Annotated in this window: 61 protein-coding genes, 4 tRNA genes and 1 pseudogene (2 of these 66 cut by a window edge); 35 read left to right on the top strand and 31 right to left on the bottom strand. The window is 65.3% G+C overall.

From position 1 onward, the window contains the following. The 3 genes in view from BN2156_RS28715 to BN2156_RS28705 are tightly spaced (each overlapping or abutting the next) and all read right to left on the bottom strand, a layout consistent with a single transcriptional unit that may run on beyond the window. Nucleotides 1-625, bottom strand: the 5' portion of a protein-coding gene (locus tag BN2156_RS28715) for a flavin-containing monooxygenase (protein ID WP_234792321.1). 551 nt of this gene lie to the left of the window's left edge; only the first 625 of its 1,176 coding nucleotides appear in the window; it begins with the start codon at nt 623-625; its stop codon lies off the left edge, out of view. Beyond that, the gene (locus BN2156_RS28710) at nt 622-1,869 is read right to left on the bottom strand and encodes an MFS transporter (RefSeq protein WP_090518279.1); all 1,248 of its coding nucleotides are present in this window, start codon (nt 1,867-1,869) and stop codon (nt 622-624) included. Before BN2156_RS28710 ends, BN2156_RS28715 begins: the two co-directional genes overlap by 4 nt. Beyond that, nucleotides 1,866-3,200 carry an NAD(P)-binding domain-containing protein gene (locus BN2156_RS28705; protein ID WP_044520458.1) on the bottom strand — a complete coding sequence of 445 codons (1,335 nt, stop codon included), beginning with the start codon at nt 3,198-3,200 and terminating at the stop codon, nt 1,866-1,868. The genes BN2156_RS28710 and BN2156_RS28705 overlap by 4 nt, the downstream gene beginning before the upstream one ends. A gap of 85 nt (nt 3,201-3,285) precedes the next feature. Between BN2156_RS28705 and BN2156_RS28700 the strand changes: the two genes are divergently transcribed. Beyond that, nucleotides 3,286-3,639 carry an ArsR/SmtB family transcription factor gene (locus tag BN2156_RS28700; protein WP_084388662.1) on the top strand — a complete coding sequence of 118 codons (354 nt, stop codon included), beginning with the start codon at nt 3,286-3,288 and terminating at the stop codon, nt 3,637-3,639. 545 nt (nt 3,640-4,184) lie between these two features. Next, entirely contained in the window at nt 4,185-5,693 is a 1,509-nt protein-coding gene (locus tag BN2156_RS28695) for a toll/interleukin-1 receptor domain-containing protein (protein ID WP_044520455.1), read from the top strand. 68 nt (nt 5,694-5,761) lie between these two features. Here the strand turns inward: BN2156_RS28695 and BN2156_RS28690 are convergent, their stop codons facing one another. Both BN2156_RS28690 and BN2156_RS28685 read right to left on the bottom strand, forming a co-directional pair. Beyond that, a complete protein-coding gene (locus BN2156_RS28690) occupies nt 5,762-6,058 on the bottom strand; it encodes a DUF3349 domain-containing protein (RefSeq protein WP_044520454.1) in 297 nt (98 codons plus the stop codon). Between the two features lie 61 nt (nt 6,059-6,119). Next, nucleotides 6,120-6,785, bottom strand: coding sequence for an arsenate reductase ArsC (locus BN2156_RS28685; RefSeq protein WP_044520453.1), 666 nt, complete (start codon nt 6,783-6,785; stop codon nt 6,120-6,122). A gap of 360 nt (nt 6,786-7,145) precedes the next feature. Between BN2156_RS28685 and pstS the strand changes: the two genes are divergently transcribed. From pstS to BN2156_RS28640, 9 genes are all read left to right on the top strand, one after another. After that, nucleotides 7,146-8,276 (top strand): phosphate ABC transporter substrate-binding protein PstS, encoded by a 1,131-nt coding sequence (gene pstS / locus BN2156_RS28680; RefSeq protein ID WP_005086293.1) that lies wholly within the window; start codon nt 7,146-7,148, stop codon nt 8,274-8,276. A gap of 93 nt (nt 8,277-8,369) precedes the next feature. Then, entirely contained in the window at nt 8,370-9,344 is a 975-nt protein-coding gene (pstC, locus tag BN2156_RS28675) for a phosphate ABC transporter permease subunit PstC (RefSeq protein ID WP_044520452.1), read from the top strand. Beyond that, on the top strand, nt 9,341-10,240 hold the full coding sequence (pstA, locus tag BN2156_RS28670; RefSeq protein WP_044520451.1) for a phosphate ABC transporter permease PstA: 900 nt from the start codon (nt 9,341-9,343) through the stop codon (nt 10,238-10,240). Before pstC ends, pstA begins: the two co-directional genes overlap by 4 nt. A gap of 18 nt (nt 10,241-10,258) precedes the next feature. Further along, nucleotides 10,259-11,035 (top strand): phosphate ABC transporter ATP-binding protein PstB, encoded by a 777-nt coding sequence (gene pstB, locus BN2156_RS28665; RefSeq protein ID WP_044520450.1) that lies wholly within the window; start codon nt 10,259-10,261, stop codon nt 11,033-11,035. Between the two features lie 69 nt (nt 11,036-11,104). Then, a complete protein-coding gene (locus BN2156_RS28660) occupies nt 11,105-11,845 on the top strand; it encodes a winged helix-turn-helix transcriptional regulator (protein WP_044520449.1) in 741 nt (246 codons plus the stop codon). Next, nucleotides 11,842-12,912, top strand: a complete 1,071-nt coding sequence (locus tag BN2156_RS28655; protein ID WP_044520448.1) for a helicase associated domain-containing protein — start codon at nt 11,842-11,844, stop codon at nt 12,910-12,912. The genes BN2156_RS28660 and BN2156_RS28655 overlap by 4 nt, the downstream gene beginning before the upstream one ends. A 351-nt stretch (nt 12,913-13,263) precedes the next feature. Continuing rightward, a complete protein-coding gene (locus BN2156_RS28650; RefSeq protein ID WP_044520447.1) occupies nt 13,264-13,743 on the top strand; it encodes a hypothetical protein in 480 nt (159 codons plus the stop codon). 213 nt (nt 13,744-13,956) lie between these two features. Next, nucleotides 13,957-15,135 carry a hypothetical protein gene (locus BN2156_RS28645; RefSeq protein ID WP_234792322.1) on the top strand — a complete coding sequence of 393 codons (1,179 nt, stop codon included), beginning with the start codon at nt 13,957-13,959 and terminating at the stop codon, nt 15,133-15,135. Continuing rightward, a complete protein-coding gene (locus tag BN2156_RS28640; RefSeq protein WP_159402873.1) occupies nt 15,122-16,570 on the top strand; it encodes an ApeA N-terminal domain 1-containing protein in 1,449 nt (482 codons plus the stop codon). The genes BN2156_RS28645 and BN2156_RS28640 overlap by 14 nt, the downstream gene beginning before the upstream one ends. Nucleotides 16,571-16,582: 12 nt before the next feature. On the opposite strand, the gene BN2156_RS28635 is transcribed toward BN2156_RS28640, so the two are convergent. The 7 genes from BN2156_RS28635 to BN2156_RS28605 all read right to left on the bottom strand — a co-directional run bounded on the left by BN2156_RS28635 (nt 16,583) and on the right by BN2156_RS28605 (nt 21,153). Continuing rightward, nucleotides 16,583-17,560, bottom strand: a complete 978-nt coding sequence (locus tag BN2156_RS28635; RefSeq protein WP_005086280.1) for an arsenic resistance protein — start codon at nt 17,558-17,560, stop codon at nt 16,583-16,585. 72 nt (nt 17,561-17,632) lie between these two features. Then, nucleotides 17,633-17,953 carry a ferredoxin gene (gene fdxA / locus BN2156_RS28630; RefSeq protein ID WP_005086279.1) on the bottom strand — a complete coding sequence of 107 codons (321 nt, stop codon included), beginning with the start codon at nt 17,951-17,953 and terminating at the stop codon, nt 17,633-17,635. Beyond that, nucleotides 17,950-18,369 carry a MerR family transcriptional regulator gene (locus BN2156_RS28625; protein WP_017555390.1) on the bottom strand — a complete coding sequence of 140 codons (420 nt, stop codon included), beginning with the start codon at nt 18,367-18,369 and terminating at the stop codon, nt 17,950-17,952. The genes fdxA and BN2156_RS28625 overlap by 4 nt, the downstream gene beginning before the upstream one ends. 64 nt (nt 18,370-18,433) lie before the next feature. Next, entirely contained in the window at nt 18,434-19,336 is a 903-nt protein-coding gene (locus BN2156_RS28620; RefSeq protein WP_005086277.1) for a cytochrome c biogenesis CcdA family protein, read from the bottom strand. Nucleotides 19,337-19,343: 7 nt separating this feature from the next. Then, nucleotides 19,344-19,904 carry a redoxin domain-containing protein gene (locus BN2156_RS28615; protein WP_005086276.1) on the bottom strand — a complete coding sequence of 187 codons (561 nt, stop codon included), beginning with the start codon at nt 19,902-19,904 and terminating at the stop codon, nt 19,344-19,346. A 482-nt stretch (nt 19,905-20,386) separates the two neighbouring features. Further along, nucleotides 20,387-20,812, bottom strand: a complete 426-nt coding sequence (locus BN2156_RS28610) for a MerR family transcriptional regulator (RefSeq protein ID WP_005086275.1) — start codon at nt 20,810-20,812, stop codon at nt 20,387-20,389. Further along, a complete protein-coding gene (locus BN2156_RS28605; RefSeq protein WP_005086273.1) occupies nt 20,809-21,153 on the bottom strand; it encodes a hypothetical protein in 345 nt (114 codons plus the stop codon). The genes BN2156_RS28610 and BN2156_RS28605 overlap by 4 nt, the downstream gene beginning before the upstream one ends. Before the next feature lie 533 nt (nt 21,154-21,686). Here BN2156_RS28605 and BN2156_RS28600 point away from each other — a divergent pair. Next, complete coding sequence (locus BN2156_RS28600; protein ID WP_005086272.1) at nt 21,687-22,109, top strand: MerR family transcriptional regulator; 423 nt, start codon at nt 21,687-21,689, stop codon at nt 22,107-22,109. Nucleotides 22,110-22,113: 4 nt separating this feature from the next. Beyond that, a complete protein-coding gene (gene merB, locus BN2156_RS28595) occupies nt 22,114-23,016 on the top strand; it encodes an organomercurial lyase MerB (RefSeq protein WP_005086271.1) in 903 nt (300 codons plus the stop codon). Nucleotides 23,017-23,282: 266 nt separating this feature from the next. On the opposite strand, the gene BN2156_RS28590 is transcribed toward merB, so the two are convergent. The 4 genes from BN2156_RS28590 to BN2156_RS28575 are packed head-to-tail and all read right to left on the bottom strand — an operon-like array spanning nt 23,283 to nt 26,519. Further along, on the bottom strand, nt 23,283-23,876 hold the full coding sequence (locus BN2156_RS28590) for a cadmium resistance transporter (RefSeq protein WP_005086270.1): 594 nt from the start codon (nt 23,874-23,876) through the stop codon (nt 23,283-23,285). Beyond that, complete coding sequence (locus BN2156_RS28585) at nt 23,873-24,151, bottom strand: signal peptidase II (RefSeq protein ID WP_005086269.1); 279 nt, start codon at nt 24,149-24,151, stop codon at nt 23,873-23,875. The genes BN2156_RS28590 and BN2156_RS28585 overlap by 4 nt, the downstream gene beginning before the upstream one ends. Beyond that, nucleotides 24,148-26,112, bottom strand: a complete 1,965-nt coding sequence (locus BN2156_RS28580; RefSeq protein ID WP_005086268.1) for a heavy metal translocating P-type ATPase — start codon at nt 26,110-26,112, stop codon at nt 24,148-24,150. The genes BN2156_RS28585 and BN2156_RS28580 overlap by 4 nt, the downstream gene beginning before the upstream one ends. Continuing rightward, nucleotides 26,109-26,519: an ArsR/SmtB family transcription factor gene (locus BN2156_RS28575; RefSeq protein WP_005086267.1), complete on the bottom strand. Its 411-nt coding sequence runs from the start codon at nt 26,517-26,519 to the stop codon at nt 26,109-26,111. The genes BN2156_RS28580 and BN2156_RS28575 overlap by 4 nt, the downstream gene beginning before the upstream one ends. 379 nt (nt 26,520-26,898) lie before the next feature. Here BN2156_RS28575 and BN2156_RS28570 point away from each other — a divergent pair, with 379 nt between their 5' ends. The 3 genes from BN2156_RS28570 to BN2156_RS28560 are packed head-to-tail and all read left to right on the top strand — an operon-like array spanning nt 26,899 to nt 28,450. Next, nucleotides 26,899-27,522 carry a class I SAM-dependent methyltransferase gene (locus BN2156_RS28570; protein WP_005086266.1) on the top strand — a complete coding sequence of 208 codons (624 nt, stop codon included), beginning with the start codon at nt 26,899-26,901 and terminating at the stop codon, nt 27,520-27,522. Next, nucleotides 27,519-28,046: a hypothetical protein gene (locus tag BN2156_RS28565; RefSeq protein ID WP_005086265.1), complete on the top strand. Its 528-nt coding sequence runs from the start codon at nt 27,519-27,521 to the stop codon at nt 28,044-28,046. The genes BN2156_RS28570 and BN2156_RS28565 overlap by 4 nt, the downstream gene beginning before the upstream one ends. After that, on the top strand, nt 28,046-28,450 hold the full coding sequence (locus tag BN2156_RS28560; RefSeq protein WP_085990810.1) for a DUF1942 domain-containing protein: 405 nt from the start codon (nt 28,046-28,048) through the stop codon (nt 28,448-28,450). The genes BN2156_RS28565 and BN2156_RS28560 overlap by 1 nt, the downstream gene beginning before the upstream one ends. Before the next feature lie 233 nt (nt 28,451-28,683). Here BN2156_RS28560 and BN2156_RS28555 read toward each other — a convergent pair whose 3' ends face one another. Then, nucleotides 28,684-29,346: a hypothetical protein gene (locus BN2156_RS28555; protein WP_017555386.1), complete on the bottom strand. Its 663-nt coding sequence runs from the start codon at nt 29,344-29,346 to the stop codon at nt 28,684-28,686. Between the two features lie 220 nt (nt 29,347-29,566). On the opposite strand from BN2156_RS28555, the pseudogene BN2156_RS28550 reads away from it, so the two are divergent. Next, nucleotides 29,567-29,857: pseudogene (locus BN2156_RS28550) on the top strand (phosphate ABC transporter permease PstA); the annotation flags it as partial. Nucleotides 29,858-29,866: 9 nt separating this feature from the next. Further along, nucleotides 29,867-30,643 (top strand): phosphate ABC transporter ATP-binding protein PstB, encoded by a 777-nt coding sequence (gene pstB, locus BN2156_RS28545; RefSeq protein WP_003884662.1) that lies wholly within the window; start codon nt 29,867-29,869, stop codon nt 30,641-30,643. Between the two features lie 77 nt (nt 30,644-30,720). Here the strand turns inward: pstB (BN2156_RS28545) and BN2156_RS28540 are convergent, their stop codons facing one another. Then, nucleotides 30,721-31,695, bottom strand: a complete 975-nt coding sequence (locus tag BN2156_RS28540) for a quinone oxidoreductase family protein (RefSeq protein ID WP_090518277.1) — start codon at nt 31,693-31,695, stop codon at nt 30,721-30,723. Between the two features lie 81 nt (nt 31,696-31,776). Here BN2156_RS28540 and BN2156_RS28535 point away from each other — a divergent pair, with 81 nt between their 5' ends. Then, nucleotides 31,777-32,295 carry a MarR family winged helix-turn-helix transcriptional regulator gene (locus BN2156_RS28535; protein ID WP_162490993.1) on the top strand — a complete coding sequence of 173 codons (519 nt, stop codon included), beginning with the start codon at nt 31,777-31,779 and terminating at the stop codon, nt 32,293-32,295. 1 nt (nt 32,296) lies between these two features. On the opposite strand, the gene phoU is transcribed toward BN2156_RS28535, so the two are convergent. From phoU to BN2156_RS28515, 4 genes are all read right to left on the bottom strand, one after another. Beyond that, nucleotides 32,297-32,968, bottom strand: coding sequence for a phosphate signaling complex protein PhoU (gene phoU / locus BN2156_RS28530; RefSeq protein WP_090518275.1), 672 nt, complete (start codon nt 32,966-32,968; stop codon nt 32,297-32,299). An 84-nt stretch (nt 32,969-33,052) separates the two neighbouring features. Further along, nucleotides 33,053-35,416 (bottom strand): LCP family protein, encoded by a 2,364-nt coding sequence (locus tag BN2156_RS28525; RefSeq protein ID WP_235625530.1) that lies wholly within the window; start codon nt 35,414-35,416, stop codon nt 33,053-33,055. A gap of 236 nt (nt 35,417-35,652) precedes the next feature. Continuing rightward, a complete protein-coding gene (dusB, locus tag BN2156_RS28520) occupies nt 35,653-36,786 on the bottom strand; it encodes a tRNA dihydrouridine synthase DusB (RefSeq protein WP_090518273.1) in 1,134 nt (377 codons plus the stop codon). 29 nt (nt 36,787-36,815) lie between these two features. Then, a complete protein-coding gene (locus tag BN2156_RS28515) occupies nt 36,816-37,817 on the bottom strand; it encodes an acyl-ACP desaturase (protein WP_090518272.1) in 1,002 nt (333 codons plus the stop codon). A gap of 191 nt (nt 37,818-38,008) precedes the next feature. Between BN2156_RS28515 and BN2156_RS28510 the strand changes: the two genes are divergently transcribed. The 3 genes from BN2156_RS28510 (at nt 38,009) to BN2156_RS28500 (ending at nt 39,656) form a co-directional block, all read left to right on the top strand. After that, entirely contained in the window at nt 38,009-38,473 is a 465-nt protein-coding gene (locus BN2156_RS28510) for a hypothetical protein (protein ID WP_162490992.1), read from the top strand. Between the two features lie 136 nt (nt 38,474-38,609). Next, nucleotides 38,610-39,035 carry a hypothetical protein gene (locus tag BN2156_RS28505; protein ID WP_090518627.1) on the top strand — a complete coding sequence of 142 codons (426 nt, stop codon included), beginning with the start codon at nt 38,610-38,612 and terminating at the stop codon, nt 39,033-39,035. A 180-nt stretch (nt 39,036-39,215) separates the two neighbouring features. Further along, nucleotides 39,216-39,656, top strand: coding sequence for a hypothetical protein (locus tag BN2156_RS28500; protein WP_090518270.1), 441 nt, complete (start codon nt 39,216-39,218; stop codon nt 39,654-39,656). 14 nt (nt 39,657-39,670) lie between these two features. Here BN2156_RS28500 and BN2156_RS28495 read toward each other — a convergent pair whose 3' ends face one another. Then, nucleotides 39,671-40,255 carry a TetR/AcrR family transcriptional regulator gene (locus tag BN2156_RS28495; RefSeq protein ID WP_090518269.1) on the bottom strand — a complete coding sequence of 195 codons (585 nt, stop codon included), beginning with the start codon at nt 40,253-40,255 and terminating at the stop codon, nt 39,671-39,673. An 81-nt stretch (nt 40,256-40,336) separates the two neighbouring features. Between BN2156_RS28495 and BN2156_RS28490 the strand changes: the two genes are divergently transcribed. Continuing rightward, nucleotides 40,337-41,347, top strand: coding sequence for an oxygenase MpaB family protein (locus tag BN2156_RS28490; RefSeq protein WP_090518268.1), 1,011 nt, complete (start codon nt 40,337-40,339; stop codon nt 41,345-41,347). Nucleotides 41,348-41,379: 32 nt separating this feature from the next. Here the strand turns inward: BN2156_RS28490 and BN2156_RS28485 are convergent, their stop codons facing one another. Beyond that, nucleotides 41,380-41,730, bottom strand: a complete 351-nt coding sequence (locus BN2156_RS28485; protein WP_090518626.1) for a DUF732 domain-containing protein — start codon at nt 41,728-41,730, stop codon at nt 41,380-41,382. Between the two features lie 79 nt (nt 41,731-41,809). Then, on the bottom strand, nt 41,810-43,225 hold the full coding sequence (locus tag BN2156_RS31565) for an MFS transporter (protein WP_090518267.1): 1,416 nt from the start codon (nt 43,223-43,225) through the stop codon (nt 41,810-41,812). A gap of 25 nt (nt 43,226-43,250) precedes the next feature. Between BN2156_RS31565 and BN2156_RS28475 the strand changes: the two genes are divergently transcribed. Both BN2156_RS28475 and BN2156_RS28470 read left to right on the top strand, forming a co-directional pair. Beyond that, the gene (locus tag BN2156_RS28475; RefSeq protein WP_235625529.1) at nt 43,251-43,769 is read left to right on the top strand and encodes a CGNR zinc finger domain-containing protein; all 519 of its coding nucleotides are present in this window, start codon (nt 43,251-43,253) and stop codon (nt 43,767-43,769) included. A gap of 67 nt (nt 43,770-43,836) precedes the next feature. Beyond that, entirely contained in the window at nt 43,837-44,202 is a 366-nt protein-coding gene (locus tag BN2156_RS28470; protein WP_090518266.1) for a group I truncated hemoglobin, read from the top strand. Nucleotides 44,203-44,248: 46 nt separating this feature from the next. Here the strand turns inward: BN2156_RS28470 and BN2156_RS28465 are convergent. After that, nucleotides 44,249-44,324, bottom strand: a tRNA-Lys gene (locus tag BN2156_RS28465). A 133-nt stretch (nt 44,325-44,457) separates the two neighbouring features. On the opposite strand from BN2156_RS28465, the gene BN2156_RS28460 reads away from it, so the two are divergent. From BN2156_RS28460 to BN2156_RS28440, 5 genes are all read left to right on the top strand, one after another. Beyond that, nucleotides 44,458-44,530, top strand: a tRNA-Glu gene (locus BN2156_RS28460). 36 nt (nt 44,531-44,566) lie between these two features. Further along, nucleotides 44,567-44,643: transfer RNA gene (locus tag BN2156_RS28455), tRNA-Asp, on the top strand. Between the two features lie 41 nt (nt 44,644-44,684). Continuing rightward, a tRNA-Phe gene (locus BN2156_RS28450) sits at nt 44,685-44,758 on the top strand. Between the two features lie 767 nt (nt 44,759-45,525). Next, nucleotides 45,526-47,913 (top strand): polymorphic toxin-type HINT domain-containing protein, encoded by a 2,388-nt coding sequence (locus BN2156_RS30825; RefSeq protein ID WP_090518265.1) that lies wholly within the window; start codon nt 45,526-45,528, stop codon nt 47,911-47,913. A 121-nt stretch (nt 47,914-48,034) separates the two neighbouring features. Further along, complete coding sequence (locus tag BN2156_RS28440; RefSeq protein ID WP_090518264.1) at nt 48,035-48,946, top strand: leucine-rich repeat domain-containing protein; 912 nt, start codon at nt 48,035-48,037, stop codon at nt 48,944-48,946. A 131-nt stretch (nt 48,947-49,077) separates the two neighbouring features. Here the strand turns inward: BN2156_RS28440 and BN2156_RS28435 are convergent, their stop codons facing one another. From BN2156_RS28435 to BN2156_RS28420, 4 genes are read right to left on the bottom strand one after another with little or no spacing between them, the layout of a single operon-like run. Beyond that, nucleotides 49,078-49,899 (bottom strand): L,D-transpeptidase, encoded by an 822-nt coding sequence (locus BN2156_RS28435; RefSeq protein ID WP_090518263.1) that lies wholly within the window; start codon nt 49,897-49,899, stop codon nt 49,078-49,080. Then, entirely contained in the window at nt 49,892-50,107 is a 216-nt protein-coding gene (locus BN2156_RS30820) for an SCO6045 C-terminal-like domain-containing protein (protein ID WP_162490951.1), read from the bottom strand. Before BN2156_RS30820 ends, BN2156_RS28435 begins: the two co-directional genes overlap by 8 nt. Continuing rightward, nucleotides 50,104-50,970, bottom strand: a complete 867-nt coding sequence (locus tag BN2156_RS28425) for an MbnB/TglH/ChrH family RiPP precursor modification enzyme (protein WP_090518623.1) — start codon at nt 50,968-50,970, stop codon at nt 50,104-50,106. Before BN2156_RS28425 ends, BN2156_RS30820 begins: the two co-directional genes overlap by 4 nt. Then, nucleotides 50,967-51,905 carry a TIGR04222 domain-containing membrane protein gene (locus BN2156_RS28420; protein ID WP_235625528.1) on the bottom strand — a complete coding sequence of 313 codons (939 nt, stop codon included), beginning with the start codon at nt 51,903-51,905 and terminating at the stop codon, nt 50,967-50,969. Before BN2156_RS28420 ends, BN2156_RS28425 begins: the two co-directional genes overlap by 4 nt. Nucleotides 51,906-52,139: 234 nt before the next feature. Between BN2156_RS28420 and BN2156_RS28415 the strand changes: the two genes are divergently transcribed. From BN2156_RS28415 to BN2156_RS28405, 3 genes are read left to right on the top strand one after another with little or no spacing between them, the layout of a single operon-like run. After that, on the top strand, nt 52,140-52,691 hold the full coding sequence (locus tag BN2156_RS28415; RefSeq protein ID WP_090518262.1) for a YdcF family protein: 552 nt from the start codon (nt 52,140-52,142) through the stop codon (nt 52,689-52,691). Between the two features lie 22 nt (nt 52,692-52,713). After that, nucleotides 52,714-52,956, top strand: a complete 243-nt coding sequence (locus BN2156_RS28410; RefSeq protein WP_090518261.1) for a hypothetical protein — start codon at nt 52,714-52,716, stop codon at nt 52,954-52,956. A 24-nt stretch (nt 52,957-52,980) separates the two neighbouring features. Further along, nucleotides 52,981-53,580 carry a TetR/AcrR family transcriptional regulator gene (locus BN2156_RS28405; protein ID WP_090518260.1) on the top strand — a complete coding sequence of 200 codons (600 nt, stop codon included), beginning with the start codon at nt 52,981-52,983 and terminating at the stop codon, nt 53,578-53,580. Here the strand turns inward: BN2156_RS28405 and BN2156_RS28400 are convergent. Beyond that, entirely contained in the window at nt 53,573-54,049 is a 477-nt protein-coding gene (locus BN2156_RS28400; protein ID WP_090518259.1) for a DUF2834 domain-containing protein, read from the bottom strand. The two genes, BN2156_RS28405 and BN2156_RS28400, sit on opposite strands and share 8 nt — an antisense overlap. A gap of 88 nt (nt 54,050-54,137) precedes the next feature. On the opposite strand from BN2156_RS28400, the gene BN2156_RS28395 reads away from it, so the two are divergent. Beyond that, on the top strand, nt 54,138-54,743 hold the full coding sequence (locus tag BN2156_RS28395; RefSeq protein WP_090518258.1) for a TetR/AcrR family transcriptional regulator: 606 nt from the start codon (nt 54,138-54,140) through the stop codon (nt 54,741-54,743). A gap of 49 nt (nt 54,744-54,792) precedes the next feature. Further along, a protein-coding gene (locus tag BN2156_RS28390) for a phytoene desaturase family protein (protein WP_090518257.1) crosses the window boundary here: on the top strand, nt 54,793-55,182 show its 5' end (the start). Its footprint extends 1,167 nt past the window's final position; the window shows 390 of its 1,557 coding nt (coding positions 1-390); it begins with the start codon at nt 54,793-54,795; its stop codon lies off the right edge, out of view.

Below are 55,182 nucleotides of genomic sequence, written 5' to 3'. Positions count from 1 at the left end.
GACCCCACGGTCGCTGCGGAATGAACCGCACCCGGTCTCGGGTGGCCAGGGATACGTCGGTGACTTCAGCCAGCTCGGCACCGATCTGAATTGCCGAGTTGCCGGCGCCCACAACCACGATGCGCCGCCCGGCCCACGGGTCGGGACTTCGGTAGGCACTGGCATGCAGCAGTTGGCCGGTGAACGTGTCGGCTCCGGGGAAACTGGGCAGGTAGGGCTTGGCGAAGCTTCCGGTCGCGGCGATCAGGATCGGTGTGCTCCACTGCCGGCCCGCGGCGGTGAAGACGGTGAAGCCACTCGGGTCGCCGGTGACGGTGGTGACCGCATCGCCGGTGTGGATGTCCACAGACAGCCCTGCGGCATAACCGCGGAGGTAGTCGATGACGTCGTCGCGATGCGGATAGCGGTCGGGATCGCCCGGGAATGCCACGCCGGGCAGCGCGCTGTAGCGGGCGGGGCTGAACAGGGTCAGGCTGGCGTAGTAGTCCGGCCAGGATCCGCCGGGTTCACCACGAGCGTCCACAATGAGCGGGTGCAGGCCGCGGTCGCGTAGCGCGGCGGCGGCGGCCAGTCCGGATTGGCCGGCACCGATCACGATCGCGTCGCGTGGTGAGGCGGAAGTCATTGCCGTGACGGTTCTTTCGTCGATGGTGTACCGGTGGTGAGTTCGGGTGCTGCCACGCCGGTGGCGGTGGCCAAGACCGCTGCCAGGCCGGCGGCCGCGCCCAGGACGACGAACATGGCCGCGTAGCCGTGCAGCGCGGTGGCCAGTGCGGCGCCGATGAACGGGGCTAGTGCGGTGGTGAACATCAATGGTGCTGACAGGATTCCGCTGAGATGCCCGTAATGGGCTGTGCCCCAGCGTTCTGTCACGGCAGTGGCCTGCAGCAGCGTCATGATGCCGCGCACCATGCCCGCCACGATCGCGACGCCGATCAGCGCCGCCAGCGAGGTGAACAGTCCCAACAGTGCGGTGGTGACCGCAACGATGCCCATGATCAGCGCAGTGCGGGTGACGACGCCGAAGCGCTGCACCAAACTCTGATAACCGATCCGGCCCAGCACCTGGCCCACGCCGCCGAGGCCGAGGGCCACCGCCGCTGCCTGGGTGCTGAACCCGCGCTGGGCCATCAACGGGACGAGGTTGATGACCACGGCGTAGGAGGCCAGCGCCGCCAGCGCGAACGCCGCCGTCAGGGCGACGAAGGGGCGGGTGCGTGCCGTGAGGGTCGCAGCCTGCACCGCATGGTGATGGATCATCGGCGGCCACGGCTGTCGCAGTCCGACGAGGTGGGCCGGGATGGTCACCACCGCCAGCAACGCCGTGAGCACGAGATAGGTGGTACGCCAATCCAGATGCGCCGAGAGCACTGCGGTCAGCGGGGCGAAAACAGTGCTGGCGAACCCGGCGACCAACGTGAGCACGGTCAGCGCCCGCACAGCATGGGGAGCGAAATACCGCGTCAGCGCGGCGAACGCCGGCGCGTAGAACACCGCGCTCATCGCCACGCCGGCCAGCGCCCACGCGGCAAGAAACCACCCGAAGGTGGGGGCCGCGGCGATCCCCAGCAGTGCGGCGACACCGAGCACCGAACCACCTGTCATGACCCAGCGGGGGCCATGGCGGTCCAGCGCTCGGCCCACCGGGACGCTCATGATCGCCGAGGTGAGCAGGCCTGCGGAAAACGCGGCAGTCACCGCCGAGGCCGACCACCCTGTGTCGCCGCAGATCTGGGGCAACAACACCGGGAAGGCGTAGTAGAGCACACCCCAACTGATGATCTCGGTGACACACAGCGTCACCAGCACCCCGCGCGGGCCGTGCGAGCCGGCGCGGGGCGGCAGTGATGCACTGCGCGGTGAGGTCATCCGCCGATCGGATTGAGTGACAACGTCAACGGCTGCGGGGCGCTGGCCGTGCTGCAGCAGCCGCCCTCATTGGCCGCCTCAGCGTCATCAACCAGGCCGCCGCCGCTGCACACACCGGTCTCGGGCAACACCAATTCGACGCGCTGCGCCGCCTCGTGGTCACCGGCCAGTTCCGCGGCCACGCTGCGCACCTGCTCATAACCGGTCAACGCCAAGAAGGTCGGGGCGCGCCCGTAGGACTTCATCCCCACCAGATACAGGCCCGGCTCGTCGGGATGGGCAAGCTCGGTCGCGCCGTGTGGGGGCACACTGCCGCACGAGTGCAGGTTGGGATCGATCTCGGGGGCCAGCTTGGCCGGGGCCTGCAGGATCGGGTCCAGATCCAGTCGCACCTCCGACAGGAACGACAGATCAGGCCGGAAACCGGTCAGCACCACGACATGATCAGCCGGCGCCAGCGTGCGCTCGTCGTCGGCGACCAGCACCACCTGGTCCTCGACGCGATCGACGCGCTCGGTGCGGAACCCGGTGTGCAGCTTGACCAGTCCGGCATCGACAGCCGCCCGGGCCCGAATCCCCAGCGCGCCACGCTGCGGCAACGCATCGGCCTCGCCGCCGCCGAAACCATCACCCACCGCGCCGCGCCGCCACACCCACGACACCTGCGTGGACGGATCCTCGCGGACCACCTCGGCCAACTCGATGACTGCGGTCATCGCTGAATGGCCATTGCCGACGACCACCACATGGTTACCGGAGAACTTCTCAGATTGGTTGCGCGAGGCGGGGATGTAGGTCACCAGACCCGCGTCGGCAGCCGCCTGCTCGCCGATGGCCGGAAGACCGTCGGCGCCCGCAGGATTGGGCTGCGTCCAGGTCCCCGAGGCGTCGATCACAGCCTGGGCCAACACCCGAGACTGCGCGCCGGCCTCATCGCTGATGCGCACCACGAATGGGGATTCCGCACGCCCGGTGCTGAGCACCCGGTCATGGCCCTGACGCGAAACGCCCACTACCCGGGCGTCGTAATGCACCCGATCACCGAGGGCCTGCGCCAACGGCGCCACATAGTCGTCGATCCACTCTTGCCCGGTGGGGTACCCCGAAGCCGGAGCTACCCACCCGGTCGGAGCCAGCAGCCGGGCAGCCGCCGGATCGATCAACTCGGGCCACGGCGAGAACGTACGTACATGAGACCAGCCCTGGATCGCCGAACCCGGCCCGCTGCCGGCCTCCAGCACCAGCGGCGTCAGGCCGCGTTCCAACAAGTGCGCAGCGGCAGCCAGGCCTTGCGGGCCGGCACCGATCACAACAACGGGCAGGTCGGACATCTTCTCTCCTCGGATCGACAACTATCGATACATCGACAATGCTCGATACATCGATGTTTGTCAATGTGTGTGGCATACTGGGGTCATGGCCAGCGCAACTGTCGCGGTGACCGCCACCGATATCGGTGCGTGCTGCTCTCCGCTGACCGGCGGTGTGATCGACACGCCGGCAGCCGAACGGCTCGCGGCGGTGTTCAAGGCCCTGGCCGATCCGGCCAGAGTCAAGCTGCTGTCACTGATCGCCGCCTCGGCCGGCGGTGAGGCCTGCGCCTGCGACCTCACCGAGCCCCTGGGTCTGTCGCAGTCGACGGTGTCGCACCACATGAAATTGCTCGTCGAGACTGGCCTGGTTAGCCGTGAGCAGCGCAGCAAATGGGCCTACTACCGGGTCAACGAAGTCGCGCTTGAGCGTGTCGCGCACCTGCTGATGGCCCGCTAGTCCCAGGTCTACCCGCCCCGCCGCCCCTTCTGTCCTAGGCGGGCCGTCCTTGTTCGGCCAGTTGTCGGCCATTGGCGCCAATTCTCTTAAATCGCAGTAATTTTCACGCCCAGCCTCGATCTGGGCCGTGGCTCCGAGTGGTCTGCCCGCGCAATCCGGTGCCGCGGGCCTGCGGTTTCGGTCACGGTGCCGAATCGGGGTTCGAAGTGTGAGCTCGGCAACCTCACCCTTGTCGGTAGTTGACGTTGTGGTGCTCGATCCTGCACAGTGTCGATGTCGTGACCTTTGGGTGGCACCTAGGGCACCGATGAACTATTGAGAGCCCCGCACTCCGTCGAGTGCGGGGCTCTTTTTGTTCTGGCGACACGCCGATGCCTGCATGCTCAGCAATGTCCTGAGCTGGAAATTCCATAAATGTTATTCAGAACATGTTGTATGCCCCCAGCTCGATGACCACTAGGTGTAGTGTTTGCGAAGCCACCCAAAGAGCGGCTCAGCGAACGCTGGGCCGGAGAACTTTCGAGACGGAAGGTCACGACAACACCATGACGGAGCAGTCCGCATCCGAGCACGCGTTCATTTCCTATGTCCATGAAGACAGCGATCACGTCGACAAGCTGTGCAACCTGCTGAACGCGGCCAGCATTCCGCACTGGCGGGACAGGGCCGATCTGGGGCCTGGCGACATGTGGAAGGCCAAGATCCGCGAGGCGATCAGCTCTGGCTCACTGGCCTTCCTCGCATGCTTCTCAACGAAGTCCACCGGCAAGCCCAAGAGTTACCAGAATGAAGAGATCACGCTCGCTGCAGAGGAATTCCGCCTGCGCCCGCCTGGCCGAACCTGGCTCATTCCCGTGCGATTCGATGACTGCGAGATCCCCGAATGGGATCTTGGTGGTGGCCGGACGCTTCGCGACATCAATTACATCGACCTGTTCGGCGACAACTACGCCGAGAACGTGGTGAAACTGATCGAGGCCACCAAGAAGGCCATGGGCCTGACCGGGGTCGACCCCGCCACCGTTCGAACAGCAGTCAGCGAAGCCGCCGCTGCCGAGCGTCCAGCCCTGCTGCGGCGGCTCACCAAAGACATGATCCGCGACCCGTCCCGGGAGATCGAACTCGATGAACTGATCACCCAGGAGATCTCCAACATGCTGGCAGGCATGCGTGACACCGAGCGTTTCCCCTCGGCGTTCTCCGGCACCACCAACGACGAGCACATCGTCCAGATTGCGGAAACCGCGATCGACTACTGGCGGTTGGTCGAGCCTTTCTGTGCATCGCTTCAGGTCGCTGCACGCTGGGGATCCCCAGAGTCGCTGTCGCCGTGGATCAAAGGCATCCGCGCCCTCACTGCGGAGGCGGTGAAGATGGTGGGCGACTCGCTCAACGCGCTGCGCTACCTCCCGAGCCTCCTCACGGTTACCGTCGCCGCCATGGCATCCAGTGGCCAGGGCCGCTGGGACAACTTCCGGGCGCTCATCGTGGACAATGTGGTCCCGAACCCCCGCCTGCAGGGAAAACGCGTGGCGATCATCGAAACCGTCAGCCCCTACACACCTTTCGGCGGAGCTGCCGAAGTCGCGGCCCACATCCTGGCTCGCTCAGAGACCACCGATGATGACCTTGCCACCGCCCTGGCTGGATACAACAAGAAGTACGGGAAGTTCCACACCCCGGTTTCCGAGTGGCTGTTCGCTATCTTGAAGCCGAGCTTCGTAGACCAGTTCCCGGACGACGACGCCTACCAGGATGCGTTCGACTACACCGAGATTGCCGTCGGAGTCGTGAACGAGGACCTCGGATTCATGCGGGCCGCTGAGTCTGGCCGCCCGTCCTACTCCCGAAACAAGTGGTTCGGACGTTCCACCTGGCGCTATGCCCACCGTCACTGCGAACCGGTGAAAGACTTCGCCGATGAACTGCAGCTCCGCGGGGAGCAGTGGGAACCGTTGCGTGCTGGCCTGTTCGGCGGGTCACCGGATCGCGCACGAGATGCCACCAAGCAATACGACGAGACCTTCAAGGAAATCGCCAGCCACAGGTGGTGAAGGTGGGCGCCGAGCCTGCGAGTGTGTTGCTGGCCATCGTGATCGATGGCCAGCACCCGCTCCGCCGATCACTGCGGCAACAAACGATCCCGCCATGCCCGGCTGACGGCGCAACGCTGACTGGGTGTCGGTAACCGGTTGGTGGCCATGGTGATTGCCACGTCGATGTCAGCAGAAGATGACGGGCCGTCGCCGAGCGCGGCGATCGCGCAGCTGAGCTGGCGCGCCGTCAGAGACGCCGGCCCGTGCAGTGCGATCAACGTCGCATGCCCTGTGCGTGGCGCCTGTTCGGCATAGCCGGCCCTCAGCCACCCAATCGCCGCGGTCAGCGCGGAACGCAGCGGGGCGCCGGGCTGAGGTCCCATGCGACCGGCCCCGCGCCCTCGGGTAGCGCAAGCCGACGAAGGGAATCGGTGGCGCAAGCGGTTACGCATGAGCGGCAACGCCAAGTTCGTTGAGCAGCTGACGAACTCGGCGTTCGATGTCATCGCGGATGGGGCGCACCGCATCGACATTCATGCTCGCCGGATCCTCCAGCTTCCATTCCTCATAGCGGCGACCCGGGAAGACCGGGCAGGCATCGCCGCATCCCATCGTGATCACCACATCGGCAGCCCGAACGATCTCCTCAGTCCAGGGCTTGGGGTACTCACCGGAGATGTCGATCCCGCGTTCGGACATCGCGGCCACCGCAGCCGGGTTGATCTCATTGCCCGGCTCCGAGCCGCCCGACCACGCCACCGCCGCATCCCCGGCGAAATGGCTGAAGAATCCCAAGGCCATCTGGGAGCGACCGGCATTGTGCGTGCACAGGAACAGCACGGTCGGCTTGCCGGTATCGCTCTTGCCTTCCACCTTGGCCAGCGCCCGTAACCGTTGGCGTGCGAAGCGCTCGGCCAGCAGCGGCAGAAACCGTGGGATCGAGGCCCTGCTCGCGAACTGGTCATAGGAGGAGTGCAGAAATCGCTCGATGGTCTCGATGCCGAAGCTGTCGGTGAACTCGTTTTCGAGCCGAACCGCTGCGGTCTTGAGCGCGAGCTGCTGATCGATGGACAGGTCGGAGCGCAGGTGGGTGGCGACGTTGTCGGACATGGTGGCAGTGACCTCCTTCGGGCCTATAGCGAAGTGGCGGACGTCAGGGGTTCTGGAGGACCACACCTATGGAGCGGTAGGCGCGGACCTCTCGGCGGGAGCGACGATTTCAGTCCAGAAATATTGACTCAATACTTGTTGAGCTATATCGGCGCCGTCAAGAGGGCAGCGTGAATCGACCTGAGGCCGTCAAGGTGGTTCATCTTCCGTTCATCCGGGTTGTGCTGTGGGTTCACTGGCAACCTTTAGGTTCAGGTCCCGAGCAGCCATCGGTTCTGCTCGGCGGAACAGCCGTTCCGCGGCTTGGCCCGCCGTGGTGGCAACGGGAGTTGACCACCCTGACCTCTAATAAGGAGCTACGTGAAGCTCAACCGTTTCGGTGCTGCGCTGAGCCTGATGGCCGCAGGCAGCCTGGTGCTTTCGGCGTGTGGCAGTGACAACAATGCAGAATCTGGTTCTAGCGCGACCAAGGCCGCCGGCGAGGCTTCATCGTCAGGTGTCGACTGCGCAGGCAAGAAGTCGCTGAAGGCCAGCGGGTCCACTGCGCAGGCCAACGCCATGACCCGGTTCGTCAACGCCTACGAGCAGGCTTGCTCGGGCTACACCCTCAACTACACCTCCAACGGCTCCGGCGCCGGTGTGAGCGAGTTCGTCGGCAAGCAGACCGACATCGGTGGTTCTGACTCCCCGCTGAGCAAGGACAAGGGCGAGTACGACAAGGCCGCCGAGCGGTGTGGATCGCCCGCCTGGAACCTGCCGGTGGTGTTCGGCCCGATCGCGGTTACCTACAACCTCGAGGGCGTCGACGGGCTGGTGCTCGACGGGCCCACCGCCGCCAAGATCTTCAACGGAACCATCAAGACCTGGGACGACCCGGCGATCAAGGCGCTCAACCCGTCGGCCACGCTGCCCGCGCAGCCGATCACCGTCGTGTTCCGCAGCGATGAGTCCGGTACCACTGACAACTTCCAGAAGTACCTCGACGCAGCGTCTGACGGTGCCTGGGGCAAGGGTGCGGGCAAGGCGTTCGCCGGCGGAGTTGGCGAGGGTGCCAAGGGCAACGAGGGCACCTCGGCGGCCATCAAGAACACCCCGGGATCGATCACCTACAACGAATGGTCCTTCGCCCAGGCCCAGGGCCTGTCGACGGCCAAGATCGTCACCTCGGCGGGCCCGGAGCCGGTCGAGATCAGCACCGAGACTGTCGGCAAGACCATCTCGGGCGCCACGATCAAGGGTGAAGGCAACGACCTCGTGCTGGACACGGTTTCGTTCTACAAGCCGACCGAGACCGGGGCCTACCCGATCGTGCTGGCCACCTACGAGATCGTCTGCTCGAAGTACCCCGACGCCGACACCGGCCAGGCCGTCAAGGCATTCCTGCAGTCGACGATCGGTGCGGGTCAGGAAGGCCTGGCCGACAACGGGTACATCCCGCTGCCGGCTGCGTTCGAATCGAAGCTGTCTGCCGCTGTCAACGCGATCGCTTGATCGGAATCACTGATGGCCTTACAGCCAGAGATCTCGGGAACCTTTCGGGGGCCGTCTACACCGGCGGCCCCCGAAAGGGGAGAGACTGCATCTATGCCTGATCCGGACAAGGCCACCAAAAAGACGAGCGCGATCCGCGCGGGGAGCGGCCAGCTCGGTGACCGTATCTTCAAGGCGCTAGCTGTCGCGGCGGGGTCGACCATTGTCATCGCGATCGCACTCATTGCGATCTTCCTGCTGATCCGCGCCATTCCATCGCTCGGGGCCAACCACGCCAACTTCTTCACCAGTACCGAGTTCAACACCGCCGACGCCGACAATTTGAGGTTCGGCATCCGCGACCTGTTCATGGTGACTGTGCTCAGCTCGGTATTCGCGCTCGCACTTGCTGTGCCGGTCGCGGTGGGCATCGCACTGTTTCTCACCCACTACGCACCGGCACGCCTGTCCCGACCGTTCAGCGCGCTGGTCGACCTTCTCGCCGCGGTGCCCTCGATCATCTTCGGTCTATGGGGAATCTTCATCCTGGCTCCCTGGCTGGAGCCGGTAGCCAGTTTCCTCAACAAATCCTTGGGCTGGCTGTTCCTGTTCGAGACCGGAAACGTGTCGCTGGCGGGCGGCGGCACCATCTTCACCGCCGGCGTGGTGCTGGCGGTGATGATTCTGCCGATCATCACCTCGGTGAGTCGGGAAGTGTTCCGCCAGACCCCGATCTCCCGGATCGAAGCCGCCCAGGCTTTGGGTGCCACGAAATGGGAAACGGTACGTATGACGGTGCTGCCGTACGGTCGCAGCGGTGTCATCGCCGCCTCAATGCTGGGCCTCGGTCGTGCGCTCGGTGAAACCGTTGCGGTACTGATCATCCTGCGCTCGGCAGCACAGCCGGGTAGCTGGTCGTTGTTTGACGGTGGCTACACCTTCGCCTCCAAAATTGCCTCGGCGGCAGCCGAATTCAGTGCACCACTGCCTACCGGCGCCTACATTGCCGCCGGTTTCGTCCTGTTCGCCCTGACCTTCGTGGTCAACGCGGCCGCCCGCGGCATTGCTGGAGGGAAGGTCAACGGATGACCACCGCATTCGACAGCCCGGTCAAGAGCCAGACGTTCCACTCGGTGAGCGTCGGTCGGCGCATCAAGAACAACATCGCGACCTCGCTATTCGTCGCAGCATTCGGGGTCGCATTGATCCCGTTGTTCTGGGTGCTCTACATCGTGGTGGAGAGGGGCTGGCAGGGCGTCACCAAATCGGGTTGGTGGACTCGCTCGCTGCAAGGTGTGCTGCCCGAATCCTTCGCCGGAGGCATCTACCACGCGCTCTACGGAACGCTGGTGCAGGCCGGCATCGCTGCCATCATCGCGATCCCGCTGGGCATCATGGCTGGCATCTACCTCGTCGAGTACGGCCGCTCCCGGCTGGCTCGGGTGACCACCTTCATGGTCGACGTCTTGGCCGGTGTGCCCTCAATCGTGGCTGCCCTGTTCATCTTCGCGTTGTGGATCGCCACCCTCGGATTCCCGCAAAGTGCCTTCGCCGTATCGCTGGCACTGGTCTTGCTGATGCTGCCGGTGGTGGTGCGCTCCACTGAGGAGATGCTCAAACTGGTGCCCGACGAACTCCGGGAAGCCAGCCTCGCATTGGGCATTCCCAAGTGGGTCACCATCGCTCGCGTCGTGCTGCCCACCGCGCTGCCCGGCATCATCAGCGGCATTCTGCTGTCGATCGCCCGCGTCATCGGTGAGACCGCCCCGGTGCTGGTCCTGGTGGGATACGCCAGATCCATCAACTTCGACGTGCTCGACGGCAACATGGCATCGCTGCCGCTGCTCATCTACACCGAACTGATCAACCCCCAACCCGCCGGGCAAATGCGTGTCTGGGGTGCTGCGTTGACGCTGATCATCGTGGTGGGCATCCTGATGTTCCTGGCCTCGATCGCGACACGCCTCCTCACCCGCAACCGCTAACCGCAAGGAACGTTCCTCATGGCCAAACGTATTGACCTCAAAGACGTCAACATCTACTACGGCGCATTCCACGCCGTGGCCGACGTGGGTTTGTCGGTGCAGCCGCGCAGCGTGACCGCGTTCATCGGCCCGTCGGGCTGCGGCAAGTCCACGGTGCTGAGGTCGCTGAACCGCATGCACGAGGTAACACCTGGCGCCCGTGTCGAGGGCTCGGTGCTGCTCGACGGTGAGGACATCTACGGCGCCGGGGTGGACCCGGTGGGCGTGCGCAAGACCATCGGAATGGTGTTCCAGCGTCCGAACCCGTTCCCCACCATGTCGATTCGTGACAACGTGGTGGCCGGGCTGAAGCTGCAGGGTGTGCGCAGCAAGAAGACCCTCGACGAGGTGGCCGAGCGTTCACTGCGCGGCGCGAACCTGTGGACCGAGGTCAAGGACCGCCTGGATAGGCCCGGCGGTGGTCTGTCGGGTGGTCAGCAGCAGCGGTTGTGCATCGCCCGTGCCATCGCCGTGCAGCCCGATGTGCTGTTGATGGATGAGCCCTGCTCGGCGCTCGACCCGATCTCGACGCTGGCCATCGAAGATCTGATCTCCACGCTCAAGCAGGACTACACGATCGTCATCGTCACCCACAACATGCAGCAGGCCGCCCGTGTCAGTGATCAGACCGCGTTCTTCAACCTCGAGGCCACCGGAAAGCCCGGCATGCTTATCGAGATCGACGACACCGAGAAGATGTTCTCCAATCCAGGCAAGAAGGCGACCGAGGACTACATCTCCGGCCGATTTGGCTAATAGTCGGCGGGATGCGCATCACGCACGGGGGTTTTGCGAGCGCGTGAGAAGAAGAGTGGGGTACACGATTTGACGATCGAGGTACGCCGTGCCGACGAGTTCACGCGGCCAGCATTTCGTGCTGCCGTGGGGCCTGCGCGCGGCAGTCTGTTGCTCGTCGACACCGATGCAATCATCGCCGAACAGTTGATGGAGGACGCCGCACGCACCGGAATCGACACCGTGTGGTGCAGCGATGGCGCTGAAGCGCTGCTGACAGTCGGTGCCGGACCGCCCAACGCGCTGGTGCTGCAGGCCCGCACCGAGATCGTCGACGCGGCCACCATCGCCGCAGCAGTGCGTGGCCGGTGGTCCCTACCGATCCTGGTTGGCTCGGCGCCCGAAGATGACGACGTGGCCCGCCAGGTCCTCGTAGCCGGTGCCTCGGCGGTCATCGCCCGGCCCTATGACATCACCGCGATCGCCCCATTCGCGCTCAGCGGTGACAAGCGCCCCGACGAGCCGGCCACGTTCTTCGCCGGACCCATCCATGTGGATCCCGATGGTTACGAAACCCGGGTTCGTGGCCGCGAAGTCCAACTCACCCAGCGTGAACTGGAACTGCTGATCTTCTTGATCAAGCAGCGTGGCCGAGTCGTCAGTTCCGAAGAAATCAGTGACGCCGTGTGGGGGCGTGTCTCTGACACCAACACCGTGGCCGTGCACGTCAAACGGCTGCGCGACAAACTCGGCGTCGACGCTGAACACGGAGAGTTCATCCGCACCATCCGTGGTGCCGGATACCGGCTGGCCCCCTCGATCTACACGTGAGTTCCACCGACACCAACTCCGAGGCCGACCAGTGGACACGGTCCCTGCAAGCGTTGAAGGCCTATCGCGATGCGCGCGGAACCACCGACGTCGCGCGAGGTGTCCGGGCATTTGGCGTTGACCTCGGCAAATGGGTTGTTCAGTGCAGAAACGACTACTGGAACGGCGCGCTGGACGCCAAACGTGTCAAGGCGCTCGAACGCATTGAAGGCTGGCAGTGGGGACCCTCGCGCCCCGACAGCTGGCGCCACGCTTACGACACCGTGCAGGCCTACGCGCGCAAGCACCGCAGCATCATTGGCTTCGAGGCGACCGTCATCGACGGCGTCGAGATCCAGGCCTGGGCGGCGGCGCAACGCAGCGCCCAGCTCAGCGGCCAGCTGTCTCTGGTCCAGATCACCCTCCTGGACAAACTGCCGGGCTGGACATGGGATCAGGACGAAACACGTTGGAAGCAAGGGATACTGGCCGCCAAACGCTACATCAAACTCCACCGAAGTCTCGACGACGTGCAGCAAGATGCCGAGCTTGACGGGTACCCGTTAGGACAATGGCTCCACCGCTGCCGAGAAGACTTCCGTGCCGGCACTTTGCCGCAGGAGCGGATCGCCACACTCGAGGCATTGCGCGGCTTCAGCTGGGGCCGCCAACGCGAGCAGTGGACCGTTGGTTTCGAGGCACTCACCAGCTTTGCGGCCGCAAACGGGCATGCCTCGCCCAGTCAACACACCGTCATCGACGGATTCCGGCTCGGCGCATGGGTGACCGGCAAGCGCTATCAGTACCGGCAAGGCACCCTACCCGAACAGCAAGCTGCAGCACTGGAGTCACTGCCAGGATGGCAATGGTCACCCCTAGATGCTCAGTGGCAGCGCGGATTTGACGCACTTCGCCGCTACAGCGATCAGAACGGCCACGCCAATCCGCCCCGCGGACACACCTACGACGACTATCCCGTCGGTGACTGGGCACGCGCCCAACGAGACGCACACGACCGCGGCCGCATGCCATCCACCAGAGTCTCCCAACTTGAAGCGCTGCCAGGGTGGTCCTGGAAGATCCAGTGAAGTCGGTAGCAGGCGTGCCCCAATCCCGTAAGCACCGCAACTGTATGCACTACTAGTAGTACCATTAGCTGAGTTGCTCGCCGAGACGCTGGACTCCTGTGGGTTGAGGAGGGGTTGTGTCCAATTCTGAGAATCGCCGCCTGACGGAACAGGTCAAGGTACGCCTGCTCCCGCAGGAAAAGAGTGCTCTCGAAGCCGAGGCCGCGCTCAGGGGCATCACGGTTCCCCGACTGCTGAGGCTCATCAGTGTCGGCCCGGATATCGGCGAGCCGGATAGCGAGATGTCCACTGCGCTTGACTGTGGCAGACCGCATCCTGTGATGCGCATAGGACCCTGGAGTGATTCGGGGGATGAGTGAGACGGCGCTGACTCGGCTGGCGGCCAACGCCGCACTCTACCGGGTGCAGAAACGTGAACTCGACCGCGCGATCTACCAGGCTGCCACCGATAGTGGGCTGACTCACACGCAAATCAGCGACATCGTCGGCGTTTACTCGGTGCCGGCGGTGCAACGTATCTTGCGTCGGTTCACCGACGATCCTTCACAACTTGAACAGGCGCCTGCTGAGATCATCGACCGACACGTCGCAGGGCTGATCGATGGGGACGAGATGATGAACCAGCTCTTGAATCGTCAGTACTCCTTCGGCGCCCCGGCATCCGTTGGAGGCGTTGCTACTGATGCGTACAAGGCGGGCAGTTGGGACGACATCGAAATCGCCTTCTGCAAAGGACAGCTCGGTGAGGCCGAGTTCCGGCAACTCGCTACACGCCATTTGCGCAGGCGTGTGAGTGTGCCCGCGAGCCGGCGGCATGAACCCTTGTCGTGACAGAGACTGCAACGCCGAATTGCAAACAGTCACCCGCGCCGAATTCACATCTCGACAGGAGCTGAACTGCTCCATGCAGGCGATGCGATAGCGCTAGTAAGCATTCTTGTGGTCCGGCCGACTAGGCGTTTCGGCTGCCGATGGGCAGATCGCGCGGCCTGGTACTGCGATCTTCTGAGTCCATGTTAGGTCGACGTCTTATCGTCACTTTCGGTGTGCGTTCGCAAGGCTGAAAACGCGGTCTTCGCACGCCAGAGGGCTGCGCCGCCGATGAGAGAACTCCTAGAGGTCGTGCACGACCCTGACGTTGCGTTCAACCCCTTTTACGGCCCCGCCCCCGAGCATGACTGCCCATGTGGTTCAGGGCTGCAAGCTCAGCACTGCCATCGAGCCACCGACGACACATGGGTCGCAGAACGTCCGCCAGCTCTCATCACTGGGCCGCGCACCGAGTACGGCAACCCTGGCTGCTACGCCCGCAGCAGCCAGGACTGCGATGAGCAACTCACCCGCGAGCATTGGATCAGCGACGACCTGCTTGAACGCGTATCCAACGACAAGAAAGTTATCGCCGTCGAAGGTGCGGCCTGGCAAGGAAAAACGCCGAAACGGAAAACCATCGGTATCAACTCGATGTCATCGAAGATCCTGTGCAGTCGACACAACCGGGCCCTGTCGCCTCTGGACAAGGTCGCGGCGGAATTCTTCACCCACCTGCGAGACGATCTGCTCGACATGAACTGGCATACCGGAATGCCGCCGCATTTCCCAAACGGCTTCACACTGATCAGCGGACCGTACTTTGAACTGTGGCTACTCAAAGTTCTCTGGGGAGCGATCGAGTCCGGCGCCCTCACGGTCAACGGGCACGTCGCCTACCGATTTCGTCTCGGGGTGACCACCGCGACACTGACCGAAATCCTATGGCGGGGAGCCCAATGGCCGAAGCACCGGGGCATGTATGTGATGCTCGACCGAGACGCGGACTACTGGATCAAAGGGAACTCGGTGCGGGTACGACCGGCAAACGTTGAAAGCGAGATTCTTGGCGGTTACATCCAGATCGGCGGCTTCGAATACAACATCTCCTTCGAATCACCACCAGTCAGAAAGATTTACCGGCCCGCAGCTATCAGCTTCCAACGACGCGGCTTCAACAACTGCTGGAAGATGGCGGCTTTCGCCTGGCCGGAACTAGGGCACGAAATGGTCAATGCCTTCAGTCAACGCGCACCAGGGGAGGATCCGTCCGTCCCGCCGACTCGGAGGGCGGCAAGCCTGCGAGACAAGATCATGCCAGGCTCAGTCAACGTCACCAGTGGCGCAACCCCAGAGCAGCGGACCGTTGAACCTAACCAAGAAGAAGCGAGATTCACAGGTGACCAACGCTGAATTCCCTTCCAAGACAGCTCAATCACTAGGTAAATTCTGGTTGCCCGATGCCGACGATTCTCCGGTGTCGGGGATGCTCAGCGTCGATGGCACTGATGTTCGCCTAGAGGTCAGCCCGGAGATCACGCCAATGTTCTTGATCAGGAACACCGGGCCAGGTAAGGCGGCCGTGAAGCTCAGCGATCAACCTGACGACATGGTCGTCCTCGGTTCGATCCCGATGAAACCGCGAAAGGTCACCCTCTGGGACGCACAAACCACGCACCAAACACAACTGGCCGGCCTATTCTTTGCCGGCAAAAACGCCGGTCCGTCTAGACAAGGGCTCAAAGCCACGTGGTGTGTCGCGGGCCAACATCTGCCCGATCCAGACACGCCCCTTTGCGGTGTTCGGCCCGATGTCACAAACCTCGCCGAGTGGGCCAGACTTCCCGCACTCGCTACCACGGTCTATCCGCGTGACCCGCTCAAGCTCGACTGGCACATGAATGTACGAAACAAATCACTTGATGCCGAACTCGCCAATGGCGCAGGCTATCTCACCCTCGCACCATCAGCACGGCACAGTCCTCCTGACTTGCGCGGGCTCCATGTCACCACGACCAGTCAGCTCGAGATCGAGCTCTTTCAGGGTTGGAGCCTTCCGGACATCGCAATGAGAGTCCTGCGCCCCCTCGCCGACCTCATGACGCTGTTGTCCGGCAAGCCGTGCGTCATACGGTCGCTGGACGTTTGGGCCGATACCTGGTGCTCGGTACACGGCTACCAGATCGATCCGGCCGGCCCCGAGACCGCCGGCGAACTGCTATTCACCCGACCGCACGTCGGACTCGAGTTCCTTCCGCGATGGTTCGATCTACACCAACGCACGACACCCGTGCCTCAGATCCTTGCCGCCGTCATCCGAAACGAATATCCGACTGTAGAAGCAGATGCGCTGTCTCTGGCGACCGCTGTAGAGGCTCTGCACCGGACACTCGATCCAGATGCACGACGATTCAGCGTCGAGCAGATCGACAACTCGCTGGAGGCGGTTGAAGCTTCGAACATGCCGACAGAGGTCTCTCAATCTCTTTCAACAGCTCTACGCCAGTACTGGCACGAATACAGCTATCCCCAACGAGTCAAAGCTCTCGCTGAGCCGGTCGCTGAAGCTGTCCCCGCCTGCATCGGACGCTTGAGCCGTTGGAAAGAGCAGGTCGTCAACCAACGCATCGCTCTGGCGCACGGTCTCGGGCAGAACGGGCTCAGCGTCGACCAGATCCGCCGCATGCACGCACTGAACCAGTCGCTGCACTGGATGCTGACGCTTCGCCTCTTCATGGAGGCCGGAATCGATGGTTCGATCCTCGCAAAGACAACTGAAGATTCAGAGCGATTCAACGATCAATGCCACAACTGGCGTCACTCATGGCCAAAGGTGTTTTCCGCGTGAGAATGCCAGACACTACCCATCCGCGGGATGAGTGAGAATCAGCTTTGGGACGACGCGAACGTAGATGATCATGCCGAGCAGTTCGACGAGAGTTTGGGTGACCACGATGGCGGGGGTGGTCGCGTAGGCGGCTGGTAGTGCCAGTGCTAGCGGGAGTACGACCAGGGAGTTGCGGGTGGCGCCGCTGAAGATCAGGGCCCGACCACGTCCGCTGTCGAACCGGAGCAGTCGCACCACTGCCAACCCGAGCAGCGCCATGATGAGCAGGAACGCGGCGTAGATCGGGACCACTTTGAGAACTTGGTCGACCTGGTGGCTGATCTTGGGGAATTGGCTGGCGACCACCACGAACAGCGTGGCTGTCATCAGTGGCACCATCGCCGCGGCCATCGCCGAGGAGATCACTTGTCCGCTGCGGTGGCGCATTGCAAGCCCTTCGGTGGCCCAGGCCAACAGCAGGGGCGCCACGATGAGGATGAGGAAGGCTTCCAGGAAGGGGCCGACGTCGACGATGTCGGCGAGTTCGGGACCGACGAACAGCCACAACAGCAGCGGCAATGCAAGCATCTGGATCAGCATGAGCAGCGGCGCGGCGGCCAGCAGGCGTTGGTTGTCGCCGCCTGCTAGGCCGCAGAACACGATGACGTAGTCGATGCACGGTGTCAGCAAGGTCAGCAGCACACCCAGCAGCACCGCTTGGGGCATGGACACAAAGGTGGTCAGGGCGGCGACCACAAGTGGCACCACGATGAAGTTGACGCCCAGGACCGCGGCTAGAAACCGGACTTCACGAAACGCCGCGGTCAGTTTGGTGAACGGAACCTGCAGAAACGTCGCGTACAGCAGGGCGCCGAGTACCGGGTAGATGGCGGCCTCCCACGCATGCTCGCCGGCGGGCCAGGCTGCCCCGACTGCAGCCCCGGCGGCCAGCCCGGCCAGGTAGATGGGGATCTGGTGGCGTTCGAGCCACTCGGTCAGCGGTGACGACAAGACGTTACGTCCTTCCTCAGCATGCACCGGGCACGGGAGATAGCCGGCACCACGCTGGATCTGTTGCGGTGGTTAGGTATTGGTGGCAGGCAGCGCCGCTACCATCGGGTGGTCGAAGGCCTGGGCGCCGGTCTTGGTAGCGCCGCCGGGTGAGCCGAGGTCGGCGAAGAATTCGGCGCTGATCGTGGCGTAATGGGCCCAGTGGTCGGGCAGGTCGTCTTCGTAGAAGATGGCCTCGGCCGGGCAGACAGGTTCACATGCCCCGCAGTCCACACATTCGTCGGGGTGGATGTAGAGCATCCGGGTGCCCTCGTAGATGCAGTCGACCGGACATTCTTCGATGCAAGCTTTATCTTTGACATCCACACACGGTGCGGCGATAACGTAGATCACCGATGTTCCTGTCGCGCGGGTGATTTCAGGAAACTGCAAGATGCGTCGCATGGGGTGGCGCGGTCGGGCAGGGCATCGAGGTGATCGAGCGCGTCGGTGAGGACATCGGCGAAGGCACGCAGCTCGCCGATCCGGGAAGTGACTTCGTCGAGCCGTGCGGTCATCATCGGGCGCAGCCGGGTCCGCACATCAACACACGCGCCCTGATCCCACACCGTGAGTAGCTCGCCGATTTCCTCCAACGGCAGGCCGACCCGTTTGGCGGCGCGGATGAACGCCAACCGCTCGACGGTGGCCTCGTCATAGATCCGGTACCCAGAATCAGTGCGCTGCGCCGCCAACAGACCCAGCGTCTCGTAAAACCGCAGCGTGCTGGCTGGCACGCCGCTGCGCTTTGCGAGCTGAGAGATCCGCATCCGACTCACAGCGGGCAGCCTAAACCTTCAACCCCACTACAGGGCCAAGCCCCATGAACAAGCACTACTGGCTGGTGGCGGAGTGGTCAGCCGAGTCGTTGGTGAGTGATCGGCGACGGCGACAGGCTCTGCCGACAAGGACAGCCGTGCCCGCGGTCACCAGGATGACGGCCAGAATGCCGGCGAGAGCGGGGGGACCGGCCGAGCCGATTAGCGATGCGATGGTGGCTTGGATTCGGGCGGCGGCGTTGATGATCGGATCATTGACCCGCGCGCCGGCGAAGATCCGCAGCTCATAGATGCCGTACCAGCTGACATAGCCGCCGGCCAGTAGCAGCAAGGTGCCGGCGGCCCGTGCGGCATAGGGCAGGAGTCGGCGCAGCCGCTGGGTGGCCGACTGGCGGGCCAGCGCGACGCTGATCGAGGCCACCCCGACCACCAGGCCCATCCCGATCGCGTAGGCACCGTACGCACCGATCCCGGCGGGGATGTTGCCGGAGGTGAATGTTGTGGCGGTCACTACGAGAAACGGGCCGATCGTGCAGCCCAGCGACGCCACCGCATACACCACCCCATAGAGCGCCATTGGGCCCAGGCCCGCGGCCGGATTGAACGCAGATCCAGGTTTCGGCAACGGTAGCGTCAGCTCCCGGCCGGTGACCATCAGCAGACCCATCACCGCCAGCCCGACCCCGATCACCACGGTCAGTGCCGGCGCCCATCGCTGCAGGGTCGCCGCGACCGGGGACAAAACCAGCCCAGCGGTGACAAACGTGGCCAGAAACCCGGTCGTCATCGCCGCCGTCGCCGCCAGAGCGCGACGTACTGCGACCAAAGCACTCCCCAGTCCCAACGGCGGCTGGTCACCGGCGATGAACAACGCCAAATACGCAGGCAGCATGGCGAATCCGCACGGATTGACCGCAGCCAGCGCACCGGCCGCCAACGCGAAACCCAGAGTATCCATCACCGACCTAGGAGCTACTCAGCGCATCGACACGGGCCGCGAGCTCGTCTTCGCCCAGCGAGCCGCGCACCACCGTCACCGCCCCGGTGTGATCGATGAAGGCGTACGCGGGTTGCTGGACCACCCCGAAGCGCTGCCACACCGTCCCGTCGGTGTCGACGATATGAGCGAACCCGCCCACCCCGGTGGCGTCGATGAACGAGCGCATACCGGCGTTGTCGCCGCGGCCGGCCACCCCCATTACCACGACCTTGTCGCCGGTGGCCTTCTGCACCGCGGCCACATGCGGGGCCTCGCGGCGACATTCCCCGCACCACGGCGCCCAGAACCACAACACCGCGTCCTTGCCCGCCAACGACGACCCCTCGAAGCTGATCCCGTCGACCAGCGCGCTGGTGAACCTCAGCTGCTCGGGCACCGCCCGCCCGACCGCATCGGGCTGCATCCCCGAGGGTGCCGCCGACGTCACCGCGGCCTGCGACTGTGCCTGCTGGGCGCCGCTGCCGGCGCACCCCGCCAACGCGACGGCGACGGCCGCCGCTACCGCAATGCACCCTGACACGCGCATGACAAACCTCCACACCGTTTGGGCGGGCATACTCCCGCACAGAATTGACTGACCGGATAACACAAATCCGGTTGCGGCCCAACCACACTCGGTCGGGCCGAGGGCCGAGGGCCGAGGAACCTACCTCAAGCCTCGCAGTCCTATGAACCGCTTGGTTTCGACGGGATCTCAGGCAGGGTCGGATCCGACGGCATGCATCCGCACCCCGGACCGTCGTCAGCCGGCGAACAGGCGAGGTCTTGGGAGCGTCTGGCCCGGATCCTCATCAGCACGAACCCAGCCACGCCGAGTGCGACCAATGCGAATCCGATCGTCTCCAGCCGCCCGGCGCTTATCAGCAGCGCTGCGCTGCCAGCGATCCCTGCTGCTGCCAGTAGAGGCACCAGCAGGCAGCAACTCGCACAGATCAACGTTCCGGCACCGATCAGGGTCCACCACCGTCTACTGGAGCGCCTATCCGCAGCAGCCACCGCGCAGACCCTTCAGCTCGCGTCGAAATCAGTGGTGAACGGCAGTGGGCAACACGGGCTTTCCGCGCACGCGAGCAGATCATCACAGCCTGCTTCCAGCGCCGAGCGCAATGTGTCGCGCACCGCGGCGAGCTCGGCGAGCTTCTGGTCGATCTCGGCCAGCTTGGTCTGCGCCCGGGCCCGCAACCCCGCATCCGAGCGGGCACCCACCCGCGTCGCGGCCAACAAGTCCGCCACCTCATCGAGCGTGAACCCCAGACGCTGCGCCGTCTTGATCACCCGCAGCATCGTCACCGTCTGCGCCGGATACAACCGGTGCCCACCCAACGACCTCTGCGGCTTGGCCAACAGACCCCGGCGCTCGTAATACCGCAGCGTCTCAACATTCACACCCGCCGCGCCAGCCAGCTGACCGCTGCGCAGTCCTGTCTCACTCACGTGACGCCACCTCGGGTCGCCACGTCGACGCGGCCAGCCAGAGCATCCAGCACAGCGCTCTGCGACGGTGGAACCTCAATGCGCATCACCACATTCGGCCCCACTGTCTCAAAAGTAAACGTGAAGTACGAGCAGCACTCCGACTCCCGCGCGGCCAGATCCCGCGCGCGATGCTGCGCCGCGGCGTCCAGCTCCACGTCGAGCCGCGTGGTGGTCACCCGCGTTGACCGCACCGCCGATTCACCAAACAACCGGTCAAACTCAGCCACCCGCAATGGCCTCTCCGCGGACGGCAGCGAGCACGATTGGGGCACCCAATCCGAGCCATCTTCGATCGCCATACACCGACGATAAACCCGTACCTAGGTACGGAATGCAAGCCTCGTTAATCGTCGACAACGTCCAACCATCGACAACTGTCAGAGGTTGACCATCCCAATTCGGGCTCGTCGGCCGAACGACAGGCCCGAGTCCGGATGAGGGGGGCAGCACGACGGCCAACGTGTCGCTCACAGTCGCAGTGACAATACCTTTCACACACCTAGCCGATGGCAGCAGACCCCCAGCAGTTTCGGGCTCCGCCATCTGGATGGGCCTTGCACGCCACCTGCGTGAGAACGTGCAGGTGAGAGGATGGCGGATAGGTATTTGAGATGGCGGAAGTTGACAGATCCACCAACTTGGATTGCAAGGATGTGCAATGCGATGTTCATCAACAGTGTTGCCGTTCCTAGAATCTCGCGCCATCAGTGATGGCTGTGCGTGCGAGCTCGTTGCGTTCGCAAATAAACGGCTGCAACTATGTGGAGAATACCTACGTCGGCTTGACCCGATAGTTGACCCGATAGTTGGGTACAGGGTTCATGCTGGTGGGGTGAGAACCAGTGAGGTCGCTGCGGCGGCGCACGTCAATGCCCAAACCTTGCGCTACTACGAACGCCGTGGCTTGCTACCCTCACCGCAGCGGACCGGGTCGGGATACCGATGCTATTCCGCGGACGCGGTACGGGTCGTGCGGTTCGTCAAACGCGCCCAACAATTGGGATTCACGCTCGATGACATCGAGGAACTGCTGCACCTGGCCGGCGGAGGGCCGGCCTCGTGTGACGATGCCAAAGCGATGGCCTATGCGCGTATCGGCGACCTGCAGCGTCGGATCGATGAGCTGGCCGGTATGCGCAATGCGCTCGGCCGGCTCGTCGAAACCTGCGATCAGCCTCGACTCCAGCGGGAGTGCCCGATCCTGCACGACATTCACATCGCCGCCACCACACCACATTCGGCCACCGGAGACTGAACACATGCGCATCGAACTGCTCACTGCACCCGACTGTCCTCATGCCGCGTCCGCCCGGCAGCTGGTCACCGACTGCCTGAGCAGCATGGCTCTGGACTTGCCGATCATCGAGAGAGTGGGCCGCTACCCCTCGCCAACAGTCCTCGTCGACGGTGCCGATGTGATGTGCCCCGCAGCTACGGTCCTGGCTGCAGACGCCTGCCGGCTCGACCTGCCGACACCCGAGCGTCTCTTGACCGCATTGCGCGCCAATTCAGCCGATCACCTCCGGGATGCGGCACGGAAGGAGCCGCTGATGTGCGCAGACCCAGGCGCCGACAGCGTCTCAAGGGACACCGACCAGAAGACTGGACGGCACCTCATGCGCACCGCCGTGCGCCTGCTCGCCGGCGGCGGTCCCGTCACGGTCGCCGATCTCTGTGCGGCCGCCGGCGTCGATAGAGCCGACCTCACCACTGCTCCCGCAGGCCGTGATATCGAGTACGACGACCATCACCGCATCATCGGGTGGGGATTGACTCTCAACCCGAGCCCGCATGTTTACATCGTCGACGGGCAGCACCTCTATACGTGGTGTGCCGCCGACACCCTGCTGTTTCCGGTGATCCTCGATCGCCGCGCGCAAATCGAATCCCGCTGCCCGACAACCGATATCGTTGTCAGCTTCACGGTTGACCCGCGGTCCGGTGTTACCGACCTCTCGCCCTCTACCGCGGTGATCTCGATTCCTGGTTCCCAGACTATGGACTCCGCCGCAGTGCGTGCGACCATCTGCGACCCCGGCCGTTTCTTTGCGAACCCCCAAGCAGCCGACGACTGGCTCACAGCACACCCCGGGGGCACTGTGCTGCCCGTCGCCAACGCCTATCCACAGCTGCGCCTCATCAGCGGCCGACTCCTGGACTAGATCGCACTGTCTCCGGCAGCCGAGGCCGTTCGCGGCGCTTCATTTGGCCACCGATTTGATAGATACAAACGCGGTTAACCGGGGGCGAAGTGGAAGGTGCCGCCTTGGGCATGGACTCGTCGCCGGTGGTGTAGCCCGTGAACGTGGGCTGCAGCGACGATAACGGGTGCGATGACGGCAATAGATCACATGACGCTACGCATGGATCCCTTTTGGGCGACAAGTCTTTCGGCGGTCAACTGTGCGAGAGAAGGGCTTCTTGCTCCTTAGTCGGCGAGACCACTGACCAGGATGACGATGCCGAGGGCAATCAGGACGATCGGGAAGAGGATGTGTTCCCAGCGTTCGAGGATTTCGGCGATCGGCCGGCGGGTGGCGACGAATCTGGCGGCGACGACGAGGACCGCGATGAGCGCGAGGAAGACGATGCAGTATGCCACCACGGCCGCGGGTCCCACGCTGAGGAAGACGGGGACGTAGACGCCGATGTTGTCCCCGCCGTTGGCGAAGGTGACTGCAGCGACCGTCCAGACGCCGACGTTTTTGCCCGCGACCTTCGCCGCGTCGTCATCGTCGTCGTTGTCACGCCAGGCTTGCCAGGCCGCCCACAGCCCCAGCGCGAGCGGTATGAGTCCGAAGTAGGGGATGACTTGTGGAGGAAGGAACGCTCCGGCACCCACCGTGACGAGCACCGCCGCGCCCAGAATGCCCACAAATCCCAGGTATTGACCTGCGGTGATTCGGGCCGTTGTCCCGCGTTGTCCCGCGCCGCGGGCGAAAAACATTGAGAGCACGATGATGTCGTCGATGTTGGTGACGGTGAACAGGCCGATCGCGGGTAGCACGGACGACAGGATCATGCGCGTATCCCGGTGTCTGCGGTGCCGCTCGCGCGCCAACTGGCCACAACGAGTATGGCTGCGCCTGTGACGATGAAGGCGTCAGCGAGGTTGAAGGTGGGAAACCAGCCCGTGTGCACGTAGTCGGTGACCATCGCATCGGCGGTGCGGTCGATCACATTGGCCAGCGCGCCACCCGGTAGGGCGGCCATCCCTGCGACGAGGACCGCGGTGGCGGCCAGGGTGATGCGCGACCGCATCACGGTGGCCTGCCGGCCGGGGTGGCCGGGGGTCACGACGGTGCGTCGACCGAGGCCGCGCGGGTTTGGCGGGCCGACCGGTCTACTGTCGCGGTGGCTAGGGGTTTGGTGCGTCCGGCCCGTACTCCGTTGGCGATGACCACGATTTCGGCGAGTTCGTGGACCAGCACGACGGCGGCTAGGCCGAGCATCCCGAACAAGGCCAGCGGCATCAACGCGACAATCAGGCCCAGGGACAGGCCGACGTTTTGCAGCATGATCCGGCGCGCCCGACGCGCATGAGTGAACGCCTGCGGCAGGTGGCGCAGGTCTTCGCCCATCAACGCCACATCCGCGGTTTCGATCGCCACGTCGGTGCCCATCGCGCCCATTGCGATACCCAGGTCGGCAGTGGCCAGGGCAGGAGCGTCATTGACGCCATCGCCCACCATCGCCGTGGGGCGCTGGGCCCGGAGCTGTTCGATCAGTCGGGCCTTGTCCTCGGGGCGCAACTCGGCGTGCACGGCGTCGATCCGGACATCGCGGGCCAACGCCGCGGCGGTGGCCTGGTTGTCGCCGGTGAGCATCGCCACGTGGTAGCCGTCGCCGCGCAGTTGGGCCACCACCTCGGCGGCCTCGGGGCGCAACTCGTCGCGTACTGCAATTGCCCCGATCAGCTGTCCGTTGTCTTCGACGAGGACGGCGGTGGCGCCGGCCTGCTGCATGCGTGCGACATCGCCGGCGAGTGGGCCGGGGTCGAGCCAGCCGGGCCGGCCGAGCCGGATGGTGTGCCCGTTGCGATGCCCGGTGAGGCCGGCACCGGTGACGGCCTCGACGTCGGTGGCGGGGATGACGGTGTCGGCTGCGGCCAGGATCGCCGCGGCCAGCGGGTGCTCGCTGCGCGCTTCCAGGGCTGCCGCCAGATCCAGCACCTGTTCGCCAGTGGCACCGTTGGTGGTGGCCACCTCGATAACCGTGGGCCGGTTCGCGGTGAGTGTGCCGGTCTTGTCCAGTGCAACGCCGCGGATCTTGCCCAGCGCTTCCAGCGCGGCGCCGCCCTTGACCAATGCACCCAGCTTGCTGGCGGCTCCGATCGCGGCCACGACGGTGACCGGCACGGAGATTGCCAAGGCGCACGGGGAGGCGGCGACCAGCACCACCAGGGCACGTTCGATCCAGGTAGCCGGGTCACCGAGCACACTGCCCAGCACCGCGATCAGTGCCGCGGCGATCATGACCCCGGGCACCAGCGGTTTGGCGATGCGGTCGGCCAAGCGTTGGGAGGCGCCCTTGCGGGACTGCTCGGCCTCCACGATGCGCACGATGCGGGCCAGCGAGTTGTCCTCGGCGGTGGTAGTGACCTCCACCTCGAGTACGCCGGTGCCGTTGATCGACCCGGCGAACACCTCATCGCCTGGCCCTGCTTCGACGGGAACCGACTCGCCGGTGATGGCCGAGACGTCGAGCGCGGTGCGGCCTTGCCCGATGATGCCGTCGGTAGCGACACGTTCACCCGGCTTGACCAGCATCCGGTCGCCGATCCGCAATTCGGTTGGTGCGACGACAATTTCGGTGCCGTCACGCAGCACGGTGGCCTCATCGGGCACCAGCGACAACAGCGCGCGCAGTCCGCGGCGAGTGCGCGCCAGCGAGTACTCCTCCAGTCCCTCGCTGATGGAGAACAGGAAGGCCAGCATGGCGGCCTCGCCCACCTCGCCGAGGATCACTGCGCCCACCGCGGCGATGGTCATCAGGGTGCCGACCCCGATCTTGCCCTTGGCCAGCCGCGTCAGGGTGGACGGCACGAAGGTATAGGCACCGGCCAGCAGCGCCACCGCTTGCAGCGTGAGGACGATCGGCTCGGTGGCGCCGAGGAATCCAGCGATCAGCGCTGCCAGCAGGAACACCCCCGAAATAGCGGCGAACTGCAGTTCTTTGATCTGCCAGAGCCGCTCGGGTTCACGCTCCTGCTCGTCGGAGCGGGGTTCGTCGTTGCCGCAGCCGCATGCGTCGCTCATCGCCGGGCCTGCTTCGTGGAGGTCGCCGCGCCCGTGCGGGAGCGGGTTCCGTAGTTGGGGCACAGCGCCACCGCGCTGCCCGTGGCGGCCAGCAGCGTCTCCGCTGAGGCGAGCAGGTCGAGCAGTTCGGGGCGCGTCAGCGAGTAGAACACCTGTCGTCCTTCGGGGCGCCCGGTGACCAGTCCGCAGTCCCGCAGGCACGCCACATGGGCCGAGACGGTGGATTGCGCCAACCCCAGCTCACCGACCAGGTCGACCACCCGGGCTTCCCCGTCGGCCAGCCGGCGCACGGTCGCCAGCCGGGCGCCATCGGAGAGGCTGTGAAACAGCGCCACCGCGGCATCCAGATTGGAGGAGGTCCCTGAGGTACTGCCGACGAGGCAGGCATCCGACTCATTCATCGCCATATGACGATTATAACCGACTAGCGGCGATGCTTCGAGGTGGGGTTGGGACCCGACGTCTGTGTCTCCTCGGTGGCTCGGTGGGGTGGAGGTGCAGTGCCAGGCCGGTGCCATCCTTGTGGGCAACCCGCAACGCTGGTGGCCAGCCACATCTGTACTCGGACAGCCTGATTCATTCTGATGTCCAGTGTCGCGCCACGGTCATCACGCGATGACCCCGACCTGCTCGTTGCTGGTGCAGGTGGTCTCGATTAGAGCCGAAGTTCGGGTGGTAGGGGAACGACGCCCACGGCCAGGCCCACGCGACTACTGTGAGACTGTCGGCAGACGGCAGCCCATATTGGACGCTCCGCAACGCCTGACCGGCGACGCGAGGTGAACCATGGCTACATCAGATGATCGAAGCGCACGCTGGAACCGGTACTGGGACAAGAAATCCCGCAACTATGACCGTGAGATCGGGTTCTTCGACCGCCACCTGTTCGGCGACTCCCGCCAGTGGGTCTGCAGCCAAGCCACCGGCGACGTTCTGGAAGTCGCGATCGGCACTGGCCTCAACCTGCCCTTCTGCCCCGAAACTGTCCGGCCGACCGGCATCGACTGGAGCGAGCAGATACTCGACCTGGCCCGTGACCGCGCCGCCGATCTCGGACACCCCGCCGTTCTGCAACGGGCCGACGCCCACCGATTGCCGTTCGACGATGCCAGCTTCGACGCCGTCGTATGCCCCCTCGGGCTGTGCGCCATCCCCAACCACACCCAAGCGCTAACCGAGATGACCCGGGTACTGCGCCCAGGTGGGCGGCTCGTCCTGGTCGATCACATCCGCAGCAGCGCCGCCCACTGGACCACCTCCTTACCGCTGACGGCCTCGACATTGACCGCGTCGAGCGGTTCACCCTCGGGCTCGTCGAACGGGTCGTCACCCGTAAGGCCGCCACGACCTGACTCGCCGCGGGCGGTGGTGTGTCCACGCCGGCACCATCACGAAAGAAGCCGCACATGACCGAAATGCCCAGACGCACCGCTCTTGCCGTCCTCGGGGCGGCCGGCACCGTGGCCGCACTGGCCTACCTGCTGCGCACCACCATTCGGATGCCGGCAGGCCGAGCCGAGGGGCCCGGGATGATGGGTGGAATCTCGGGCACCGATATGAGCCGCTACATGGCTATGTTCGCCCGACACAATGAACTGCGGCGCACCGTCGAAGACATACCAGGCGGGATCCGTACCGTCACTGAATCCGGCGCCCCTGATCTCGTCGCGCAACTGCATGCCCACGTGTCCTCAATGTATGACCACCTCGGCCAAGGTGCTGAAGTGACCTGCATGAGCGACAGCCTGCCCACGCTGTTCCGGAGAGCATCTGACTACCAACGCCAAATCACGCTGACCTCCAACGGTGTTGCCGTTATCGAAACTGCCACTGATCCCGCTCTTATCGACGCCATCCGCGCCCACGCGCGAGAAGTTACCGGCTTCGTTGTCAATGGCATGCCAACCATGATGGGACCCATGATGGGCCGCTAATGGCCCCGCCCGTCAGCCCTTCGCGCCGCCGACGGTTCCGGGTGTACGCCGAAACGCCGGTCTATCGCCGCAACCAACTGCGCAGTTGCGACCTCCAACTAGGTAGGGTGCGACCCTTGTGGGAGGCCACAGTATCGGTGCGGGCGGTCAAAGGCGCTGTGGCCCCGGTGATCCCTGGCATCGAGGCGATGGGTGCCGATCACCTTGGCTACCCAGTACCGTGGCAGCTGGCCAGCACGTCCGGTATCTCCGGGGCGACCCTCGCTGAGGGTGCAACTGCCACAGGCAAAGTGTATTTCGCTGTCACCAGCGCCAAGCCGGCCATAATGTGGTGCGATATGGCGCTGCCGATGGCCGACTGTCTCTGCTGTGGTGCCGATTGCGCGTGCTTCACCAAGCCGTGAGGCCGCGTGACACTCGGCGTCAAGGCCCCGCGCTGGCACTGTCATCGGTGGAGTGGCTACGGGAGGTAGTGCGTTGGGCAACAAGCCGTTCGGCGGCGCTCGTTTGGTGCGTGAGGGCGTTTGACGGCCCCGATCAGGTGCTGTCCAATGTGCTTGACCACGTGGTCCTGTAGTTGAAACATTCTTCATCGCAACCACTTTCGCTGCGCATGAGCGCGTGCGTTCTCGGCAAGCTACGCGTTCTCCGCCATCGAGGAAGCCCGACGTTCCATCCACTGCTGAACCACATGGTTACCCGCAGTTCGAATCGTTTCCCGACGTACCGCCATATGTCGCTGTCTGCGATCCATCAATGCTGTTTCGACTTGCCTGCGATACGCATCGCGGTCGTCCTCGATGGATGCCGCCGGGTGGTATTGGCCGGGTGCAACTGCTTGTTCGGTATCAGAACTCGAAATCTCTACTTCCGCAATGCTAAGCAAATGGGGGTGCTGAGCCGCGCCTAGTGGTCCATCGCTTCTGGCGAACACGCCGCCTATCTCGGTTTCGAAGTCGTCGACATCGGATCGATCAGGAGGGGTAGCCGGTGCACCTTCCGCGACTGCGGCCCAGTGTCGATTGATGATCGAACCCGGTGTCATGCAATCGCTTTCGCGGCACAGCGGAGCAAACTCCGCGTCTTGGTTCAACAAGCTCGCTGCAATGAATGCCTGCCGAGCGACTCTCCCTGATGCGGCAAGGCTTTCGGTGAGCGGCTCGAAATCGATGATGGTTTCTTGGGAGATGGCATCCAAGGCAAGCAGGCACTCCAGAACGGATACGCGCAACTCGTCGAGTACCTCCACCGCCAGGGCGGTGGCGGCTTCTTTCCGGTCGATCATCCTCTCGAGAACCATCCGGCGAATGTACTACTAGTAGGGCTAGCTAACTGCATTCGCGTGAGTGGAGACGACTAAGCGAACAGTCAGGGGCCGCTTCGCGATTCTCAGGCTCCCTAGCCATGGCTCAACGGCGTGTTCCGTCCTGTGGCTAAGGCAACGTGAATCGACATTCAATCCACCTGGACATATATGCCGACAATCGACCATCGGTGCAACAGTTCTAACAAGCGATAGAATGTCGGGCATCGTCACCGGCATCATGCTGGCGCTGGCCCGCGTGATGGGTGAGACGGCGCCGCTGTTGATCCTGGTCGGCTACGCGCAGGCGATGAACTTCGACATGTTCGGCGGATTCATGGGATCGCTGCCGGGCATGATGTACGACCAGATCTCGGCGGGTGCGGGAGCCAATCCGGTGCCCACCGACCGGCTCTGGGGAGCGGCGCTGACGCTCATCGTGCTGATCGCCCTGCTCAATGTGGGAGCCCGTGCGGTGGCCAAATTCTTTTCCCCCAAGAAGGTGTAGGAGCTATCCATGGCCAAGCGGCTGGATCTCAAGGACGTCAACATCTATTACGGCGCGTTTCACGCCGTTTCCGAGGTTTCGCTGTCGGTGCAGCCGCGCAGCGTGATGGCTTTCATCGGACCGTCGGGCTGCGGTAAGTCGACCGTGCTGCGCACGCTGAACCGCATGCACGAGGTGATTCCGGGGGCCCGCGTTGAGGGATCGGTGTTACTCGACGGTGAGGACATCTACGGCGCCGGCGTGGACCCGGTGGGCGTGCGCAAGACCATCGGTATGGTGTTCCAGCGTCCGAACCCGTTCCCCACCATGTCGATTCGCGACAACGTGGTGGCCGGCCTGAAGCTGCAGGGTGTGCGCAACAAGAAGACTCTCGACGAGGTCGCCGAGCGTTCGCTGCGCGGCGCCAACCTGTGGAACGAGGTCAAGGACCGTCTCGACAAGCCCGGCGGTGGCCTGTCGGGTGGTCAGCAGCAGCGGCTGTGCATCGCCCGCGCGATCGCCGTGCAGCCCGATGTGCTGCTGATGGACGAGCCCTGCTCCGCGCTCGACCCGATCTCGACGCTGGCCATCGAGGATCTGATCTCCACGCTCAAGCAGGATTTCACGATCGTCATCGTCACGCACAACATGCAGCAGGCCGCCCGGGTGAGCGATCAGACCGCGTTCTTCAATCTCGAGGCCACCGGCAAGCCCGGCAAGCTGATCGAGATCGACGACACCGAGAAGATCTTCTCCAACCCCACCCAGAAGGCGACCGAGGACTACATCTCGGGCCGCTTCGGCTGAGTTTCTCCCCTTTTCTCCGCGAGCAGACGCGCAGGGTGCCGCACGTCGGGGTACCCAGGCGTCTGCTCGCGGACGAATCAGGGCGTCAACACAACCCGGGTGCCTGACGGCTCCGCCCGCTCCCACACCTGTTCGACGTCGGCCAATGCTCTTGCCTGGGTGCGCAATTCGAGCTCACCCGCGGCGACCATGTCGAACAACCTTGGCAGCGCTTCGGTTCTGGCCGAGATCAGGACGTCGAGCGGCACACTGCCGATGCCGACGCCGGACAGCGTGATGCCCGTGCCGCGCAGCACGCCGGCGTCGAGATTCAGCGTCGGCCCGGCCATCGACCCGATCTGGACGAACCGCGTTGCGTGGTAGTGCGCAGCCGGGTGACTGCCCGCCAGTGCGGTGAGCACCTGCGTGGCGGGATCGGCCCACAGGTAGTCGAGCACCGCGTCGAACGGCTTCTCGGTGTGACGTTCTGTGACCCGCGCCTGCAGGTCGTCTACACCCAGAGCGATCGCCTCGTCGGCCCCGACCGACCGCAACCAGTCCAGCCGGCCTCTGTCGCGCCCGGCCACCACCACACGGCCGGCTTTGAACACCGACTTGGCCAGCTGCACGGCGACCGAGCCGGTGACGCCGGTGGCGCCGAGTACCAGCACGTGGTCACCCGGTTTGACTGCTGCGGCGTATGACAGGGCCAGCCAGGCCGAGAGGCCGGGGTTCGGGATTGCCGCGGCGGTCACCGAGTCCACGTGGTCGGGAACGTCGATACCGCCGAGCGGTTGCACCAATGTGCGCTGCGCCAACATGCCGGATGGGGCGGCTGCGTTGGCGTAGACGCGTCTCCCGTCGCCCAGCCGGACCACGCCGTCGACACCGGGAATGGCCGGCAGCGCAATCTCCTTGCTGGCGTAGTGCTTTCCTGATACCAGGGCCCGCGTGAGATTGGTCAGGGCCGATGCTTCGACGGTGGCCACCTCCGCACCGTCACGCGGCTGGGGGTCGGGCACGTCGGTGTAGGAGGGGTTGCGGCCCCATTCGGTGACCAGCGCTGCCTTCATCGCGGCTCCTTTGGTTTCCGTAGATATGGTTTCTGTGGAAACAATCTACTCAGCACGCCCCGGAGTGGCAAGATGGTTTCCGTGAAAACCAAACTCGAGCTGATCGAGGCCATCGCCGGGCTCATGACCACGGTGTCGGATCGGCTCGGGAACGACGGGGACGGCGACGCCGAACGCGATTTCATGGCTGCCAGATGCCCGCAGCGCCTGCGGCAGGTGGTGCGGACGCTGCCGACGTCGTCCCTGCACCTGCTGGCCGAGCTCGCCGAAGGTCCGGTCAGCGTCGTCGGGCTGGCGGCCCGCTCGGGCCGGCTCAAGGGCACGGTGTCCAAACATGTACAGCGGTTGGTCGAGGCCGGCCTGGTGGCCCGCACCCCGGTGCCCGGTAACCGCAAGGAGATCGAGCTCGGCCTGACCGGTGACGGAGAACTCGTCGCCGACGTGCACCGGCAGCTGCACGAGGAGATGGATCGTGGCACCCGCGATTTCCTGCTGCGCTACACCGGCGCGGACCTGCAGGTGCTGGTCAAGGTGCTCGAGGACCTGGCCGGGGCGCACAAGGACGGGGTCCGTCTGGTGCCGCCCGCCGACCGGCCCTGAGTCACTGCTTGGAGGAAACCGAATCCCCGTCCGCCGGGTAGGAGCCGGTGACCTGGAAGATCACCCGCCGCGCCACCTCGACGGCATGGTCGGCGAAACGCTCGTAGAAGCGGCTCAGCAACGTCACGTCGACGGCGGCGGTCACGCCGTGCTTCCACTCCCGGTCCATCAACACCGAGAACAGGTGGCGATGCAGGTCATCCATCGCATCGTCTTCCTCCTGGATCCGCGCGGCCTTCTCCGGATCCTGCGTGAGCAGCACCTCACGCGCGGCGTGCCCCAATTCGACCGCGACACGGCCCATCTCGGCGAAGTAGCCGTTGACCTCCTCCGGCAGCGCGTGCTGGGGGTGGCGACGGCGGGCGATCTTGGCCACGTGCAGTGCCAGGGCGCCCATCCGGTCCACATCGGCGACGATCTGGATGGAACCCACCACCGAGCGCAGATCACCGGCCACGGGCGCCTGCAACGCGAGCAAGACGAACGCAGACTCCTCGGCCTGAGTGCTCAGCGCGGTCATCTGGTCGTGATCGCTGATGACCTGCTCGGCCAGCGCGAGATCGGCCTGCAGGAGTGCCTGGGTGGCCAGCTCCATTGCGGTACCCGCCAGCTCGCACATCTGTCCGAGCTGGTCCGTCAGTGAATGCAACTGTTCATGGTATTGGGTACGCATGCTGCAAGATTAGGCGGTCAACCGCCTGGTCGTCACGATGCAACGATGAACGAACGGTGAATGCCGTCCGCTCGGATCGCCGGACTATTCGCAGGTCGTGTCGGCGGCGTTGGTGACGGTCAGATCCTCGGGAAGGTGCGTCGGGGTGGTGGAGCTTCCCTTCAGCACGTGCACCTGGACCTCGGACCCGCTCGGGGTCGGCGGGCTCACCGAATTGAAGTCGGAGCCAAGCACCACCTGCACGACGTCGCCCATGCCCGAGACGCGTTCGATGGTCGGGTTGGTGAACGAGCTGGCCACCGTCGCGGCCGCCTCCTCGTTACCGGGGGAGAAGAACACAGTGGTCGCCGGGAGCGTGCTCGGGTAGTCGTCCGGGGTGTTGACGTTGAAGCCGTGTTCCTGCAGCTCGGTGGCGGCGGTGGAGGCCAGGCCACTCTGGCCGGTCGAGTTCGACACCTGGACCGTGACCTGCTGGGGTTCGGTGGTGACGGCGTTGACCATCTCGCCGCTGTCGGTCGCCGCTGGTGCGGGCGCCGGCTCGGTCGACTGCGGCGTCTCCGACGGGGCCGCGGCCTGCACGGATGAGGTCGTCGATTCCGGCGTGCCGGGCACCGGGGTGTTGTCCGGGTTCTTCTCACCGGGTAGCGGGTCGTCGTTGATGATCGCGTCGAACAGGGCCCGCATGTCGTCGGTGCGCGGGACCTCGTTGCCGTATTCGTCGGCGTACCCGACGGTGGGCACCGTGACGAAGGTGATCCGGCCGGCGTTGACGCCCTGGACCGACTGGCCGAGATCGACCAGGTCCTTGGTCTTGATGTTGTCGACGAAGCTGTCGCTGATGAACATGTTGACGACGTTGTTCAGCTTGTTCAGCGAGAAGAAGGTGTCGCGAGAGATCAGGGTGCGCAGCAGCGAGGAGAGGAACAGCTGCTGGCGTTTGATGCGGCCGTAGTCCCCGTTGTACTCGGTGGTGACCTGGCGGGCCCGCACGTAATTGAGCGCGGTGTGGCCGTCGATCGTCTGACGTCCGGCGTTCGGCAGGACCGTGCCCAGCTCGTAGTCCTCGAGCGGGGTGGTGCTGCACACCTCGATGCCGCCGAGGGCGTCGACCATCTTCGAGAACCCGGCGAAGTCGACGGCCATGAACCGGTTGATGGACAGGCCGGACAGCTTCTGGATCACCTTCACCAGACACTTCGGGCCGCCGAAGGCGAAGGCGGAGTTCAGCTTGGTCTCGGTGTACACCTCGTCCGGACCGTAGGTTTCGGTCTCCTCGTCGTACAGCGGGCCGTACGTCGCGGTTTCGGCGTTCCACGGTTCGCACTTCATCGGCGTGATCGACAGGTCGCGCGGGAAAGATACGGCGACGACGCGTTCCCGGTTGGCCGGGATGTTCACCAGCATGATGGTGTCGGAGCGGGCGCCGCCGGCGTCCTCGGTGCCGCCGGCACCCATGCCGCCGTTCTCGCCGAACCGGCTGTCGGTACCGATGATCAGGAAGTTCTCATCGCCGAACTGGGCGTTGGGATCCAGGATGTCGCGCGAATTCAGGTCGAGCGCGGCGACCTTGTTGAGACTGTTGTTCTTCGAGGACTGCCACTGCCAGGCGCCACCGGTCAGTACCAGGGTCAGCACCGCGAGCATCGCGGCCGCGGCGCGGCCGGCGAGAATCACCCGGCGGTTCAGCGGCGGCCGTACTGCCTCCATGACGGTGGTCTCGTCGGGGTCGTGCTCGTCCGGCGGGGTCGGGCGCACCCGCCACGCCGGACGGTCCTGGGGAGCGTCGTAGTCGTAGACCGCCACGGCCGGCAGTACGTCGGTGTCGGTGTTCTCGGTCTCGATCTCGCGGTGATCCAGCGAGTCCTCGAACGGTTTCTCGACGAACGGCTCTTCGAACGGCTCCGGGAATTCCTCTGCGTCGAGCGCATCCTGCGGTTCATCGGCCTCTGGGTCGATCCGCACGGCTTCGATCACATCGGTCGGATCGGGCACCGGCGGGCGAACGTAGGCCGGTGCGTACGCGGGCTCGGGTTCAGGCTCCGGTTCCGGTTCGGGTTCGGGTTCCCAGTCGTAAATCGGCTCCGGTTCGGGTTCAGGTTCGGGTTCCCACTCGTAAACGGGCTCCGGCTCAGGTTCAGGCTCGGGTTCTGTTTCTGCCTCGGGCTCCAGCTGATCGAGCTCATCGGGCTCGTCGGGCTCCAGCCGGTGACGCCTCGGGGTGAACCCGGTCCCGGCGACCTTGGCGATCAGATCGGCGACAGTTACCCCGTCGGCATGACTGCCGGTGGGCTCATCGGCGGGCGAATCATCGGGTAGTGACGCATCCTGGCGTTCCCACGGCGCGGCGCCTGGCAAAGGCTGCCGGGATCGGGTAATCCATTGGTTGTCCGACGAATCCTCCGGCGAGCGGTGCCGACGGCCGGGAGTGGCGTTATCACCGTCACTCATGTCCTTACCGGCCTCCGACTCTTCGAACTCGCGCGTGCGCGTCGGTGCGCATCTATCCGCAGTGTGGTCTGGGTGCTGCTGAGGTTTTTCTCCTCATCTCTTCTAGCAGCACTGTGCCGGACTGGCTACTTGAGCCCGCCGCGGCAAGGTTTTCATCGTACTGAGACACCCTGAGACTGAGCTAGACCCAACCCGGTGACAGAGCCGTCTCGATGTCATCTCGGTCCGACTGCAGGTCAGCCTCCGGAATTCATCACATCGGCCCCGACCGGCACCGCGCAGTCGTCGGGATCGTCGAGCCATCCTTCGGGCAGGGACACCGAGGCGGCCGAGCCCTGCCGGCCCCGTGGGCCGGTGGCCGCGGGCGGGAACGGGGCGTCGCCGTCGAGCTGGCCGAGCAGGTCGTCGAGTTCGGCCCGGGTCTTGACCAGGGCCAGCCCGCGCCGCAGGTCGGCGCCTGCGGGGAAGCCATGCAGGTACCAGGCCACGTGCTTGCGGATGTCGCGCATGCCCTTGTCCTCGCCGAAGTGCTCGCTGAGCAACTCGCCGTGGCGGCGGACAATGTCGGCCACCTCGCCCAGGTTCGGCGGGGTGGCGGCCGGGCGTCCGGTGAAGGCCGCCGAGAGCTCGGCGAACAGCCATGGGCGGCCCAGGCAACCGCGGCCGATCACCACGCCGTCACAGCCGGTGGCGGCCATCATGGCCAGTGCGTCGTCGGCCTCGAAGATGTCGCCGTTGCCGAGCACCGGAATGCTCGTGACATGGGCCTTCAGCGCGGCGATCTGGTCCCAGTCGGCGGTGCCGGAATAGCGCTGCGCGGCGGTGCGCGCATGCAGCGCGACGGCTGCCGCGCCCTCCTGTTCGGCGATCCGTCCGGCGTCAAGGTGAGTGTGGTGGGCGTCGTCGATGCCGATCCGGAACTTCACCGTCACCGGAATGTCGGTGCCTTCGACCCCGCGCACCGCGGCGGCCACGATCTGGCCGAACAGGCGCCGCTTGTAGGGCAGCGCCGATCCGCCGCCACGCTTGGTGACCTTGGGTACCGGGCAACCGAAGTTCATGTCGATGTGGTCGGCCATGCCCTCGTCGGCGATCATCTTGGCCGCGCGGTACGTCGTTTCCGGGTCCACGGTGTAGAGCTGCAACGACCGCGGCGACTCGTCGGGCGCGAAGGTCGTCATGTGCATGGTCACCGGATGGCGCTCGACCAGGGCGCGCGCGGTGACCATCTCGCACACGTACAGCCCGCTGACCGTCCCGGCGCGGGCGATCTCGAGCTCGCGGCACAGTGTGCGGAACGCCACATTGGTCACCCCGGCCATGGGGGCCAGGACGACGGGACTGGGCAACGCGAACGGCCCGATCCGCAGTTGGGATCGGGCCGATTCGACAGGGGTGCTTACGAGGACGATGACGACACCAGCAGGTTCTTCATGGCCTTCTTCTCGGCCACCTTGCGCTCGCGCTCCAGGCGACGCTCCTTGGCGACCTCGAACTTGTCGCAGGCGTCCTCGAGCTCTTCGACGATGCGGCCGAGGTCGTCGCGCAGACGTGCGCCCTCGCCGGTGAAGTCCTCACGCTCGAAGATGCGCCACTTGCGCAGGACGGGCATCACCACGTCGTCCAGGTGGATACGCGGGTCGTAGACGCCGCCCACGGCGATGACGACGGCCTTACGGCGGAAATCGGGCACGGTGTATCCGGGCATCTTGAAGTTGTCCAGCACGCGGTGCAGCGAGGCCATGCCCTGGTTGGGGGCGATGTCCAGGCCGGCCGCCGAGACGTCCCGGTAGAAGATCATGTGCAGGTTCTCGTCGGCGGAGATGCGCTGCAGCAGCTGATCGGCGATCGGGTCGTCGCAGGCCTTGCCGGTGTTGCGGTGGCTCACGCGGGTGGCGAGCTCCTGGAACGACACGTACATCACCGAGTCGAACAGGCTCTCGGCAAACAGGTCGCCCTGCTGGTTCTGGCCGGGAGAGAAGCCGCGGGTGACCTGCTCGACGCGCAGCTCTTCCAGCTCGACGGGATCGACGGCGCGGGTCACGACGAGGTAGTCACGCAGGGCGATGCCGTGGCGGTTCTCCTCGGCGGTCCAGCGGTTGACCCAGTTGCCCCAGGCGCCGTCCATGCCCATGTTCATCGCGATCTCGCGGTGATACGAGGGCAGGTTGTCCTCGGTGAGCAGGTTCTGCACCATCGCGGTCTTGGCGACCTCGGACAGTTTCGACTGCTCGGGATCCCAATCCTGGCCGCCGAGTGCGTAGTAGTTCTTGCCGTCCGACCAGGGGATGAAGTCGTGCGGGTTCCAGTCCTTGCGCATCCGCATGTGCCGATTGATGCTCGTCTCAACGACAGGCTCGAGTTCGTGCAGGAGCTGCAGGTCGGTGTATTCCTGCGACATATGCCCTCACCCTCTCGCGTCCGTGGCGACGCTAGTTATCTGTACCTGTTGGTTGCAGTCAATATATCTGTGTAAACCAGTGACATCAAGTTGCCCCGCCGGGACTTTCATGAGCCCTGCGTCACGCCCGCGGCGACTGTAGGATCCGCGGGAACATCTGTCGGATACCCACGTTCGGAGGTTGGGCACACGTGAAGAAGCTTGTCGTTGGTGCCGGAGCTGCTGCAGTTACCACCGGAGCGGCGTTGTCCCTGCTGTTCGGTGCCGGTGTCGCGGCCGCCGCGCCTGACGTCGTCGGCCAAACGTACTCGGACGCCGCGAGCGCGATCGAGGATAGCGGCGCCAGCGCCAAGGTGGCGGTCACGGTGGGCGGCAAGCTGTCCCAGGATGAGTGCATCGTCACCAACGCGTGGGACGCCCCGTTCGTGCGTGACAGCGGCGGCTCTTTCGGACATGCCGACAGCGAGGTCATGGTCGCGTTGAACTGCGACGGTGACCACGCGACCGCCAATCACCCGGGTGCCTCGGTCGCCAGCCCGGCCGGCCGGCAGGCCAAGGCCGCCGCCGACGAGGCCGAGGCCGAGGCTCAGGCCGAGGCGGAGGCCGCAGCTGCCGAGCAAGAGCAGCTCGAACAGGTCAGCACGCCCGACGAGTAGGGCGCATCTTCGGTCAGCTCGACGACACGTAGCGTTCACATATAGTTCCCTTCTGCGCCACCGCTTTTCGTTCACCGCTCGGTAATCTCGCGGACTGATGTTGCAGTCCGAGATGACCGTGAGGGGTCGAACGCTCATGAAGAAACTCGCGATGTTCGGGGCCGGGGTGGCGGCTTTCGCTGCCGTCGGCCTGTCGGGAGCCGGCGTGGCGGCTGCCGCCCCTGATGTCGTCGGGGAGACATACGGAGACGCCTCTTCGGCGATCGAGGACGAGGGTGGTACCGCCAAGGTCGCGGTGACCGTGGGTGGCAAGTTGTCGCAGGATGACTGTGTGGTGACCCACGCCTGGGACGCCCCGTTCGTGCGCGACGCCGGCGACGAGTACACCCATGCCGAGGATGAGGTGATGCTCTCCCTCAACTGCGACGGCGGGTATGCCTCGGCCACTCATCCGGGTGCGTCGGTCGCCAGCCCGGCAGGACGCGAGGCAAAGAAGGCCGCTGACGAGGCCGCCGCGGCCGAGGAGGAAGAGCTCGCCGAGGCCAGTACGCCCGACGAGTAGCCATCAAGCCGGGCTTAATTGCTCGATGTGAGCCTCCTGTCCGCTTAAAATTGACGTCAGCTCCCAAAGAGTTTTTCGCGGCACCTGCCGCGGAACGAGGGGCTGCTGACGAGCGCGGGCGACAAACGCTGGCACCCCACCTCTCCGGGAGAGATCACCGGACGGGGAAGGTCGGGCCAGATGAAGATCGCGATCGGGTTCGGAAGTGTCATCGGTGCGTCGGCGGCGGGGTTCGCCTTCGCGGTTGTGGGGGCCGGGACCGCCGGCGCTGCGCCGGATGTCGTGGGGCAGACATACAGCGATGCCGTCACCGCAATCGAGGACGGTGGCGGCACCGCGCATGTGGCGGTGACCGTGGGTAGCCGGTTGCCGCGCGATGAGTGCATCGTCACCAACGCCTGGACTGTCCGGCAACTGGTGCCGCAGACCTCCGACACCTACTACGAGTACAGAGAAGACGTGACCCAGGTGGCGCTCAACTGCGACGGCGACCACGCCACCGAAGAACATCCGGGTGCGTCGGTGGCCAGCCCGGCCGGCCGCGAGGCCAAGCAGGCGGCCGACGAGGCGGCCCAGGCCGAGCAGGAGGGGATCGCCGAGGCCAGCACCCCTGACGAATAGGTGCCGGAGACTGTTCAGAAACTGCCGACCCGCCCGAGCAGCATGTCGACGCAGTAGTCGATGAACTGTTCGCGGCTGGCCGGCAGCCTGTCGTCGAGATAGGCGGTGAACAACGCCGTCAGGGCCCCGATCAGGCTGGTGGCCACCATGGCCTGACGCACCGGGTCGGCGATGCGGGTGAGTTTGCGTTGCAACAGGCCGATGAAGTCGGGCATCCACTCCGCGCCTGAGCGCGTCAGCACCGGTTCGGATTCGGGGGCCAGCAGCAGCACGCGGCCGCGGGTCGGGTCGTCGACCATGAGCGCGACGAATCGCTCCACCGCGTCGCGAGGGGTGACGGCGGTGGTCAGCGCCGCCATCGCCCGCGCGCACACGTCGTCGTAGACCGCCCGGACGAAGGCGTCCCGGTCGCTGAAGCTCTCATAGAAGTACCGCTCGGTGAGTTCGGCCGCGCGGCACACCGCGCGCACGGTCAGGGCCGGGCCGTCGGCTTTGCCCAGCAATGTGACGCCTGCGGCGATCAGATCGTCGCGGCGACGGGCCGTGCGTTCCGGTAGCGGAACCCCCGACCATCGGCCGCGTCGTTGACCGGATGGCACATCTACTCCTAAGCTCTCGTGACAACATATGTAGTCACTTTTTGAAACAGGACCATCGTCTTGCCGGCAGAAAGCGCACCTGTGACACAAGATACTTCTGAGACATGCCCCGTGACCAGCGGATCCGCTCCGGTGGCGGCAGGTTGTCCGGTGGGGCCGGGCGGGTACGACGCACCGCCGATCCCGCTCGGGCCGGAATCGCTGACCTGGAAGTACTTCGGCGATTGGCGGGGCATGCTCCAGGGGCCGTGGGCCGGATCGATGCAGAACATGCACCCGCAGCTCGGAGCGGCCGTGATGGAGCACTCGATCTTCTTCCAGGAGCGTTGGCCCCGGCTGTTGCGCTCGCTGTACCCCATCGGTGGCGTGGTGTTCGACGGAGACCGCGCGCCACAGACCGGCGCCGAGGTGCGCGACTACCACGTCGACATCAAAGGGATCGATGCTCAGGGGCGCCGCTACCACGCGTTGAATCCCGAGGTCTTCTACTGGGCGCACTCGACATTCTTCGTCGGCACGATCATCGTGGCGGAACGGCTCGCGGGCGGGATCTCCGAAGCTGACAAGCGCCAGCTGTTCGAGGAGCACAAGCAGTGGTACTCGATGTACGGGATGAGCATGCGGCCCGTGCCGGAAACCTGGGAGGACTTCCAGGTCTATTGGGAACACATGTGCCGCAACGTGTTAGAGAACAACCAGGCGGCCCGCGACGTGCTGGACCTCAGCGAGCTGCCGAAGCCGCCGTTCGCGGCGAAGATGCCCGACTGGATGTGGGCGGTGCAGCGCAAGTATCTGGTGCACCCGATGTTCGTCTGGTTCACCGTCGGCCTCTACCACCCGGCAGTGCGAGAGCTGATGGGATACACCTGGTCCGAGCGCGACGAGAGGATTCATCGATTGCTGGGCAAGGTGATCGGCAAGGTGTTCAAACTGGTGCCGGTCCGGCGGCGCATGCATCCACGGGCCCGCAGCGCATGGGACCGGGCCAAGGGACGGATCCCGGCCGACGCTCCCTTGGTGCACACGCCGGCGCGCAATCTGCCGCCGATCGAGCACCGCGACAACGGGATGCACTACTGCCCCAAGGTTTAGCGCCTGGCGTCAGAGCCCTCGCTCGTAGGGCCTCAGCGGCCGACGAGCGGGGCGTTCTGCGGGCAGTAGACCTTGACCGCACCCCGCACCAGGTTCGCCGCCTGATGCTTGTCGATGCCCGCCTGATTCATCAGCTGGCTGATGACTCCCCGCACCGTGCGCGCGGGCTCGATCCTGCCTTTCGTGAGCGCGTCACAGACGCCGCGGCCGACCGTGCCGGCCTCTTCGGCGGAGGTGGTGGGAATTTTCAGATCGTTGACGATGGCGAAGAACTGGTCGTCCTGGGCGTCCGCGTGTGCCGGCGAGACCCCGAATGACGCCGTCAGCGCGACAACGCCGACCGCGGTCGCGAAGACTCGAGTTTTCACGCCCCGGGAGAACATCGGTGACTCCTTCATTCGGCTGCCGACCCGTGGCCATCAACGATAAAGGGGCGCTCCCGACGGCGCGCGGGCACGTGGCTTATTCGTATGACGGCGATTCATGTGACTTCGGCGGAGCGGAGCAGGGCGATGCTGAGCGTTCCGCCGCAGAGTGCGACGCCCCCGGCGGTGACGAGAGCCGCGACCAGGCCGGATGTGGAAATGTCCGCCCCGGGGTGGGGTGGCTGGGCGAGGGTGCCGCACAACGCGATCCCGATGGGGCGTGGGACTCGCAAGCCAAGACCGCGGTGTCATCGCGGTCGCTGAACGTGGCGATGGCCCCGACCGCGGGCAGCACAGGCGACACGATGCCCGCGCCGATGCCGGTGATCGCCAGCGCGGCGATCAGCGTCGTCCACTCCGGACGAGCTGCCAGGGCGGCACCGGACAGGCATGCCAGACCGGTGAGGACCGTGCCCCCGCCCAGGACCCAGCTGCGCGGCGCATCGTGCAGCCGGGCACTGAACAGCAGCGTTACCGCGATGAACGCCACGAGTTGGATGGTCAGGACGAGGGCGGCCTGCAACGGGCGCATGGCCTCGGTGGTCTGCAACCACCGGGACAACACCGGCAGCGCCGCGAATGCGGCGAAGTAGTAGGAGAACCCGGCGATGAGCACGGCGGTGAATCCTCGAGTGGCAAACAGGCCGGCGGGCAGCACTGGATGCGCAGCGCGGCGCTGGCTCGGAACGAACGCCGCCGCCGAACCGAGCCCCACCAGGACGCCCGAGATGGTGCCGACCGATGCCCACCCGTGTTCTCCGGCGTTGATCATCGCGAAGGTGACTCCGGTCATCGCCGTGGTGATGAGCAATGTGCCCGCCAAATCGATCGGCCCGCCTCTGTGGGATTCGCGGGGGAGTGAGATGAATCCGGCGACCAAGGCGATGAGGCACACCGGCAGCGCCCCGACGAACAGCCAGCGCCAGCCCACGAACTCGATGACCGCTCCGCCGGCGATGGTGCCCACGGTGCTACCGGCGCCCGCGCAGGCACCCCACACCGCGAACGACACCGCGCGGGCGCGACCGGCATAGCACTGCGTCAACAGCGGCACGGCAGTGGCGAAGAGCGCTGCCCCACCGACTCCCTGGGCGGCACGGGCCCCGACCAGCAAGGCGCCCGAACCGGCGAGGGCGCAGGCCACCGAGGCCGCGGCCAATGCTGCGAGTCCGATCAGGAACAGCCGCCGGTGACCCAGTCGGTCCCCGAGGGTTCCCATGGCCAGCACCAGGGCGGCGAGCACGAGCGTGTAGACATCGATGATCCATTGCGCGACAGCGAAACCGGCACCGAGATCGTCGGCGATTCCCGCCACACTGACGGTCACGACGGTGGTGTAGGCCAGCAGCAGGAACGTCGCCGCGCAGCACGCCAGCAGCGGACGCCAATCGGTTCGTGGGCTGATGGCCGCGACAGGCTGAGCGGAGTCTGACAGCTGGGGTATGGACGTCACGGTGCCAGGCTGATGTAATGCGCTTGTGCGTGTAAACCCTTACGTCGAGCCGCTGCTGCAGAACGTGACCGACTTGCTCAACCGGCCTGTAACCACCGCCGCCGACCTGGAAGATCGGTGGACCTCACGGGGTATGCCCGCGCAAAGTCCGGCCACCGGCGAGGATCTGGAACAACTGCGAAAGTTCCTGCGCCAGTGGGCGGCTGTCGTCGATGCGCCAACCGAGCACGAAAGGGTTCGGCTGCTCAACCAGATGCTGTCCCGGCACACGGCCAAACCGTCGATCACCGACCACGACGGTAGTGGCTGGCATCTGCACTACCGCGACCCCGACGCCGGGTTCACCGCCACTCTGGCCGGTGCGACCAGCGCCGCCGCCGCGCAGTACCTCACCGACCGGGGCATGCACAGGATTCGCCGGTGCGCGTTGGCCGAATGTGCCAACGCCTTCGTCGATTTCAGCCGGCCCGGGACCCAGAGATACTGCACCCACAACTGCGCCAACCGCGACGCCGTCCGGCGGCACCGCGCCAAAACGCTGTGAGTGCGTTGTAGCGGAGCGGCTACGCCGGGGTAATTGCGGGGCAACCGTGTGCCTCGATGCTGAGGCCATGACGACCATCTATGACCAGATCGGTGGGGCCGAGGCACTCGAGACCGTCGTGGACGACTTCTACCGGCGGGTGCTGGCCGACGAGCAGCTGTCCGCCTTCTTCGCGGGAACCAACATGGCCCGGCTCAAGGGTAGGCAGGTGGAATTCTTCGCCGCCGCGTTGGGCGGACCCGTCGCGTACAGCGGTGCACCCATGCGGCAGGTCCATCAGGGCCGCGGCATCACCATGCACCATTTCAACCTCGTGGCCGGCCACCTGGGCGACAGCCTGGCCGAGGCGGGAGTGCCCGAGATCCTCGTTGGTCAGATAATCGCCGCGATCGCGCCGCTGGCCGACGAGATTGCGACCGCGCGGAGCGCGTAGACGGGGCAGTGCATAACCGCACCTGACCCGCCTTGCGGCGGGTGTCTGGTGCCCCCAGTAGGGCTCGAACCTACGACCTGCGGATTAAAAGTCCGTAGCTCTACCAACTGAGCTATAGGGGCGCGAGAAGACAGGGTACAAGATGGGAGAAATTAGTGTTGCGACCACCGGGTTTGAAGATTTGGGCATCCGTACCCTAAGCTATCGAAGCTCCCAACGGACACGTTGTGAACACCCCGGAGAGATTCGGATTAGGCCCCCATCGTCTAGTGGCCTAGGACGCCGCCCTTTCACGGCGGTAGCACGGGTTCGAATCCCGTTGGGGGTACGCAACGCGGCAACGCGGAGCAACGCAGGAAAGCAAGGCCCTGTGGCGCAGTTGGTTAGCGCGCCGCCCTGTCACGGCGGAGGTCGCGGGTTCGAGTCCCGTCAGGGTCGCCATCACGGCGAGGCAGTTCGGTTTGCAAGAGCCGGTGCCTTCCGGCCAGGTAGCTCAGTTGGTACGAGCGTCCGCCTGAAAAGCGGAAGGTCGCCGGTTCGATCCCGGCCCTGGCCACTGAGAGAACCCACTGGCGACGGTGGGTTTTTCTGTATCTGGATCTGTGTCATCCCACCTCGCGTCTGCTCAGTCACTTCGCTGTTCTTTTTCCTCCCGGTCGTGATCGAGCCGATCATGGCCGCCGCGTCGGCGAGAGCATCGTTCGTACTGTGCGCGTAGGTGCGCAAGGTGAAGCCGGGATCCTTGTTTCACTGGGCGGAAACGGGATTCGGAGCATCGGTCGCGTTCGAGCGTGTACGCGCCGGTGTTGTCGTCGAAGCGTGCGACGTCGTTCGGCGCCGCGGTGGTGAGGAATTAGTGCCGCCGAAGACACCCTGAGTTCCCAGCTGGGCGCCGCGCAACAGACCCGCTGGGAATCGCCCCGGAAGGCCGAGATTGGCTCCGGCCGGGCGGTGGCGATCGACTCCCCGCTGGGGCCGGACCGCCAGTGCGCATCAATGTGAGCAACATCAAACCGACGCCGTGAGCAACTATCTGAGGATTGGCTCGGGGGCCAAAGACTGGTAGCTGACGGAGGGCGGATAGATATTTGCTAGGAGGGAAGAGGATGCGGAGATCGACCGACGTTTGTGCTTTATTACTCGAGGTAGTTGACGTTTGTTGATCGCGTTGCTTACAGTCCGTGCCATCGGATAACACGTAGCTGGCTACCGTTGCGTGTTCGTTGCTGATCGGGGGATCGAATGCATGGACACCGACGCCGCAGACTGGGCGCAGGAAACTTCCTGCACGAGCATCAGCAAATCATATGGTTGAGGTGGCCGGTGCGCTGGCTGGCGGTGCTGTGCGCGGTGGCGGTCACCGTCGGCGGCCTGCACCTGATCGCACCGGCACCGTCGCGGCAGGCCGATCAGGTGATGCGGACGGTGTCAGCGGCGCAGGGGTTCGCCGAGGCCGCGGTCGGCGCGTTCACCGAATCGGCGGTCGGCTCGGATCTGAAAGTGTCGCCCGAGCGGCGCCGCGCGGGTTTACCTGATCAGCCGGTGGCCGGCCTGACCTCGCAGACAGCGGCCGGTCCGGTGCAGATCGTGCTGCCGGGTGGTTTGGGAGCTGCCGAGCACACTCCGGGTGGACAGGTCGTGTATCCGAATGCCGGTGCCGGCTTCGACATGTTGGCTGAGAACACCGCCACCGGCATCCGCACGGTGGCCCGGATCGGTGATCCGGCCGGGCCGCGGATGGTGACCACCTTCGTGCGGACTCCGGCCGACACCGTGATGTTGGCCCACACCAACGGCTATCTGACCATCAATCGGGCGACCCCAGCCGCCGAAACGATCGGCATGTTCTCTCCGGCCGAAACCCGCGACGCCACCGGGAAACTCGTCCCGAGTTCGTATGTGGTCAAGCAGCTGGCCCCGCAGCTGTATGTGTTGGCCGAGGTCATCGACCCCCGCCCCGACACCATGTGGCCGGTCTATGTCGATCCGCCGCTGCACCTGGGTGGTGCCGGCGGCGCACCGCTGCCCCAAGGATTCCTTGACTCGTTTACCGATACCGTCAGCTCACTGGCTGACACCGGGATGTCGATGGCCAAGACCGCCGCCTCGGCCACCGTCTCGGGGGCGAAAGCCGTGGGCGGGTTCGTCAAGGAGAACCCGCTGGAATCGGCCATGCTGGTGGGCGGTGTCGCGTTGGCGGTGACCGGTGTCGGTGGCCCGGCAGGTGCGGCCATGATCGCCTCGGCCACCGTCAACATCTCCAGTGCCGCCGTGGACATCGCCGCGGCCGCACTGCCCGACAACCAAGCCCTCGGTATCGCCTCGGACGTGCTGGGCGCCGCATCGATGGTCACCCCGCAGGGCGCGGCCAAAAAGGTCGTCAAGGAAGGCGCCGAGCTGGCCGTCGAACAACTGGCCAAGCACGCCGACGATGTCGTGGACGTCGCCAAGACCGCACCCACCCCACCCGCCCAGTTGGCCGATCAAGTAGCAGCTGCCGGCACCGCGAAACCGCCAGTGACACCAGGGGTTTCGCCAAAATCGCCCAATGCCCCGCCCGCGGCCAAGCCCGCTGAGATCCCGTGTGCGGGGCAGTCGTTCACCCCGGACACGCAGGTACTGCTCGCCGATGGGACCAGTCGATCCATCAGCCAACTCGGCGTCGGTGACCTGGTGTGGTCCACCGACCCCTTCTCGGGTCGGTCCGGACCGCAGACTGTGCAGGCGGTGCTGGTCAACCACGACACCGACCTGCTCGACCTGGCCATCACCAACACTGCCGGTGTTTCTGCGGTCATCAACACCACCAGCGGCCACCCGTTCTACAGCCCCACCCGCCTCCACAACACGGCCAGTGCTCTCGCGGCCACCACGACACCCACCCAGGCGTATGGGCCCGGCTGGACCGATGCCCAAGACCTCCAGCCCGGCGACGCCCTCTACACACCCAACGGTGTTGTCGCACAGGTCGAGATGACCACCCCGGTGGCCGGTGACGCTGACATGTGGGACCTCACCATCGAGACCACCCACACCTTCTACGTCACCACCCCAGCCGCCCCAGTCCTGGTCCACAACTGCCCAGCCGGCCCCGACCTTCCGGTTCCCGACGCCGCTAAGCCAAAACCCGATACCACCGGCAAGGACATCGCGCCGAAAACCAAGGACCAGGTCACCGCCGACCGGGTATCCAAGAGCCCCGACGGTAACCTGCGCTGCGAAAATCCGCACTGCGCCCAACGGGTCTACCGCCAGGAAGGCAAGACAGTACGGGGAGACAAGATTCCGCCGAACCGTGCTCAGTTCGACCACGACACCCAACCGAAATCGCAGGGCGGCACCGGCGGTAGGAACGGTGAAGACACCAAGATTCTCTGTGCTCGATGCAACGGCCCCGCCGGCAAGAGCGACAAATCGCCCGAAGAATGGGCAGCCGTCCAAGAAGATGTCGGCCGAGACTCGAGAAGGATAATTCAGCAGTACGTCCGACAGCACGGTGAGCCGCCGGACGGTGTGATCCACTCACCCAATCTTCGTCCGCAAGCCGCAGCACGTAACGACCGAGCCCAAGAGACGGCGTCGGCCACCGGCAAATCCCGTGACAGTGGAAAAAAGAAGGACGGCAAGAAAAAGGCTGACAAGAAAAAGAAGAAAGACAAAAAGAAGAAGAAAAACAAAAAAAGCAAAAAGCACCATAACAAACCGAAGTAGCGCGCAATCGGTGGCGTAACGCCCGATACAAGCGAGTCGTGAGGCCTCGGGGTTATCTTGGCCCCAGGCCCGCCGACGCTACGAGGACGGACCACGAGTGCATCAGTCGAAGGGAGCCCGGGTGGGCAACGAGCATCGTCCAGACAGCACGGAAAGCTACCGCGACGTCTCCTCGCCGCTCACGGCTGAGATGCTGGCGCCATTGTCGCCGGAGTCGCCAGGGGTTGCGATCGATGAGCCCCTCACCGACGACGACTTCCGCACAGTCGCCGAATTCATCACTGATTATCCCGACAAAAAAGTCTATGTGTCACAGCTTGAAACGCCAGAGTGGAGTTCCCGCTCATTCGTTGAGCGCCCGATCACCGATCTGGAGTTTCTGCGGTTCTTCCCGAGCCTGCAGCGATTCGCCTGCAATCTGTTCTATCTGAAATCCCTTGACGGACTGCAACACCTGAAGGCCTGCACATGGCTGCAGATCTTCAAAAGCCCGGCACGGCTATCAGCCGCGCCGATCGGGGAACTCGCCGGGCTCGACTATCTGATGCTCGACGGCCAAGTCCGCGACCTCGACACCCTCAAAACGCTGCCTAACCTGACCACCTTGAGCCTGGGATACGCCCGCAAACTCCCCGGCCTCGACTTCCTACCGGCCGGCTTGCGCACCTTCTACATGAACCGCGGCAGCATCACCGACATCAGCGCCCTGGCCGACACCCAGGTGGAGAAACTGTCGTTCTTCAAAGTTGGAGCATTGTCCGACCTCAGCCCCGTCTCCCAAGTCACCAGCCTGCGCCACCTACACCTCTACCACCTACGCGAGGTCACCAACCTCCCCGACATGAGCGCGCTGACCGACCTAACCGACCTCATCATCGACGACCTCAAAAACCTGTCCGACACCCGTCCCGTGCTCACCGCACCCAACCTGACCAACCTCTCCGTCACCAACCTGCCCAGCATCGACCCCCAAGCCTGGGAACAAACCTGGAAAACGTGGATTCAACAAGGCCGCCCACCGTTCTGGGATTAACCCGCCCAGACATAGGAGGCGCAGCTCGCGCACGTTGCGGCTGAAGACCTTCCTTCTCTCTGGCGCCGGCGAGAGACCTCGGAAGTCGGCAGCGCCCGCGACGGCACCACCGACTCCGGCGGTCTCGAGGTCTAGATCTGCCAATCGTTGGAGCCGTCGTAGCGGGTGTAGGTACCGCCGGTGGAGTTCTGCACGATGATGGGATCGCCGGGGCGGAAGTTGTCGAAGAACCACTTCGCGTTGGCCGGGCTGATGTTGATGCAGCCGTGACTGACGTTGCGCTTGCCCTGATCGGAAACCGACCACGGAGCGCTGTGGACGAAGTCGCCGCTGTCGTCGAACCGGACGGCCAGATCGACCGTCAACTTGTATCCGTTGGGCGAGTTGACCGGGACGCCATAGGTCGACGAATCCATCACCACCGAGGGCATCTTCTCCTGAACGTAGAAGGTGCCGTTCGGAGTCTGGTGGCCGCCGGATGCCATGCCCATCGACATCGGGATGGTTTTCTCCACCGTCCCGTTGCGGGTGACGGTCAGTTGGTGGGTGGTGTCGTTGGCCGTGGCCACCAGCGTGTCCCCGGTGTTGAAGTTGGACACGGTGCCCGCGGCATCGACGGTGACCGAGGTGTGGGCGGGCCAGAAGCTCAGCGGACGCCAACGCAGTTGCGTCGGGGTGATCCAGTAGAACTTGCCGGGAACTTCCGGCACCGACGAGACATGGATGGCGTTCTCGGTGGCACCGGCGTCCTCGACCGGCCCGGGGAAGTTGATGATGATCGGCTGGGCCACACCGACGGTCGAGCCGTCGGCGGGGACGAGCCTCGGCGGCTCGAACGGTGCCGGATCTGCTTGTGCGGCACCGGCGCCCAATAACAACGCACAACCCACCATGGAGGCCGCCCCGGCTGCCCGCAAAGCGCGGAAAAGCCTGCCCCTCGTCCACTCAGTCATCGGACCATCGTGTCATGCGGGTCAGGCGGCGCCGGTAATCCGGCGACCACCGGCGCCGCCTGACAGCGTCGACGTGCGCATCCCGCTTGTGGCGGCACACCTCGCCGGCCGCGGCCACCGCGGCCGGATCCAAGCCCGGCGGTACCGTGCCACCGGCCACCAGGGCGCGGACCAGAGCGGCTTGCCGCTGAGCCAACGTCTCACTCATGCCCACACCTTTCGTGCGTCGGGGGTGATCGACGCGGCTCCCGCCGCCGCGGCGATCGCGTCGAGCTCGTCGAAAAGCTCTGCGGCGGGCGGGAACCGGCCGTCACGCTCCAGCATGAACGGGGTGTCCACCCGCTCCCGCAGCGCGGTGACCAGGTCCAACACCTCCGCCGGCGTCCGCTCCGTGTGGGTGTCATGGTAGAAATCCTCGCCATCGCGGCCGCCCGCGACGTGGCTGTAGGCCACCTGCTCGACCGGCAACCGCGCCAACTCCCGCAGCGGATCGCGGCCGCGGTTGCGGGCATTGGCGTACACGTTGGCCACGTCGAGCACGAGCAGCACACCGGTGCGCTCCACCAACTCGGTGAGGAACTCCGACTCGGTCAGATCTGACTCCGGCCACTCCACGAACGACGCGATGTTCTCCAGTGCCAGTGGCACCGGCAGTTCGCGCCGGGTGCGCCCGATGTTGGCGGCCAGCACGTCGAGTGCCTCCCGCGTGCGGGGCACCGGCAGCAGATGCCCGGCCTCGATCCCGCCGGCCCGGACAAAGGCGATGTGCTCGCTGACCAGCGGAGCGCCGAGCGCCTGTACGCATGCCGCCAGCCGCCGGACCCGCTTGGGCTGCACGGGTTCTGCACCGCCCAGCGAGAGTGCGACACCGTGCGGGATGACCGGGACGCCGCGGGCGACAAGTTCCGCCAGTGCCGGGTCCGGGTGGACTCGACGGCGACGCATCGGCATCGACTCGGCGATCACCTCGCAGAACCCGGGCCGCAGATCGGCAACCACGCCGGCGATCTCGCGTCGCCACCCGATGCCCACATCGCCCAGCGCGGGCACGGTACGGTCCGAGGCGCTCATCCGCCGCAACCTCCGCACCCGCCACAGCCACCGCAGCCGCCGCCACCACCACCGTCGCCGCCACACGAGGCGCCGCAGCCGCCACCGTCGGATCCGCCGGAGGAGTCCCCGGCCAGTTGCACCGAGGTCGAGTAGCCGGCGTCCACGGCCCACAGGGCGCCGGTACCGAACAGAGCCACCGACATCGCCACCGCAGCCGGGCCGTAGGTGTCGAAGGCGGGTCGCTTCGCCGGCTCCAGGTAGGCCAGTTCGTTCTGCCGGGCGGCCAGCAGACGACGGCCCGCGCGGGTCAGCCGATTCACCCCCAACAGGTGTGGCAGCACCACTGCGCCGTACAGGACGGTGGCGATCACCACGGCCACGAGGGGCACCGCGTCCTCGGGGCGATCAGACAACTGAGTTGCCAGGTACACGGCGTAGGCGATACCGATCGCCGTCATGATGATCGACGGTGCCGTGCCCCAACGCATGCGGGCCCGTTCGGCCCGGGTTCGCACCAGGCCCCGCCGGCTCAGTTCCTCCTCCAAGACGGCCAGGTCATCCTCGGATGCGGCGTACAGGCCGGGCACAGTGTGCTGTGTGTCGGCGGCGACCCGTTCGAGCACCTGTGTGGTGAACCGGTCGGCCTCCGGGCTACGCACGCTGTGGTCCACCCGTCTGTCGCCGGTGATCCGCCCGGCGGCGCGCAGGCCCGCCAGTGCGGTCACCACCGGGGCGATGTCGGACCGGAGGAACGCCAGCTCGGTCGGGCTGATCGGTTCGGTGGCCGCACGCCGACGCGGCGTCGTCGCGATCCGCCACACCACCGCGAAGATCACGGTCGTGGCCAGCGCGGCCAGATATCCGTAGGCCGTCGCCGGCATTGCCGTCGCGTACCTGTCGATCAGCTCCTCGATCGGCATCGCAGTCACCTCCTGGTATTCGGTTGAGATCACCCTGCCTGCGTCAATTCCCTTACCGGTCACAACTTTCAGCCAGCGTGCACGGTGCGGGACAGGACTCACTGAGGAGTTGGTGGCCGTTGTCTGAGGAAAATCGGTGCCATCGTCCGGGAACGGATCAGCGGACTCCGACGCCACATTGGCCAGATCGGTAACATCAACCTCATTGACAACGACATTCACAGTTGTCGCAGCGATCGGGGGCTGAGATTGGGTAACCGGCTGAGGATGCTCGTCGTCGCGCTGGCATGTGCCTTCGCGCTGACGGCCGCGCCGGTGACCGCACAGGCCGCGCCGGCAGTGGCAGGCAAGGACTTCACCAAGCCCGCCATCGTCATCCTCGGCTACGGGCTGAAGCCCGACGGCTCGATGCGGGCCATCCTGTATCACCGCACCCTGACCGGCCTCGCCATCGCGCAGGCGTTCCCACAGGCACCGGTGATCGTCACCGGTGGCAACCCGCAGAACGGTCAGACCGAGGCCGCGCAGATGCGCAATCTACTTGTCATGCTTGGTCTTCCGGCCAGCCGGATCATCGTCGAGGACCGGGCGAACAGCACCGTGCAGAACGCGCAGTTCTCCGTTCCGCTGGCCAAGAAGGCGGGCGCGACCGGCATCATCGTGGTGACCTCGTCGACGCATCAGGGCCGCGCCGACCAGAACTTCGCCGACGCCGGCGGCAATGTGCTGGCCACGGTGAGCTTCCCGGACGGCAATCCGTCGGTGAACATCGCCCAGTTCGTGCGGGATGTGCTCAGCCCATTGACACCGATCGGCTGACGGACGGCGTTACGCTGCCGGTATGCGCCGGATGGTGATCGGTGTCTGCGCACTGGCGGTGGTCTTCGCGCCGTCTGCCGCTGCGGAACCGGCTGCCCTGGATCCGACCGGTAATCGGTCCGGTGGCCCCGTGCCGACGGTCAACGGGGTGCCGTGCGTGGGTGGCAATCTGGGTGTCTGTCGAAGCTTCAGGCAGAACCGTCCGCCGGCCGCCCACCCAGGTTCGCGGTCCAGTGTCGGGCACAGCCCCACCGTGCGCCGCTGACCGGCACTACCATGACAGCCCGAGATGAACAGTCCCACGACGTCGGTTGAGGCCGACAAGAGCGCGTTCCGGTCGCGTCTGCTCGACGCCATGATCGAATCGATCGTCGAGGACGGCTATCAGAACACCACGGTCGCCGACATCGTGCGGCGGGCCAAGACGTCGCGCCGTACCTTCTATGAGCACTTCGCCAGCCGCGAGGAGTGCTTTGTCGCGCTGCTGACCAGCGTCAACACCAAGCACGTGCGTGAGGTGGCCCGTGGGGTCGACCGTAGTGCGCCCTGGCAGGCTCAGGTCCGCCAGGCGGTCGAGGCATGGATCGCCTCCTATGAGGCCCACCCCGAATTGATGTTGGCCTGGATCCGCGATCTCCCGACGCTGGGTACCGCGGCGCGGGCATTGCAGCGCGAGTCGATGGAGCATTTCATCGGCATGGTGCAGGCCATGACGAACAACGAGGCGTTCCGCTCTGCCGGGGTGTCCATCTCGCGGCGACGCACCATCATGATGCTCGGCGGGTTGCGTGAGCTGACCGCGATCACCGTGGAGAGCGGTGGTCAGGTCGGGGAGATCACCGAGGACGCGGTGCTGGCCTGCACCGCGATGCTGATGCCGCTCAGCTGATGGCGACTGCCGCCTGTTGGTGGCGGCGCTGCCGTTCGAGTGTGGCGAAGTAGAAGGCGAACGCGAACGCGAAGCTGGTGAACAGGCTCGACACGAAGAACAGCCAGGGGTGCCGGATCCCGCGACGCAGCCCGTCGATGATCGTGAACAGCGGCAGCAGAATGACATTGGCGATCGTGTAGTCGGCACTGGCCGAGCCGGCCGCCGGGTTGGTGTACCCGAGTGAGATGAACTCGGCCCAGCTTCCCGGGCCCCAGATCGGGTTGCCGCCCGGCTGGGCGTAATCCGCGACGAACCGCATGTTGAAGTACCAGCAGATCGGGATCGAGGCGAGCCCGACGAGGTAGTAGGCCAGCTCGACGCGGGACAACGCCGGCCCGGGTGGCCGGGAGAAGATTTGTGGGTTGAGACGGATCACGAGCGCGACGACGGCCACGCCCAGCACTGCATGAACGATGAGCGACACCATGGCGTGAGCACACTCTCGAATCCAAGTTTTGTCAATATTGACATTTCGTGCGGTGGGGGATCGGCGGTGGTGCGGTAATTTCACTGCCATGGTCAGACCCGCGCAGACCGCGCGCAGTGAGCGCACGCGCGAGGCGCTGCGTCAGGCCGCATTGGTGCGGTTCCTGGCCCAGGGGGTCGAGGACACCTCGGCCGAACAGATCGCCGCTGACGCCGGGGTGTCTCTGCGCACCTTCTACCGGCACTTCACGTCCAAGCACGATCTGCTGTTCGCCGATTACGACGCGGGCCTGCACTGGTTTCGGGCCGCGCTGGCCGAGCGGCCGGCAGGAGAATCGATCCTCGACTCGGTGCAGTCCGCGGTCCTGGCCTTCCCGTATGACGTCGACGCCGTGACGAAGATCGCCGGCATGCGTGCGGTCGAGCTCGATCCCGACCGGATCGTGCGACACATCCGGCAGGTCGAGTCCGATTTCGCCGATGCGGTGGCCGAGCTGCTCGTGGCGCGCCGGGGGCGGGTGCCGCAAGGGGATGAGCGGCTGCGGATCGTGGTGACGGCCAGATGCGTGGCGGCCGCGGTGTTCGGCGCCATGGAGCTGTGGATGGTCGGCGACGAGGCGGGGGAGCGTTCGCTGCCGGAACTGGCGCGGATGTGCCGGGCCGCGCTGGAGACGCTACGCACCGGCCTTGATTGATGTTTTGTCATGATTGACAAAACTGCAGGCTCGGTGTCAGCCTCTGTCGATGGCGGACTACGACGCGATCGTGATCGGCGCCGGGCACAACGGCCTGGCCGCTGCGGCCCTGTTGGCGCGTGCTGGAATGCGCACCCTCTGCCTTGAGGCCAAGCGGTACGCCGGTGGCATGGCCTCCACCGTCGAGCTGTTCGACGGCTACCGGTTCGAGATCGCCGGCTCGCTGCAGTTCCCCACCTCGGCGGTGGTCAGCACCGAACTCGGGCTGGACACCCTGCCGACCGTGGACCTGGAGGTCATGTCGGTATCCCTTCGCGGCATCGGCGACCCGCCGGTGGTCTATTACGCGGACCCGATGAAGATGCTCGCCCACCTCGGTGAGGTGCACGGCGCCGACGCGGTGGCCGGGATGGCCGGACTGATGGCCTGGAGTCTGGCG

The organism is Mycolicibacterium neworleansense, assembly GCF_001245615.1.
Lineage (GTDB): Bacteria > Actinomycetota > Actinomycetes > Mycobacteriales > Mycobacteriaceae > Mycobacterium > Mycobacterium neworleansense.
This window is presented reverse-complemented; position numbering and strand designations above follow the sequence as displayed.

Coding starts and splice junctions, on each gene's coding strand:
- BN2156_RS28485 (WP_090518626.1), bottom strand. CDS start 41,730: ATGTTCTCCCGGGGCGTGAAAACTCGAGTCTTCGCGACCGCGGTCGGC.
- merB (WP_005086271.1), top strand. CDS start 22,114: ATGCGCATCGAACTGCTCACTGCACCCGACTGTCCTCATGCCGCGTCC.
- BN2156_RS28515 (WP_090518272.1), bottom strand. CDS start 37,817: ATGTCGCAGGAATACACCGACCTGCAGCTCCTGCACGAACTCGAGCCT.
- BN2156_RS28705 (WP_044520458.1), bottom strand. CDS start 3,200: ATGTCCGACCTGCCCGTTGTTGTGATCGGTGCCGGCCCGCAAGGCCTG.
- BN2156_RS28395 (WP_090518258.1), top strand. CDS start 54,138: ATGGTCAGACCCGCGCAGACCGCGCGCAGTGAGCGCACGCGCGAGGCG.
- BN2156_RS28405 (WP_090518260.1), top strand. CDS start 52,981: ATGAACAGTCCCACGACGTCGGTTGAGGCCGACAAGAGCGCGTTCCGG.
- BN2156_RS28650 (WP_044520447.1), top strand. CDS start 13,264: ATGAGTGAGACGGCGCTGACTCGGCTGGCGGCCAACGCCGCACTCTAC.
- BN2156_RS28690 (WP_044520454.1), bottom strand. CDS start 6,058: ATGGGACCTCAGCCCGGCGCCCCGCTGCGTTCCGCGCTGACCGCGGCG.
- BN2156_RS28425 (WP_090518623.1), bottom strand. CDS start 50,970: ATGAGCGCCTCGGACCGTACCGTGCCCGCGCTGGGCGATGTGGGCATC.
- BN2156_RS28470 (WP_090518266.1), top strand. CDS start 43,837: ATGACGACCATCTATGACCAGATCGGTGGGGCCGAGGCACTCGAGACC.
- BN2156_RS28435 (WP_090518263.1), bottom strand. CDS start 49,899: ATGACTGAGTGGACGAGGGGCAGGCTTTTCCGCGCTTTGCGGGCAGCC.
- BN2156_RS28400 (WP_090518259.1), bottom strand. CDS start 54,049: ATGGTGTCGCTCATCGTTCATGCAGTGCTGGGCGTGGCCGTCGTCGCG.
- BN2156_RS28580 (WP_005086268.1), bottom strand. CDS start 26,112: ATGAGCGACGCATGCGGCTGCGGCAACGACGAACCCCGCTCCGACGAG.
- BN2156_RS28625 (WP_017555390.1), bottom strand. CDS start 18,369: ATGCGGATCTCTCAGCTCGCAAAGCGCAGCGGCGTGCCAGCCAGCACG.
- phoU (WP_090518275.1), bottom strand. CDS start 32,968: ATGCGTACCCAATACCATGAACAGTTGCATTCACTGACGGACCAGCTC.
- BN2156_RS28565 (WP_005086265.1), top strand. CDS start 27,519: ATGACCGAAATGCCCAGACGCACCGCTCTTGCCGTCCTCGGGGCGGCC.
- BN2156_RS28700 (WP_084388662.1), top strand. CDS start 3,286: ATGGCCAGCGCAACTGTCGCGGTGACCGCCACCGATATCGGTGCGTGC.
- BN2156_RS28575 (WP_005086267.1), bottom strand. CDS start 26,519: ATGGCGATGAATGAGTCGGATGCCTGCCTCGTCGGCAGTACCTCAGGG.
- BN2156_RS28710 (WP_090518279.1), bottom strand. CDS start 1,869: ATGACCTCACCGCGCAGTGCATCACTGCCGCCCCGCGCCGGCTCGCAC.
- BN2156_RS28605 (WP_005086273.1), bottom strand. CDS start 21,153: ATGGCGATCGAAGATGGCTCGGATTGGGTGCCCCAATCGTGCTCGCTG.
- BN2156_RS28525 (WP_235625530.1), bottom strand. CDS start 35,416: ATGAGTGACGGTGATAACGCCACTCCCGGCCGTCGGCACCGCTCGCCG.
- BN2156_RS28685 (WP_044520453.1), bottom strand. CDS start 6,785: ATGTCCGACAACGTCGCCACCCACCTGCGCTCCGACCTGTCCATCGAT.
- BN2156_RS28415 (WP_090518262.1), top strand. CDS start 52,140: ATGCTCGTCGTCGCGCTGGCATGTGCCTTCGCGCTGACGGCCGCGCCG.
- pstC (WP_044520452.1), top strand. CDS start 8,370: ATGCCTGATCCGGACAAGGCCACCAAAAAGACGAGCGCGATCCGCGCG.
- BN2156_RS28615 (WP_005086276.1), bottom strand. CDS start 19,904: ATGCGCGTGTCAGGGTGCATTGCGGTAGCGGCGGCCGTCGCCGTCGCG.
- pstB (WP_003884662.1), top strand. CDS start 29,867: ATGGCCAAGCGGCTGGATCTCAAGGACGTCAACATCTATTACGGCGCG.
- BN2156_RS28410 (WP_090518261.1), top strand. CDS start 52,714: ATGCGCCGGATGGTGATCGGTGTCTGCGCACTGGCGGTGGTCTTCGCG.
- BN2156_RS28590 (WP_005086270.1), bottom strand. CDS start 23,876: ATGATCCTGTCGTCCGTGCTACCCGCGATCGGCCTGTTCACCGTCACC.
- BN2156_RS28555 (WP_017555386.1), bottom strand. CDS start 29,346: ATGGTTCTCGAGAGGATGATCGACCGGAAAGAAGCCGCCACCGCCCTG.
- pstB (WP_044520450.1), top strand. CDS start 10,259: ATGGCCAAACGTATTGACCTCAAAGACGTCAACATCTACTACGGCGCA.
- BN2156_RS28560 (WP_085990810.1), top strand. CDS start 28,046: ATGGCCCCGCCCGTCAGCCCTTCGCGCCGCCGACGGTTCCGGGTGTAC.
- BN2156_RS28500 (WP_090518270.1), top strand. CDS start 39,216: ATGAAGATCGCGATCGGGTTCGGAAGTGTCATCGGTGCGTCGGCGGCG.
- BN2156_RS28695 (WP_044520455.1), top strand. CDS start 4,185: ATGACGGAGCAGTCCGCATCCGAGCACGCGTTCATTTCCTATGTCCAT.
- BN2156_RS28620 (WP_005086277.1), bottom strand. CDS start 19,336: ATGGATACTCTGGGTTTCGCGTTGGCGGCCGGTGCGCTGGCTGCGGTC.
- BN2156_RS28505 (WP_090518627.1), top strand. CDS start 38,610: ATGAAGAAACTCGCGATGTTCGGGGCCGGGGTGGCGGCTTTCGCTGCC.
- BN2156_RS28570 (WP_005086266.1), top strand. CDS start 26,899: ATGGCTACATCAGATGATCGAAGCGCACGCTGGAACCGGTACTGGGAC.
- BN2156_RS28540 (WP_090518277.1), bottom strand. CDS start 31,695: ATGAAGGCAGCGCTGGTCACCGAATGGGGCCGCAACCCCTCCTACACC.
- BN2156_RS30820 (WP_162490951.1), bottom strand. CDS start 50,107: ATGAGTGAGACGTTGGCTCAGCGGCAAGCCGCTCTGGTCCGCGCCCTG.
- pstA (WP_044520451.1), top strand. CDS start 9,341: ATGACCACCGCATTCGACAGCCCGGTCAAGAGCCAGACGTTCCACTCG.